The organism is Pseudoalteromonas sp. XI10 (genome assembly GCF_001469895.1).
In the GTDB taxonomy this organism is placed as follows: Bacteria; Pseudomonadota; Gammaproteobacteria; order Enterobacterales; family Alteromonadaceae; genus Pseudoalteromonas.
Genome location: NZ_LOPY01000047.1, coordinates 230,687 through 288,357, shown reverse-complemented (window position 1 = coordinate 288,357; position 57,671 = coordinate 230,687). Strand labels below are relative to the sequence as shown.

At 41.0% G+C, this 57,671-nt stretch carries 52 protein-coding genes (2 of these 52 running past the window's edge); 26 read left to right on the top strand and 26 right to left on the bottom strand.

The genetic code is table 11. The features are described 5' to 3' along the window. Together AUR67_RS13025 and AUR67_RS13020 are read left to right on the top strand one after the other, a co-directional pair. Positions 1 to 188: the 3' end of a hypothetical protein gene (locus AUR67_RS13025; RefSeq protein ID WP_058585594.1), read on the top strand. Its footprint begins 1,309 nt before the window's first position; only the last 188 of its 1,497 coding nucleotides appear in the window; the start codon falls outside the window, past its left edge; the stop codon is at positions 186 to 188. Positions 189 to 443: 255 nt separating this feature from the next. Then, positions 444 to 1,445, top strand: coding sequence for a family 43 glycosylhydrolase (locus AUR67_RS13020; protein ID WP_058585593.1), 1,002 nt, complete (start codon positions 444 to 446; stop codon positions 1,443 to 1,445). A gap of 67 nt (positions 1,446 to 1,512) precedes the next feature. On the opposite strand, the gene AUR67_RS13015 is transcribed toward AUR67_RS13020, so the two are convergent. Further along, a complete protein-coding gene (locus AUR67_RS13015) occupies positions 1,513 to 2,334 on the bottom strand; it encodes a DUF2306 domain-containing protein (RefSeq protein ID WP_235591840.1) in 822 nt (273 codons plus the stop codon). A 214-nt stretch (positions 2,335 to 2,548) separates the two neighbouring features. Between AUR67_RS13015 and AUR67_RS13010 the strand changes: the two genes are divergently transcribed. Further along, on the top strand, positions 2,549 to 3,685 hold the full coding sequence (locus AUR67_RS13010; RefSeq protein WP_235591839.1) for a helix-turn-helix domain-containing protein: 1,137 nt from the start codon (positions 2,549 to 2,551) through the stop codon (positions 3,683 to 3,685). Between the two features lie 3 nt (positions 3,686 to 3,688). Here AUR67_RS13010 and AUR67_RS13005 read toward each other — a convergent pair whose 3' ends face one another. Together AUR67_RS13005 and AUR67_RS13000 are read right to left on the bottom strand one after the other, a co-directional pair. Beyond that, positions 3,689 to 5,416: a response regulator gene (locus AUR67_RS13005; RefSeq protein ID WP_058585591.1), complete on the bottom strand. Its 1,728-nt coding sequence runs from the start codon at positions 5,414 to 5,416 to the stop codon at positions 3,689 to 3,691. Position 5,417: 1 nt separating this feature from the next. After that, positions 5,418 to 5,957 (bottom strand): heme NO-binding domain-containing protein, encoded by a 540-nt coding sequence (locus AUR67_RS13000; protein ID WP_058585590.1) that lies wholly within the window; start codon positions 5,955 to 5,957, stop codon positions 5,418 to 5,420. A gap of 192 nt (positions 5,958 to 6,149) precedes the next feature. Between AUR67_RS13000 and AUR67_RS12995 the strand changes: the two genes are divergently transcribed. Together AUR67_RS12995 and AUR67_RS12990 are read left to right on the top strand one after the other, a co-directional pair. Continuing rightward, positions 6,150 to 7,754: a diguanylate cyclase gene (locus AUR67_RS12995; protein WP_058585589.1), complete on the top strand. Its 1,605-nt coding sequence runs from the start codon at positions 6,150 to 6,152 to the stop codon at positions 7,752 to 7,754. 116 nt (positions 7,755 to 7,870) lie between these two features. Then, positions 7,871 to 9,457, top strand: a complete 1,587-nt coding sequence (locus AUR67_RS12990) for an RICIN domain-containing protein (protein ID WP_058585588.1) — start codon at positions 7,871 to 7,873, stop codon at positions 9,455 to 9,457. Between the two features lie 57 nt (positions 9,458 to 9,514). Here the strand turns inward: AUR67_RS12990 and AUR67_RS12985 are convergent, their stop codons facing one another. Then, on the bottom strand, positions 9,515 to 10,663 hold the full coding sequence (locus AUR67_RS12985) for a hypothetical protein (protein ID WP_058585587.1): 1,149 nt from the start codon (positions 10,661 to 10,663) through the stop codon (positions 9,515 to 9,517). A gap of 264 nt (positions 10,664 to 10,927) precedes the next feature. Here AUR67_RS12985 and AUR67_RS12980 point away from each other — a divergent pair, with 264 nt between their 5' ends. Genes AUR67_RS12980 through AUR67_RS12970 form a run of 3 tightly spaced genes read left to right on the top strand, consistent with a single transcriptional unit; the run spans position 10,928 to position 12,542 of the window. Further along, positions 10,928 to 11,782, top strand: coding sequence for an alpha/beta hydrolase (locus AUR67_RS12980; RefSeq protein WP_235591838.1), 855 nt, complete (start codon positions 10,928 to 10,930; stop codon positions 11,780 to 11,782). Beyond that, positions 11,779 to 12,336, top strand: coding sequence for a DUF2975 domain-containing protein (locus AUR67_RS12975; RefSeq protein WP_058585585.1), 558 nt, complete (start codon positions 11,779 to 11,781; stop codon positions 12,334 to 12,336). Before AUR67_RS12980 ends, AUR67_RS12975 begins: the two co-directional genes overlap by 4 nt. Continuing rightward, complete coding sequence (locus tag AUR67_RS12970) at positions 12,336 to 12,542, top strand: helix-turn-helix domain-containing protein (protein ID WP_054560721.1); 207 nt, start codon at positions 12,336 to 12,338, stop codon at positions 12,540 to 12,542. Before AUR67_RS12975 ends, AUR67_RS12970 begins: the two co-directional genes overlap by 1 nt. On the opposite strand, the gene AUR67_RS12965 is transcribed toward AUR67_RS12970, so the two are convergent. Then, complete coding sequence (locus tag AUR67_RS12965) at positions 12,539 to 13,309, bottom strand: AraC family transcriptional regulator (protein ID WP_058585584.1); 771 nt, start codon at positions 13,307 to 13,309, stop codon at positions 12,539 to 12,541. The two genes, AUR67_RS12970 and AUR67_RS12965, sit on opposite strands and share 4 nt — an antisense overlap. A 156-nt stretch (positions 13,310 to 13,465) precedes the next feature. On the opposite strand from AUR67_RS12965, the gene AUR67_RS12960 reads away from it, so the two are divergent. After that, positions 13,466 to 13,714: a hypothetical protein gene (locus AUR67_RS12960; protein WP_058585583.1), complete on the top strand. Its 249-nt coding sequence runs from the start codon at positions 13,466 to 13,468 to the stop codon at positions 13,712 to 13,714. Positions 13,715 to 13,758: 44 nt separating this feature from the next. On the opposite strand, the gene AUR67_RS12955 is transcribed toward AUR67_RS12960, so the two are convergent. Further along, positions 13,759 to 14,409 (bottom strand): tellurite resistance TerB family protein, encoded by a 651-nt coding sequence (locus AUR67_RS12955; RefSeq protein ID WP_058585582.1) that lies wholly within the window; start codon positions 14,407 to 14,409, stop codon positions 13,759 to 13,761. Between the two features lie 182 nt (positions 14,410 to 14,591). On the opposite strand from AUR67_RS12955, the gene AUR67_RS12950 reads away from it, so the two are divergent. From AUR67_RS12950 to corA, 5 genes are all read left to right on the top strand, one after another. Continuing rightward, positions 14,592 to 14,975, top strand: coding sequence for a hypothetical protein (locus AUR67_RS12950; RefSeq protein WP_055021296.1), 384 nt, complete (start codon positions 14,592 to 14,594; stop codon positions 14,973 to 14,975). 168 nt (positions 14,976 to 15,143) lie between these two features. Then, a complete protein-coding gene (locus AUR67_RS12945) occupies positions 15,144 to 15,356 on the top strand; it encodes a helix-turn-helix domain-containing protein (RefSeq protein ID WP_054560716.1) in 213 nt (70 codons plus the stop codon). A gap of 31 nt (positions 15,357 to 15,387) precedes the next feature. Beyond that, positions 15,388 to 16,002, top strand: a complete 615-nt coding sequence (locus AUR67_RS12940) for a hypothetical protein (RefSeq protein WP_058585581.1) — start codon at positions 15,388 to 15,390, stop codon at positions 16,000 to 16,002. A 28-nt stretch (positions 16,003 to 16,030) separates the two neighbouring features. After that, the gene (locus tag AUR67_RS12935) at positions 16,031 to 17,257 is read left to right on the top strand and encodes a serine hydrolase domain-containing protein (RefSeq protein ID WP_058585580.1); all 1,227 of its coding nucleotides are present in this window, start codon (positions 16,031 to 16,033) and stop codon (positions 17,255 to 17,257) included. 120 nt (positions 17,258 to 17,377) lie between these two features. Next, complete coding sequence (gene corA, locus AUR67_RS12930) at positions 17,378 to 18,334, top strand: magnesium/cobalt transporter CorA (protein ID WP_058585579.1); 957 nt, start codon at positions 17,378 to 17,380, stop codon at positions 18,332 to 18,334. Positions 18,335 to 18,411: 77 nt separating this feature from the next. On the opposite strand, the gene dps is transcribed toward corA, so the two are convergent. From dps to AUR67_RS12905, 5 genes are all read right to left on the bottom strand, one after another. Beyond that, positions 18,412 to 18,930 carry a DNA starvation/stationary phase protection protein Dps gene (gene dps / locus AUR67_RS12925; protein ID WP_058585578.1) on the bottom strand — a complete coding sequence of 173 codons (519 nt, stop codon included), beginning with the start codon at positions 18,928 to 18,930 and terminating at the stop codon, positions 18,412 to 18,414. Positions 18,931 to 19,155: 225 nt separating this feature from the next. Then, a complete protein-coding gene (locus AUR67_RS12920; RefSeq protein ID WP_054551886.1) occupies positions 19,156 to 19,575 on the bottom strand; it encodes an HPP family protein in 420 nt (139 codons plus the stop codon). A gap of 79 nt (positions 19,576 to 19,654) precedes the next feature. Beyond that, entirely contained in the window at positions 19,655 to 20,560 is a 906-nt protein-coding gene (locus AUR67_RS12915) for a substrate-binding domain-containing protein (protein WP_235591837.1), read from the bottom strand. 212 nt (positions 20,561 to 20,772) lie between these two features. Then, positions 20,773 to 21,921, bottom strand: coding sequence for a GGDEF domain-containing protein (locus AUR67_RS12910; RefSeq protein WP_082665636.1), 1,149 nt, complete (start codon positions 21,919 to 21,921; stop codon positions 20,773 to 20,775). A gap of 155 nt (positions 21,922 to 22,076) precedes the next feature. Continuing rightward, complete coding sequence (locus tag AUR67_RS12905; protein WP_055198399.1) at positions 22,077 to 22,667, bottom strand: LysE family translocator; 591 nt, start codon at positions 22,665 to 22,667, stop codon at positions 22,077 to 22,079. 99 nt (positions 22,668 to 22,766) lie between these two features. Between AUR67_RS12905 and AUR67_RS12900 the strand changes: the two genes are divergently transcribed. Then, the gene (locus AUR67_RS12900; protein ID WP_058585575.1) at positions 22,767 to 23,216 is read left to right on the top strand and encodes an Lrp/AsnC family transcriptional regulator; all 450 of its coding nucleotides are present in this window, start codon (positions 22,767 to 22,769) and stop codon (positions 23,214 to 23,216) included. A 98-nt stretch (positions 23,217 to 23,314) separates the two neighbouring features. Further along, positions 23,315 to 24,124, top strand: coding sequence for a hypothetical protein (locus AUR67_RS12895; RefSeq protein ID WP_058585574.1), 810 nt, complete (start codon positions 23,315 to 23,317; stop codon positions 24,122 to 24,124). 58 nt (positions 24,125 to 24,182) lie between these two features. Here the strand turns inward: AUR67_RS12895 and AUR67_RS12890 are convergent, their stop codons facing one another. Beyond that, positions 24,183 to 24,752, bottom strand: coding sequence for a PepSY-associated TM helix domain-containing protein (locus tag AUR67_RS12890; protein ID WP_058585624.1), 570 nt, complete (start codon positions 24,750 to 24,752; stop codon positions 24,183 to 24,185). Further along, positions 24,745 to 25,215, bottom strand: coding sequence for a DUF4920 domain-containing protein (locus AUR67_RS12885; RefSeq protein WP_058585573.1), 471 nt, complete (start codon positions 25,213 to 25,215; stop codon positions 24,745 to 24,747). The genes AUR67_RS12890 and AUR67_RS12885 overlap by 8 nt, the downstream gene beginning before the upstream one ends. Positions 25,216 to 25,473: 258 nt before the next feature. Between AUR67_RS12885 and AUR67_RS12880 the strand changes: the two genes are divergently transcribed. Continuing rightward, complete coding sequence (locus AUR67_RS12880; protein ID WP_058585572.1) at positions 25,474 to 26,841, top strand: alkaline phosphatase PhoX; 1,368 nt, start codon at positions 25,474 to 25,476, stop codon at positions 26,839 to 26,841. A 140-nt stretch (positions 26,842 to 26,981) separates the two neighbouring features. Next, entirely contained in the window at positions 26,982 to 28,058 is a 1,077-nt protein-coding gene (locus AUR67_RS12875) for a hypothetical protein (protein WP_058585571.1), read from the top strand. Here AUR67_RS12875 and AUR67_RS12870 read toward each other — a convergent pair. The 3 genes from AUR67_RS12870 to AUR67_RS12860 all read right to left on the bottom strand — a co-directional run bounded on the left by AUR67_RS12870 (position 28,055) and on the right by AUR67_RS12860 (position 32,239). Then, complete coding sequence (locus tag AUR67_RS12870; RefSeq protein WP_058585570.1) at positions 28,055 to 28,750, bottom strand: hypothetical protein; 696 nt, start codon at positions 28,748 to 28,750, stop codon at positions 28,055 to 28,057. The genes AUR67_RS12875 and AUR67_RS12870 overlap by 4 nt on opposite strands. A 43-nt stretch (positions 28,751 to 28,793) precedes the next feature. Next, entirely contained in the window at positions 28,794 to 29,714 is a 921-nt protein-coding gene (locus AUR67_RS12865; protein WP_058585569.1) for an alpha/beta fold hydrolase, read from the bottom strand. A gap of 155 nt (positions 29,715 to 29,869) precedes the next feature. Beyond that, complete coding sequence (locus AUR67_RS12860; RefSeq protein ID WP_058585568.1) at positions 29,870 to 32,239, bottom strand: TonB-dependent receptor domain-containing protein; 2,370 nt, start codon at positions 32,237 to 32,239, stop codon at positions 29,870 to 29,872. A gap of 415 nt (positions 32,240 to 32,654) precedes the next feature. Here AUR67_RS12860 and AUR67_RS12855 point away from each other — a divergent pair, with 415 nt between their 5' ends. The 5 genes from AUR67_RS12855 to AUR67_RS12835 all read left to right on the top strand — a co-directional run bounded on the left by AUR67_RS12855 (position 32,655) and on the right by AUR67_RS12835 (position 41,433). Next, positions 32,655 to 33,908, top strand: a complete 1,254-nt coding sequence (locus AUR67_RS12855; RefSeq protein ID WP_058585567.1) for an MFS transporter — start codon at positions 32,655 to 32,657, stop codon at positions 33,906 to 33,908. Between the two features lie 143 nt (positions 33,909 to 34,051). Next, complete coding sequence (locus AUR67_RS12850) at positions 34,052 to 37,612, top strand: ImpA family metalloprotease (RefSeq protein ID WP_058585566.1); 3,561 nt, start codon at positions 34,052 to 34,054, stop codon at positions 37,610 to 37,612. A 139-nt stretch (positions 37,613 to 37,751) separates the two neighbouring features. Next, complete coding sequence (locus AUR67_RS12845; protein ID WP_058585565.1) at positions 37,752 to 38,225, top strand: VOC family protein; 474 nt, start codon at positions 37,752 to 37,754, stop codon at positions 38,223 to 38,225. Between the two features lie 96 nt (positions 38,226 to 38,321). Then, entirely contained in the window at positions 38,322 to 39,635 is a 1,314-nt protein-coding gene (locus tag AUR67_RS12840) for a DASH family cryptochrome (protein ID WP_058585564.1), read from the top strand. A gap of 115 nt (positions 39,636 to 39,750) precedes the next feature. Continuing rightward, a complete protein-coding gene (locus AUR67_RS12835; protein ID WP_058585563.1) occupies positions 39,751 to 41,433 on the top strand; it encodes a sensor domain-containing diguanylate cyclase in 1,683 nt (560 codons plus the stop codon). On the opposite strand, the gene AUR67_RS12830 is transcribed toward AUR67_RS12835, so the two are convergent. The 8 genes from AUR67_RS12830 to fucP form a co-directional block, all read right to left on the bottom strand. Continuing rightward, positions 41,419 to 41,988 carry a DUF2799 domain-containing protein gene (locus AUR67_RS12830; protein ID WP_058585562.1) on the bottom strand — a complete coding sequence of 190 codons (570 nt, stop codon included), beginning with the start codon at positions 41,986 to 41,988 and terminating at the stop codon, positions 41,419 to 41,421. The two genes, AUR67_RS12835 and AUR67_RS12830, sit on opposite strands and share 15 nt — an antisense overlap. A gap of 119 nt (positions 41,989 to 42,107) precedes the next feature. Then, positions 42,108 to 43,775: an asparagine synthase-related protein gene (locus AUR67_RS12825; RefSeq protein ID WP_058585561.1), complete on the bottom strand. Its 1,668-nt coding sequence runs from the start codon at positions 43,773 to 43,775 to the stop codon at positions 42,108 to 42,110. Between the two features lie 112 nt (positions 43,776 to 43,887). Then, a complete protein-coding gene (locus AUR67_RS12820) occupies positions 43,888 to 45,771 on the bottom strand; it encodes a propionyl-CoA synthetase (RefSeq protein ID WP_058585560.1) in 1,884 nt (627 codons plus the stop codon). A 160-nt stretch (positions 45,772 to 45,931) separates the two neighbouring features. Continuing rightward, positions 45,932 to 48,148: a tetratricopeptide repeat protein gene (locus tag AUR67_RS12815; protein ID WP_058585559.1), complete on the bottom strand. Its 2,217-nt coding sequence runs from the start codon at positions 48,146 to 48,148 to the stop codon at positions 45,932 to 45,934. Between the two features lie 3 nt (positions 48,149 to 48,151). Next, entirely contained in the window at positions 48,152 to 48,907 is a 756-nt protein-coding gene (locus AUR67_RS12810; RefSeq protein WP_058585558.1) for a substrate-binding periplasmic protein, read from the bottom strand. A gap of 84 nt (positions 48,908 to 48,991) precedes the next feature. Beyond that, positions 48,992 to 49,372, bottom strand: a complete 381-nt coding sequence (locus tag AUR67_RS12805) for a hypothetical protein (RefSeq protein ID WP_058585557.1) — start codon at positions 49,370 to 49,372, stop codon at positions 48,992 to 48,994. Continuing rightward, on the bottom strand, positions 49,372 to 49,722 hold the full coding sequence (locus AUR67_RS12800) for a hypothetical protein (RefSeq protein WP_058585623.1): 351 nt from the start codon (positions 49,720 to 49,722) through the stop codon (positions 49,372 to 49,374). Before AUR67_RS12800 ends, AUR67_RS12805 begins: the two co-directional genes overlap by 1 nt. 80 nt (positions 49,723 to 49,802) lie before the next feature. Next, positions 49,803 to 51,092 carry an L-fucose:H+ symporter permease gene (fucP, locus tag AUR67_RS12795; protein ID WP_058585556.1) on the bottom strand — a complete coding sequence of 430 codons (1,290 nt, stop codon included), beginning with the start codon at positions 51,090 to 51,092 and terminating at the stop codon, positions 49,803 to 49,805. Between the two features lie 155 nt (positions 51,093 to 51,247). Here fucP and AUR67_RS12790 point away from each other — a divergent pair, with 155 nt between their 5' ends. Further along, on the top strand, positions 51,248 to 52,378 hold the full coding sequence (locus AUR67_RS12790) for an ROK family transcriptional regulator (protein ID WP_058585555.1): 1,131 nt from the start codon (positions 51,248 to 51,250) through the stop codon (positions 52,376 to 52,378). Positions 52,379 to 52,411: 33 nt separating this feature from the next. On the opposite strand, the gene AUR67_RS12785 is transcribed toward AUR67_RS12790, so the two are convergent. Continuing rightward, positions 52,412 to 54,451 (bottom strand): prolyl oligopeptidase family serine peptidase, encoded by a 2,040-nt coding sequence (locus AUR67_RS12785; RefSeq protein WP_058585554.1) that lies wholly within the window; start codon positions 54,449 to 54,451, stop codon positions 52,412 to 52,414. A gap of 304 nt (positions 54,452 to 54,755) precedes the next feature. Further along, positions 54,756 to 55,988, bottom strand: a complete 1,233-nt coding sequence (locus AUR67_RS12780; protein WP_058585553.1) for a TMEM143 family protein — start codon at positions 55,986 to 55,988, stop codon at positions 54,756 to 54,758. A 236-nt stretch (positions 55,989 to 56,224) separates the two neighbouring features. On the opposite strand from AUR67_RS12780, the gene AUR67_RS12775 reads away from it, so the two are divergent. Both AUR67_RS12775 and AUR67_RS12770 read left to right on the top strand, forming a co-directional pair. Next, complete coding sequence (locus tag AUR67_RS12775; RefSeq protein ID WP_058585552.1) at positions 56,225 to 57,133, top strand: GGDEF domain-containing protein; 909 nt, start codon at positions 56,225 to 56,227, stop codon at positions 57,131 to 57,133. 59 nt (positions 57,134 to 57,192) lie between these two features. Beyond that, on the top strand, positions 57,193 to 57,671 hold the 5' portion of the coding sequence (locus AUR67_RS12770) for a YqaA family protein (RefSeq protein WP_058585551.1). Its footprint extends 106 nt past the window's final position; only the first 479 of its 585 coding nucleotides appear in the window; it begins with the start codon at positions 57,193 to 57,195; its stop codon lies beyond the right edge, outside the window.

The window sequence follows — 57,671 nt, the reverse complement described above, 5'->3', positions numbered from 1 at the left end:
CACAAGGCATATACTCTATTTTTGATGGTAATAACTACCGTCAAGTTCAAAGTATTGTGTTTGAAAAACATGATTTAGCAGCGGGAGCGCATACCTTAACTGTTAAAAAAGTATCGGGAGATGTTATGCCCGTTGATGTGGTGCTTTCAAAAAAAGCAAAGAAAATATATAAAGCGAAATCGCTGTAGCGATACCTAAATCAAGGGTGGATGGGGATCCCCCTTTTTATTCAAGCAAGTTTAAGGTTTAAGTCTTAAGCTTGCTGCTCTTCTTTAAGTACATTATGTGTAAATCTATTTTTTAATCTTAGCATTGAATCTTCGCCATCTTATTACTTGTCCTTACATTTCTTTTCACTGTCTGTTAAAAATAATGTTATATTTGTGTTCTTACTTAAAAGTAATAAAATAATACAAATTAAAATTTAACGATCAGGTTTCAAGATGACATTACAAACAAACAGTCCGTTAGTAGAGCAGCGTGCCGATCCATTTGTGCATAAGCACAGCGATGGTTTTTATTATTTTACAGGTTCTGTACCAACTTATGATCGCATTGAACTTCGTAAGTCTGCGACGTTAGAGGGCTTAAAAGACGCTGAAACCTTTGATATTTGGTTTAAACATGACAGCGGCCCAATGAGTCGCCATATCTGGGCACCTGAAATTCATTACCTTGATGGCAAATGGTATATCTACTTTGCTGCCAGTGAAGAAGATGATATTTGGGCATTACGCCCGTATGTGCTTGAGTGTAAAGGCCAAGATCCGCTAAATGATGAGTGGGTTGAGCTTGGCATGATGCAAGCGGCTGAGGGCGATGAAAAGTCGTTCACTGATTTTTCTTTAGATGCCACCATTTTTGAAAATAACGGTAAGCGTTACTTCTGCTGGGCAGAGAAAACCGGCGGTCAATTTGCTGCATCAAACCTGTATTTAGCTGAGATGGAATCTCCAATTAAGTTAAAAACAGCGCAGTTTATGCTGACTACACCTGATTACGATTGGGAACGTGTCGACTTTTGGGTAAATGAAGGCCCGGCAGTACTTAAAAATAACGGTAAAATCTTTATTGCTTTCTCTGCAAGCGCAACAGGTGCATGTTACTGCATGGGCTATATGGAAGCCGATGAAAACAGCGATTTACTTGATCGTAATTCGTGGACTAAAACACGTATGCCAGTGCTTGAAACAAGTGTTGAAAAGAACATTTTCGGCCCAGGTCATAACTGTTTTACAGTAGCTGAAGATGGTGAAACACCACTGTGTATTTACCATGCTCGTGACTATGAGCACGCTGTAGGTGAACCAAGTGTGGTGCCAAAAACAGACACCCGTCCACTTGAAGAGATTGTAAAAGATCCGCTTTACGATCCAAACCGCCATGCTCGAGTTATGGAAGTGAAATACGACGAAAATGGTCGTCCGCTATTTGAGCTATACTAATTTTATAGTGACGTAAATTAAGTTCATAAAGCCACCAACTCAGGTGGCTTTATTGTATGAGAGTTAGTTAGCCAGCAATCGCAGGGTACCAGTTTGCCAAAGTCACCCCAAATAAGCCGATTAAGAACACGATTGATATTAGCGTCATTAAACATGCAGTGCCGATAGTGATAAACGTAATATTTGTACGAGCTGCATAGCGGACAAGTTCGGCTATTAAAAGTGGTACTAAGTAAGAGCAAAGACTAACCGCAAGCACGGCTGGACCTGTGAATGTGGCGGTATCAACGCCTAAAGTGCCAAAAACTAAAAACCAGGCAAATATCAGTAACCTAAAAAATAACACACCATTAGCCGCAAGATATAGGCGTATAGCCCACCTTTGATGAGCATTGAAGTTACGAGCCCGCGCTGTTTTCACTGCAAATATACTTGATACGATAACCACTAAGCCGCCAAACATTGTCAGTGCATGCATCAGTGTATTACCAACCGTTCCTCTAACTATCATTAAATACATGCCAGCACATGAAATACAGCAAGCTAAAACAACAAATACACGGCCATTGTAGCGATGAAATGCTCTGTATTTTGTCCTCAGTTTTTCAATGAGTTGTAAGCTTCCGCCAAGGATCATCACTACCGCAGATAATACATGCACTGCATACATCAAATTCCCTGTGGCATCATTTGCAACATAGGCGGTGTTATTAAGTCTGTTCCAGCCTGATAGACCTGTAGTTAACCCTGTCATTCCATAACCAAGAATGAGATAAGCTACAAAACAAGTTTGCGCCATTAGCAGGCTAATAAACCATAGCTTTTTACTGTATTCGAGCGCTTTTAAAGGTGTGAGTTTGCTATCTTTGTTAAGCATCATCAATTCCATTACATTTTTCTAATACCGCTAATATAAAGGGCTAGAGCAAGGTTTCTTCTCAAATTCGAAATTTGATCAATGAAATATTGTGTTTATTTATGAGCACACGCCTGGGTTTGACATATTCACTAACAAACTCTTTTTGCTATGTTGATCTTGAAAAAGTAAACTTATCTGATTGGTAAATATTTCATCAAACTCCCAATTTAAGGTATGTAGAGTTATGCAAAATACTTCCCCTTATTACGTACTCGTTTTTGTTTGTATGGGGCTCATGCTGCTAAATGGTATGAAAAAAGAGAAGCAGCTTATTCATTATCTGTTTGCAGTATTTTGTGGTTCGCTTTGCATGGTTGGGGTGCAAAAAATCAGTGCACCAAGTATTGGTGTTTATAGTTATTTAATCGGCTTATTTACCTGCGCAACCTGTAACATGTCTTGGCTTATATCACGCACTTTGTTTCGTAAGCATAAGCCTATTTCTGCGGTACATATTGCAGTGGCTGTTGCTATTGCGGGTTTAATTATGTTTAACCAAACTTGGCATTATTTGGTGAGTATTGATGTGCAAGTTTTCCCTGAGAGCCAATTCATGTGGCGTTTAAAGCAAGGTATGGCCGAAATAACGGTATTGCTATCTTCAAGTATTCTGGTGCTGTCTTTTTGGGAAGCGTTACGGGGCTATACAGGTAAAACACAGACGCAAAAGTTGCAGGCAAGTATTTTTGCTAGTTGCTACTTTTTAGCGGTATTTAATGCCAGCATACTGCCTAAGTTTTTATTCAGTGAAAGCGAGTTTCAACAATTTGAGCCGCTTATAATTACCTCATCTGCATTGTTGATTGTATTTGCAATGCAGCTAGTAATGTTTTTGCAAAAACGTGGCCACAACAGCGTGCCTGAAGCTGTTGATAGTGCAGAGGCGAACTCTGAAAAGGTAATAAAAGCTACCCATCAGGCTGAACAATCTGAAAATAAAGAGGTAGAGCCTGAGCTTATTACTGATATAGAAGCACTGATCAATAAGCAGGTTTATTTGCAAACTAATTTGAAAATTTCTGACTTTGCACAAGCATTAGCAGTACCTGAGTATAAGATTAGCCGCGCTATTCGCCATCATTTTAAAGCATCTAATTTTAATTTATTTATTAATCAGTACCGAATAAAGCATGCACAAGGGCTGCTACTTAAAGACGAAGCAAGTCATTGGAGCATTTTAAGTATTGCAATGGAAAGTGGTTTTTCTTCGCTTGCTACCTTTAACCGTGTTTTTAAAAGCATTGTTGGGGTTAACCCAAATGAATTTCGTAAGCAGAATAACTCATTAGTTGAACAAAAAGTCTTAGAGCTTACTGACTAGAAGTTACAGTGGCTTTTGCGTTAAATGCTCAGCAATGACCTCAAACATGGTTTGTACTTCTATCGGCTTGGCTATATAGCCTTGCATTCCTGATTCTTTAGCTTTAGTTAGGTCGGCTTCCATGGTGTTGGCGGTCATAGCGATAATAGGGATATGGGCAAACTTTGATTGCTGTTTAATTTTGTTCGCTGCAGTATAACCATCCATTTTTGGCATTTGGCAGTCCATCAAAATGCAATCGAAAGAGCCTTTTTCGACAGCTTCAATCGCTGCTATGCCATTTTCAGCAATATCAACCACAAAGCCATTTGAGCGCAATATTTGCGATGCAACTTGTTGGTTAAGCGGGTTGTCTTCAACTAGCAGTATTTTTGAGCCTGCAAGCTTTTTAAAGCATGTATTGTCGACTCTGGTCTCTTTTTTCGTAGCGATACCCATCACATGCTCGAGGGTTTTTAGTAAGTTTCCTTTAATAATCGGCTTTAATAATATTTCTTCAACGGTTTTATCAAGTGTACTTAGCGTGTCTTTAACTTCTTGGTTTTCAAAAGATGCGAGAATAATGGTTTTTTTAATATCGATAGAAAGCTGCTTTTTGAGGTTCTCTAAAATGTTATTTTGCTCACAGTTTAGTACGTGCCAGTCTAAAAAAATGAAGTCGTAATTATGGCTAATATCGACCTCAGATAGCTTTTCATCTAGGCAATTAATCGTCTGCACATTGATGTCTAATACTTTGAGCATGTCATGTAAAATAGTTTCAGGTTTGTCGCTTTGCTCAATAATAAGAGCACGTTTATGTTTAAAAATATCTGTGTCGTGGCAGCTTTGTATAGCCGATAGCGCAAATGACACATCAAAACTAAAGCAACTTCCTTTGTTTAATTGGCTTTTAACCTCAATATACCCACCCATTAGTTCGATGATCTTTTTACTGATAACAAGACCAAGACCCGTACCACCATACTTACGGGTTGTAGAAACATCAGCTTGAGAAAAGGGCTTGAACACACTATTAACTTGCTCTTGTGACATGCCAATACCTTGGTCAATCACCTGAAAATTAATACAAATAGAGGTATCGGTTTTTGACTCTCTTGTCATTTTTAGCGTGACATTTTGCTGGTTCGAAAATTTAATCGCATTGCTTAGTAGATTTAATAATACTTGATTGAGTCTAAGTGCATCACCGATTAAAAACTCTGGAATGTCATCATCAATATCAAAAATGACTTCGATGTTATTTTTCTCTATTAAGCTACTGGCTAAATTAGCTAGGTTAGCGAGAAAGTCATTTAAGTTAAAATCATTGTTTTCAAGTTCAAGCTTGTTGGCCTCTATTTTAGAAAAATCGAGAATGTCATTAATAATCCCAAGCAGTGATTTGGCCGACAGTTGGATTTTCTCGACGTAATCATATTGCTTGTCGGTTAATTCAGTATCGAGGGCGAGGTGTGCCATGCCTAAAATTGCATTCATAGGGGTGCGGATTTCGTGACTCATATTCGCTAAAAACATTGATTTAGCTTGGTTGGCGGCATCGGCCATCTCTTTTGCTTTATTCAAATCTTGGGTGCGAAGGATAACTTCTTTTTCTAGATTTTCGGCGGCATGTTTTAGCGTCATATTTGCTTCATATAACTCTAAGGACTTCTGTTCTAAAAGCGCTTCGGCTTGTTTTCGAGCCTGGCGCTCTCGTTCTATTCTACGTTTGTAGAGTTCTTCATCCACATTAAGCTTCTTTTGTTAGAGTAAAAGTGGCAGACTGGTAGTTATCGTCGATCTCACTTTTAACGGTAATAACTTCATTGAAATGCTCACAGGCACCTTCAATCAAGCCCTCAGCTAAACAAGCAAATGGGTTACCTGAGCGATAAAACATTTGCATTTCGCTCTGGCTAATTCGTTTAGTTTCAAAACTTGGCAATTGTGCATCGTTGTAGAGCTTTTTAACCTCAATATGTACGTGCTGGTCAATGGTATCAAGGAATTCAAAAGTACTTTCGACACTTTCAAAGAAATGCGGAAACAAAACAAAAAAGCGCTTTAACAGATATTTACCGTAAGCATGAACCAGCTCATCAACGGGTTTGTTTATATGTTTGCTCAATGAGCTGACCAACATTATCAGCTCTGTATTATCGTAATTGCCAACACTGGTGTAAGCGCCGTTTGAAGTAAGTGAGTTTTCTTCGATGATTTTGTCAGCGACCTCATAAGAGAACTCATTTTCGACCATTTCTAAAAACTCGGTAAAGACGATACCTTTCATACAGTAGCCCAACAAAATTCAATACTAAAAGTTTAGATGTAATGAGAAATTTTACAATTTTTCACCGTTGAACTTTAGTATGGATAGAGTTTCACATTTGCTGAAAAATTAAAGCCTAGCAAGCAAACTGACCAAACAAGGTTATACTTTTTAGTACTAATGTACTTTTAATTATGTTGGGTTTGGTATTTTATGGTGATTGGCACAAGGCTCAGAAAACGCTTACTACTTGCATTTACTGCTGCGTGCTGTGCTATTTTATTAGCGCAAACAATTATTAGGCATTTTTGGATATTGCCAACATTTGAAGCGATGACAAAACAAAATGACCGGATTGATATTCAGCGTGTGGAGTCACAGCTTCAGCAAGAGATTGATGCCCTGTCAAAAATGGTCTTCGATAGCTCAGCTTGGGATACCATGTATGAAGCTGCACAGCAACGTGATACTCAGTGGTTTAATGGTGATTATGTTATCGCTGACGCACTACAGCGGTTAGACGTAAATGGTTGGTATTTATATGATATACAGGCAAATATTATTGGCGGTGGCAGTTTTGATAGTGATTATCAGCCTTACTCACCAACGGTTTTAGAAAGCCCCAATTTGTTGATAAAAAACGACCTAATAATCTTATCTGACGATATAACCACTAGCCAATCTGAGTTAATCCATAAAGTCCGGTTTATTACTATAGATAAAACGCCTGCCGTGACGGTTGCTTACAATGTAACTAGGTCTAATGGCACAGGCGAATTTGTTGGTACTTTACTGCTTTGGAGCTTTATTGATGAAGGCTTTATCGAAAATCTAACACCAGGGTTAGCAAAAGATATTAGCTTTTATGGCACGGATGATGCGCCCAGATATAAAGAACACTTAACAAGAGTGTTTGGTGAAAAGAGAAGTGCAATGGAGGCGAGCCAGCATAATCAGCGGCTGTACTTAGGAGTCAATGACCAAGCAGGAAGCTTACTGTTTGTGCTTTCTATTGCATCCCGTGAACGTACTTATGACCGAAGTTTGTTTGATAGCTCTTTAATTACCGGTTTATTGATCTCTGGCTCTGTATTTATTTTGTTTTATTTATATATAAATCAACAGGTTTTAAGGCCACTCAGAAAGCTTTATACATTGGTAAATTCTGCAATACGTAATAACGACTTTAGCGCTCGGGATGAGTATTTTGGCAATAACGAATTGCACCAGCTCGGGCGAGGTATGAACGAGTTATTTAGTCTGATAGAAAATCAACGCGCAGAAATATTAGAGCGCCACAAGAAGTTAAAGCATATTAGCAATACCGATTCAATGACGACGCTTGCCAATCGTCGGGCATTGTATAAACATTTTGCAATGCTTGCCAGCGATACAGATTTAGCTTCGCAGCCTATCTCAATGATTGTCGCCGATATCGATCATTTTAAACTCTACAATGACTATTATGGACATGATCAAGGTGACAAAGCGCTTTGTGAAGTTGCCAATCTTCTTAAATATAATACAAATCTAGACAGTCACTTTGTTGCTCGATATGGCGGCGAGGAGTTTGTAATTGTGCTCAGTAATACCGATAAGCAGGAGGCACTCGAAGTGGCCGAAGCGTTACGAAACGCCGTTGCATCAGCTCACATTACCCACCAAGGCCGCACAGACTTAAGCTATATTACCTTATCGATTGGTGTTGCCAGTAAGGCTGCTAATGAGGCGTTTGACTCAGATAGCTTGTTTAAAATAGCAGATGACGCGCTTTATAAAGCGAAAAAGCAAGGCCGCAATTGCTGCGTTGTTGGATAATTTTTAACATCTGTTTACATAAAATAAACATAAATAGATGATTTTGGGTACGGATGAATTAAACTATCTCTTCAATAATGTAATTTTATATTACAAATATAGTAAAGGAGATAGTCTTGAAGATTTTAAACCAAACTAAACTGTTAGCATTATGCCTACTAGCAGTTGCGTGTTTTGCTCAGAGTGCTGTTTATGCACAACAGTGTAGTGCTATGCCTGAATCTGGCACTGTATATTCCATTATTAATAGAGGTTCTGGCCTTGCACTTGATGTAAATACCAGTGATTCTAGCTCAGCCCCGAATATTATTAGCTACGAATACTGGGGTGGAAATAACCAAAAGTTTCAGCTTATTCAAGAAGCAGATGGCTATTGGATTATACGCTCTAAATTTAACAATAAAGTTCTTGATGTGTTGAACTCATCGCAATCAAATGGTGCAAATATAATTGCTTATGATGATTGGCAAGGGGCTAATCAACGTTGGTTGTTAAAAGCATCTTCATCGGGCGGCTTTAATATCGTCAATAAGTTAACTGGTAAATCTTTGACAGTTGCAGGCTCAAATAATACTGCAAATGTTTATCAAAATGATGATGCTGGGATCAGTTCACAAAGATGGTTTATTAATCCAGTAAATGGCGACTGCGGGACTACCGGAACCACTCCCAGTGACTTAATAGGCTTTGCATCTCAAGTAGGTCAAGATGGATTGAGCACAACGACCGGTGGTGGTAATAACACTGCCATCACAGTATATAGCTGTGATGATTTAAGTACTGCATTGAGTTCTGGCTCTGCTGCGGTTATTCAGGTCCCAGATAACACAGTGATTGATTGTCGAACCGCCAATAGAACGGTACCGGCTTGTCCACTTGATTGTGGTCAATGGGGAGATTACGGTAAAACGTGGTACAGAATTCCCGTTGGTAATCAAAGCTGTAGTGAGTTGGGAAGTAGCTCAAACTCAACCGTGAATGTTACCCGTAATGATAGACGTATCATTGTGAAATCAAATAAAACGCTGCAAGGGTTAGGTAAAAACTCGAAAATAATTGGTGCTAGCCTCGTTATTAGTAATCAGCGAAATATTATTATTAAGAACATTATGCTTGAAGATATTAACCCTGCGCTTGTTGAAGCAGGTGATGCTATTTCAATAGATGATAGTAGTCATGTATGGGTTGATCACATGGCATTTAATAAAATCAGTGATGGATATATTGATGTAGACAATAGTCAAAACGTTACTTTAAGTTGGAATCGTTTTTATGGATATAACCGTCAAGTTTGCGCTAACCAGCATTGGTATACCCATTTATTTAGAAACTCTCAAATAACAGCGCATCACAATTTTTGGGATACAGCTGCAGGGCGAAACCCTAAAGTAGACGGCTATAACTCTCGTGTGCATATGTTTAATAATTACTGGAAGAACATTACTTATTTTTCAATTAGTGCGGGGAATGGCGCAGAGGTTTTAGTGGAAAATAATTACTTTGAAAATTCAGCGAAACCTCACTGGAATCAAGGCTCTGGTTATTTTAGTGCCTCAGGAAATGTTTACACTGGAAGTTCTGCAACTGATCAATATCGTGATAGCGGAGCAACAGTATTCGGTGATATTCAACTTTACCCATATCGATTAGATGATCCAAGTTCTTTGGGCAGTAAAGTAAATGGTGGAACAGGTCCACAATAACTATCAATTGTGAGTTGGAAAAAGCTCAGCTATTTCTTTATAGCTGAGCTTAAAGCTTTAAATTGCAACCAAGCTCTGCTCAAGCATTGCTTTAATTTGCTTAACAATTTTAGCTTCTGTTTCTGGCTCAAATTGTTGAATACGTGGGGTGTGAATATGCCCTGTAGGGATGTCTGAATTAAGCTCATCACGCAGGCGAATACTACGATACGAGATTTCATTTGATAAGTAGCCGCCGCCACCGCCTTTTACCGCAATCGCACCTTCTAATTCTTTAAGTGATTTTGGCTCAAATGCTTTTTCAAGCGTGACGACTTTATGATTGTCGTTGATTGGGAATGGCCCTTTAGCTTGTTGCATCTGCTTAACTGGTAAGCTGAAAGTTACAAATTCATTGCCCGGAAGAGGGCGGTCGTTAAGGCTCGAAATTTTCGGTGCAGTTGCTGTGCCACCATACACAATATTGGCGTTATCGGGCGCCGTTACACTACGGCGTTTACCTGGAAAGCGTTCAAGGTCAAAGTCTTTGCTGCCCATACTGATAGTGGCAATCATATCGACATTGTTAAGTGCGTAATATGGCGCAAGTAATGATTCGATAATACCTTGGTCAAAGTCTTCGTAGCGTACTGGCACCATAACCGTATTGATCTCGGCGCTAATGCCATTGTAATTAATTACTTGGCCATCAAGTAATAATGCTGCAACACCGGATGGGTTACTTTGATTAATATTTCTATCTAATAAGAATGGATCAAAACCTGTAATTAAAATGCGTTTGTCGGTTTTTTTACTGTAATCAAGGTCGGTGCGGCCACGGCTGCCATTTTCAAGCATTGTTAATAACGCGGTTTGTTCGCTGTCGGTCATTGCAAACTGGGGTTTGCTGGTACGAATAATCTTGCTTGAAAGTAAACGTGCCCAATACAGCTCTCGGTCGTCGAAGCTATTGGTTTTAATTATACGTGCTTTGGCATCGCGCCATAATTGTTTGGCGTAATCATCAATAAGATCACTTGCTTGCTGATAATTAGCAGCAGCTTGCCACTGTTTTTCAAATTGGTTTACTTCATTAGAAAAAGCATTTAACACCTTTGGCATGGCTTTGCTGGCTTTTTCAATACGCAGTTCTTCAACGGTTAAATTGGCTGCAAATGCAGTAAATGACGAGGCAATTAAGCTGGTGGCAAGTAAAACTTTTTTCATGATTATCCTATTTAGTTACAGCACGTTTAGTAGGCTTGTGTTAACTATCCTATGGATAAATGCCGAGCGCAAATAAAATCGCTCAACACAGAATTTGAAAAATAATGAATTAACGGAGATAGCGCTTTTGATCAAAGTTATTTCTCAAAGGAAGGGCTTTTAATGTTCGATATTGAATAATTAATTATCGTTTTTCGATAATTTTAGTTTGTTTTTTAACTTATCTAGTGCCATAGTAGTTTTTTTACTAGAAGGATCGTGAAAATGAAATTTGGTTCTATTGCAGTGGTTTCGCTGGTTGTGCTGTTATTAACTGGTTGTACGACAATTAAGGTTGAGGAGTCTCACTTTTTATATCCGGATAAAAAAATAACGATGCAGGAAATACAAAGTGTTAATGCCACCGCCAAACCACAGGAGATAACTTTAACTACCGATGAGGGTACTAAACTTAAGGGTACCCTTATTAAAGTTGCAGATGCTCGTGCTACGGTAATTTACTTTGGTGGTAACCAGTTTCGCGTTAGTGTCGCAGGTGGGGAGCCAGCCAAGCTACTTTTACCTTTTCAAGTTAATATTTTAATGATGGATCATCGTGGTTATGGGCTTAGTTCTGGAGTACCTAGTGTAGCTAATCTGCAAGCTGATGCATTACAGGTATTTGATTATGTAAAAGGCAGATCAGACCTAAATACTTTGCCTGTGGTGATCCATGGTCATTCTTTAGGAAGTATGATTGCCGGTTATCTTGCCAGTCAGCGTAACGTTGATGCTCTGGTACTTGAAGGGAGTGTGACAAATGTTGAACAGATGACAGCAGCACGAATTCCGTGGTTTGCTAAACCGTTTGTTAGTGTTGAGTTTAGTGAAGAGATTAAACAAGTCGATAATTTAAAAGCGTTACAAGTTTATCAAGCACCGCTATTAATAATCACCGGTGAAAAAGACACTCAAACTCCACCTGAGTTAGCTAAATCACTATATCAACATGCAAAATCTCAGCAAAAGCAGATTTACATTGCAAAAGGGAAGCACCATTCTAATGCGTTAACAGGTAAGCAGTTAGCGACTCATTATGAGCAACTTCTAAAACAAATAACACTGAGTAAATCGTCATGAAAAAAATTGTTTGGATGAGTTCGTTTATCCTAAGCCTGCTAATTTTTACGCTTATTAGCTTGTTAGTAACAAGCATTATTGTGCTTTTCAGTGACAGTAATGTTTTAAGTTTTACACAAAGTAATGGTGCGCATATGTGGATTGGTCTTGAAGTCAGCGGCTCTTGGCAAGGAGTAGCACAAACATTAAATGAGCATGGTTTTGATAGTGTTTTATGGCTTGGTCTTGTGCAATTACTACCGTTTATTCTTATCAACATAATTTTGATTCGGTTATTTTTGCTTTACCGACGTGGATCCTTCTTCGCTATTGAAAATATACAATGTTTTAAATGGTTAGGTGGCGTATTATTGGCGCAATTTGCACTAGTTGTGTGCTATCCGTCACTACTTATAACTCTTCTTAACTTGGCAACAGGAACAGATATCGGAAGGGTCGTGGCTATACAAGATACTGATATTATAGGCTTAGTGATGGGATTAATTATTTATGTTATTGGTTGGATCATGGGTCAAGCGCAGCAGCTACAAAAAGAGCAAGAGTTAGTGATTTAATGGCGATTATTATTGATTTAGATGTAGTGTTAGCTAAGCGAAAAATGAAGTCTGCAGAATTAGCTGAAGCGATAGGTATTACGCCACAAAACTTATCAGTTCTCAGAGCTGGACGAGCTAAAGCTGTGCGCTTTACGACCTTAGATGCAATTTGTAAGCACTTAGGTTGTCAGCCTGGTGATATTCTGCGTTTTGAGGATGACTAACGAAAAATAAGCTTTGTTTGTTTAGTTTGAGAGTCTTTCAATAACTTGCGGTATTTTGCTGGGGTGATGTGCATTATTGCTTTGAATTCTTTGATTAAATGAGGCTGATCGGTAAAGCCACATTCAAGTGCAATATCTGCAAAGCTCATTTCAGGGTTATCTTTAATTGCTTGTTTAGCAAGTTTTACTCGGTAGATACGCTCAAAATACTTAGGGGTGACGCCGCATTGAGCCTTAACTTGCCTTTCGAGCTGGCGTTGACTGAGTGGGGCAAGTTGGTAAGCAGTTTCGAGTGGCGTTAACTCAATAAGGTTACGGATTAGGTGCTTTGAGTGTCTGTTACTGTGGTTAATGTTTTTATTATCAGTAAAGTGGCGGCTAATAAGTGCAACAAACGCGGCTAAGCTGGCATTATTTTGCAGATCTTCGGCAATTTCACATAGTGACTGCTCTGCAAGGAGTGGGTGAGCATTACGCTTTAGTTCAGACAATACCGTTGGGTTAAAACGAATACCACAAAACTGCGCATCGTGTGAAAATGTGACTTTAGATGCTTGAGTCGATGTTTCTTGCACTGCATAAGGGGCAGCAAGCGGCTTTTCATCAAGTAAAACTTCACCAGCAACAGGAAACACAAGCCCTGTGGCACCATCGCAGGCAAGCCATTGCTCTCCTTGAGAGTGCGCTGTGGCATACCAAATGGCTTGTATGCTATCGGCAAGATTGCCCTTTGGTGTCATTAATTCGAGCGTTAAATGGTTACTCATTAAACTTCACTGCCTCTATCGATAGCGAAAGTATCATCAATTGAATAGCGTTGTGTCAATTTTTAGTCCAAAAGTAAGCTACATTAGGGGCTGTTATTCGCACCCTGTTTTTAATCCTGCTATGCTACGCCCAATAGCAATCACTGAGTATTTGAGATGATTAACGATAACGATGTAATTGAAACATTAGACGAGTTAGAAACATTTTTACGCCTAGTTGAAACTGGCGGTTTAGGGCTTGAGAATGTAACAGGTGTTGCCCTTGCAACTAATAATAGTGATGGCCGCCCATTTATTGCGGTACTTGATGATAAACATCAACTTATACTGGGCCGTTACGTGACAAGTGAAGTGTATGAAAACGGTAAAGATATGGTGCGTTACGGCACTAAAAAGCCGCATTAATCATTACTGGTTACGAGTTAAAGTGGGGCGAAGACGCCCCATTTTTATTGGTATTCGGCAAGCTCTCTGTGAATGCTCATTACCAGTTCATTAGGAATGCATAATTGGTTAGCGAGCGTGTCTAAGTAGTGTTTAGAAATAGTTAGGTTTAAATCAATTGCGCTGGCACTAGCTGCATATACTTCAATACCCATTTGTGCGTTAGGCACAGCGGCAACTAACTCTGATAGTTGCATTGGTTTTCTTAGTTCATCAAACAGCATGGCCTTTTCTTGCACAGACAATTGCATTGTTTCTACTTGTGCGAAGATTTTTTGTCTTTCTGTTTCATCAATGTGGCCATCAGCATAGGCGGCTGCAATCATAGCGCGCATCAGTAATAATTGCCCATCACTATGGTTATCGTCGATTACATCATTAAATGACTGCTCAGGCAGCGTGGCGGGGGTAAAATCAAAACCACGAGAACTAGTTTGCTGAACTGGAGCCGCTTTTTGTTCTGAGTATTGTTTATAGGCTTTCCAAGCAAGGCCACCGACAGCAGCAAGCGCACCATATTTTACGGCTTTTTTACTGCTCTTTTTAGTTTTTCCGCCCATTAAGCTCGTTAGTCCGCCGCCAGCAACGCCTCCTAAAAAACCACTCAGCGCACCTGATTTATTTAAATTACCCACTAACTTTTGTAAGTCTTTCATTGTTCTCTCCTTGCAGTTATGTGCCCAGACTAGGTGATTTAAAATGAAAAGGAAATGAGATAAATGTTACAAAACACATCAGCTAACAATTATCTGCTTTAGGTACTTGTCTTTAGCTTGCTTAAAATACACCCAGTACTATAAGTTAGGGTTTCTGTTTAATTAATAATAAGGAAAAACTCATGGCAGATAATTACACACCACCTGAAGCAAGCCTTCAGATGGCATCTGAAAATAACTCAGGGCAGGGGAAGGTAGATGATTTACCCGAGGGCATTAAAGGCTTTAGTTGGGGGGCTTTCTTGCTAAGTTGGATTTGGGCAATTGGCAACAGCACTTGGATTGGCTTATTGGCCTTAGTGCCTTATGTTGGTTTTATTGTGTCGATTTATCTGGGTTTTAAAGGCCGAGAAATGGCATGGCAAAATAAACGTTGGGATAGCGTTGAGCATTTTCAACGAGTACAAAAACAATGGTCATTTTGGGGCGTGTTGATCATTGGTGGCATATTTTTATTGGGTATTGTAGCGGCGATAGCTATCCCTGCTTACCAAGCCAATGTCTAACTTATAAATAGAGCGAAAAGCCAGTATTTACTGGCTTTTTTTATGCCTGAAATGGTCAAAAATATGTGTTTGATTACTTACTGAATAATTATGTTTTTCATTCTTTGTTTTACGATAATCGTAAAATAAAGTTTGACAATCATAAATCTGCTGTGTACTTTTTAGACTATGAAAATACGAATCAACCTAGATATAGAATTGGCAAAGAACAAAATGCAGCTAAAAGAGCTATCTCAGCGCATTGATATTTCTATGACCAATTTATCATTACTAAAAAACGGAAAAGTGAAAGCGATCCGCTTTAGTACACTTGAAGCTATTTGTGAAGAGCTTAATTGCCAACCCGGCGATATTTTGGTGTACGAACGCGATAGCGAATAACTTTACAACGCAACAGGATTTTGGAGGGCATATGCTCAACCGTGACTATTTACTACCCGGCATTGCAGCAGGATTACTTGCTGTCATTTTTCCCATGTACTGGATTTCAGTTTTTGGCGAAACACTTGATGGCTTAGGAGAAGCGCTCAAGCTTGATTTACAAAGCTTAAACTTTTCAGACTTTGTGTTCGTGCTCATCGGTGCACTTGAAATTTACGTGTACTTGAGTTTACGCAAGGCACTAAAAGATATGTTTGATGTTGAAGGTGTACGCATCTTGTTATGTGTGTTGGCGGTGTTGGTATTAGCTTTTCATGCCACTGTGTTATGTGATGTTTATCTTGCCGTAGCTGGTGATAAAGCATCGAATGATGTAGTAGAAAGTATTTCAATTATTGCCATGGTGGTCTCGGCTGGGAGTTTAGGCTTGTATGCCTTAGTGGGTTTGATCACAGCCGCGTTATTACTAACAAAGCGCCATGGAATGTCATCGTTGCTAACGGTGTTTTCTATCCTATTGTTGCTAATGTGCATCTTACAGCTAACGGTGATTTTTGCTTACTTGAATGTGTTTTTATTCCCAGCAGCATTATTAATTTTAATGGTGTTCTTTATCAAAAAACCTGAGCAAATCGAAGTGATTTAACAACGCTTTGTAACACAAGGAATAGGGTATGAGCTGGTTTAAAACGATTCTGTTAACGCTATTTTTGTCATTTGTTTGGGCTGCTACCTGTGTATATGGTGGTGTCAGTGGTTGGTTTTTAAAACCCATTGCAGAAACGGGCAATACTGAGCAATTTATTGCTAACAGTCAGGCGCTGATTGCCAACAATCACGCAAACATTGCTTATGTTTTGATTGAAAATGGCCAAGTGGTTTTTCAAGATTACTCAAAAAGCAAAGTTGAAATAACCGCAAATACTCTGTTCCCCGTGGCATCGCTCAGTAAATTTATTACCGCCTATGGCGTGATGATTCTGGCAGAGCAGCAGGTCCGTTTAGATCACGCGATTAATGAGCAACTGACGGGTTGGCAGTTACCTGAATCAGAGTTTGATAATCAAACTGTTAGCCTTGCTCATCTGTTATCTCATACTGCGGGGCTTGGCGATGGTTTGGGCTTTGCTGATATTCCTTTAAATGAAACCGTACCAAGCGTGCTTGCGTCGCTAAACAAGCCGCTATCATCAACGGGTGTGCGTGAAATTAAAGTCACCAAGCCTGTGGGCGATTTTAAGTATTCTGGGGGCGGCTATTTAATGCTAGAGCTGCTGGTAGAAGAAAAAACGAATCAACGCTTTGCAACTTGGATGGCTGATAACGTCTTTAAGCCAGTCAATATGACTGATGCCAGTTACGATGTAATCACTGAATTAGACAACATCGCACCTGCTTATGATAAAAGCGGGCAAGCTGCTGGGCATTTTCAATACGCATCGGCAGCGGCAACAGGCTTACTGGCAAGTAGCCATGACTTAATCGCTTTAGTGCAAGCATTAACATCACCTGAAACAGGGCAGTTAAGCTCACAAATGATCAGCACCATGCGAGAGCCATTGGCAATTAGCTTAGGCGCACCAATTTGGGGGCTAGGTACCATGCTTTATGCGCCAACAGCATCGGGAGATTTTGTGTTTGGCCATGATGGCGCAAATGAACCAGCAATAAATAGCACACTTCGCATCAACCCAGATAACAATGATGCAATCATCGTACTTAGTAGCGGCGGTGAACATATTGCATCAAAGCTCGGTTATGAATGGACGCTTTGGCAAACCGGTTACCCCGACTTTTTAGCGTTTGATGTTGCCGTGCAAAGTGCTTTTGTACCCTGCTTAATAGGCCTTGGCATCATCTTGATAGGTATGCTTGTAGTGCGTTTTAAAAAAGCGAAATAAGCAATTGATGATAGGTTTAAATTATTTTCTGCTTTACCCTGTAATTAGTAGCATTGTCATTGTTCATTAACGTGAACAGCTATAGTATTTGCTTTACATTGATTATTCAGGGTAGGGCGCATGTTACGATTTTTTTCTATAGACCAAGGTGTGATCACAGAAACTGAGCCAGCTGCTGATACGCCTCTTGCAACCGCCATAAAAAATGCCCACTGGATTGATACCATAAATCCGACCGAAGAAGAACGACAAGCACTGGCAAGCACGCTTAATATCACATTACCTGGTGCTGATGATGTTGAAGAAATCGAAGCTTCTTCCCGTTGTTTTATTGATCATGAAGGTTTGCATGTGCATGCGCTTTTCATGTCACCAAATGAAGGGCGCTTTAATACGGTAACCGTGGCTTGTTTGCTACAAGACAACTGCTTGCTGACAATCCGCGATGATGAACTAGCCGATTTTCGTCTATTACGACTGCGTGCTCGGAAAGGGCAGGTAGCGTGTGATAATCCGAAGCAACTTTTGGTGACTTTATTTGACCAAAAAGTCGAAAACCACGCTGATATGCTTGAAGACATGCATCACCAGTTAGAAAAACTTAGTGCCTATGTACTTGAAGAGGATGACTCTGACTTAGAAGAAGCTGTTAGTCGAATCTCTCGCCTTGAAGATAACAACGGTAAGGTGCGTTTATGTTTGATGGATACGCGCCGAAATATTTCGTTTTTACTGCGCTACCTAGGAGCGCCGACAGAAGATCGCGAGTCACTACGTGAAATTGTGCTCGATATTGATACCCTTATGTCTCACTGCACATTTTTGTTTGATAAGGTGAATTTCTTAATGGACTCGACTCAGGGTTTTATTAACATCGAACAAAACCAAATTATAAAAACCTTCTCAATTGCCTCTGTGGTGTTTTTACCGCCGACCGTCGTCGCCAGTATTTATGGGATGAATTTTAACAGCATGCCTGAACTTCAATGGGCATGGGGTTACCCGTTTGCAATTGGCATTATGTTGCTGTCTGGCTTTGCACCTTACTTGTTCTTTAAACATAAAGGTTGGTTGTAACAAAGCATAAAAAAGCCCAGCAAATGCTGGGCAAGGGGTCTTCGGATAGACCTAGGGGGTTTAACCTTTAAATGGGTTTATCCTTTCAATTCGCCGGTAGACGATTCGATATGTGCACGAACAAACCATTGGAATTGTTCTAAATCAGCCAGTTGGCCTGTGATCATATCTTCAGATACTGGGTCTAGCTCACCAAGCTTTTCGATAGCTGCACGGTGATCTTTATTAACACCGTTGTACACTTTATCAAGCGCCGTTAGGTGGTCAGTGACTAAGCCTTTACCAATTGAATAATCTTGCCAAGTACGGCGTTCTACAATTGATTGTGGTGTGCCAACAGGTACGCCGCCCATAGTTGCAATACGCTCTGCAATCGTGTCAGTCATCTCTTGCACTGCGCTTACTTGCGGGTCTAACATTTCGTGTACACCAATAAAATTAGGGCCAACAACATTCCAATGAATGTGTTTTAAAGTGAGGTGTAAATCGATTAAAGCGACCATGCGCTGGTCTAGAATAGCAATCGTGTCAGCTGCAGCTTGGTCTTTAACACCGGGTGCTGTAAATTCTGCGATTTTTGATGATGAATTACTCATTACTCCTCCGAGATTATCTATAAATTTCCTTTCGCTTTTAAATTAAAAAGCGTGTGTAGTTATATAGAAGCAAGCGTTGTGCCTAAAATAGAGTTGCAATTAAGTTGTTGAATTTTAAGGTTTAATTTATTTTATTTTGAGGCAGGGTGGTTGTGGTGAGGTATGACTATGAAAACTCTGCACACCTTGTGTAAAAAATTCAGTGTGCAGATACAAATTTACGACTTAAGAAAGTAATGCAGCTGCTAAACGAACAAAGTCAGATGAGGTTAGAATTCCCACTAGGTTGTTATCTTTATCAACCACAGGCATGCAGCCATGACGGTTTTCAACAAAAAACTTAGCAACTTCGTGTAGCGGTTGCTCGGGCGAGATACTAGTAAAATCGGTAGCCATAATATCAACCACTTTAGTTTGCTTTTCTTTGCGTTCAAGGGCGCTGGCGCTGTAATTCGCCATGATATTCATTACCTGAGCAATCATAATTTTTTGCGTTAGCATGCCAACCAAACCACCATGCTCATTGATCACTGGAATATGGCGGACATTTTTCTCTTTCATTAAATTATGAGCATCATGCAGGGTATTTTGCGCGCTAATGGCGAATGGGTCTGGCGTCATCAAATCACTAACTAGGTGTGTCATGGCTAAATCCTTACAATTAATCAAGTTGTGGTAAGTCTAGCGCTTATCGAGTTAATTGCACTTTAGTGAGATCAAAGTTTTAGTGGTTAACGGTGCAAGTACCTGCATTACTTTGCTGACAATAATGAAAGTCTAAATAATAGTGAGACTTAGCTGGTCGTTCACCTTTAGTGAGGTATTGATACATCAATTCAGCAGATAGACGGCCCATTTCAAATGGGTTTTGACCAATATTGGCCGATGATAATCCTTGCTGTAATACTTCTAATTGCATTTGCTCAGTATCGGCAGAAACGATCACCACCTCTTGATTAGCAATACGTTGCTTATGTTTAGCAATCACGTTTGCATAATTAGAGTTAAATTGGGCAAAGCCCGCTACCGCTAAAAATAGTGGTGGATTTTCAAGGTTAAGCAGTTTGTCGAGCTGGCCGAGGGAGACCTCTCGTTTTCCTAAGCTATACAAAGGGCATCGATCAAACTCACTCCAGCCATTTTCACCGCTTAAACGTTTATCTTTTTGCCCAGATAACGCATAGCGAACACCTTCAATACGCTTGTTTAAATTAGGTGTTGTTGAGTGTCCTGATTGAATACAAACTTGGTTATTTTCTTTGTTGGTGAATTTTTTTAATTCGTTACCTAAGGCCACACCATAGTCAAAATTATTGGTACCCACATAGGCTAAACGGTACTGCTGATCTTCCTCGAGCAGATCAGAGTCAAAAGTGATCACTGGAATGTTGTTATCTTTAAGCTGTTTTAATGCTCTTTCAACAAGGTAATTAGAATCTGTGGTTGCGATTAATAAACCACTAATGTTGTTTCTGCGAACAAGGTCGGTGATCACTAATACTTGCGTGCGAATATCTTGAAAGTCTTTGGGGCCATCGTAAATACATTCAAAATCGAGATGCTGTTTTGCAAATTGCTCACACCCTTTAAAGGCTTGCTGATAAAAGCTATCGTTTTTAGTTTTACCCACAACAGCCACCACATATTTAGCCTGAATTGGTAGGGAAAAAAGCCAAAAACTGGCGCATAAAAGTAACCAGTTTAATTTAAAATTTAATAATACTTTTAAAGACATAGCACTACAAATTGCAAGTTAAGTATAAGCACGAGCTAATTATAGTGGTAGCGTCTTAATTTACAAGATTGATGGAAAAGTCTTCACTTTTTTATGTTGTTAGTTCTTTACGGTTGCTTCTGGGTATTGATTTCTATGCGGTTTCTACCATTATCTTTCGCATCGTAAACAGCTTTGTCTGCGCGATTTACCAAGCTTTCAAAGCTGTCTTTTGGCTGCCAGCTAGTTAAACCAAAACTAGCAGTAACCGTAATACGGTGTTCTCGATAAGCGATTTGACTTGTTTCGATGGTTTTACGTAGTTCTTCTAAATATTTTGTAGCAGAGTCTAAATCAGCAGCAAAGAACAATAATAAGAACTCCTCACCACCGAGCCGACAACATAGGTCTTCCTTATTTAAATGATGTTTTATTAAATCAGAAAAAACCTCAAGTACTAAGTCGCCCCCTTCATGGCTATAGCTGTCGTTTATTTTTTTAAAGAAATCAATATCAACAATACAGGCATGGAGTATAGAAGTTTTATTTGGGCTTAAAACTTGTTGCTGTTCGATAATGAATTGCAGCCCGCGGCGGTTATAGAGTCCGGTAAGCGGATCTTTTAAAGACAGCTCCAAATAGCGTTTTTTTTCATCCACTAACAGGGTAGTGATGAGACCGAGGCCAGTCATAACAAACACGGTTGCATGGGCTATAACCGTTAGAGAGTATAAGGTCGCTAAATTGTGTTCATGGGTAATAATACTCAGCTGTGAAATAGGCACTAAAAGAAGAATACACTGCGCCATCGACAACACTGTATTACCTATGTTCTTCTCACATACAGCACGCTTTGTTGTGTAGTAAATAAGTGCAGGTAGCACGCTTAGTGTAAAACAAGCTTCAATAAGGGCAAGTTGATTTATATTTTGAGTAAGAAGGGCAAATACAGAAAAAATAGCACCATGCGCAATAATTATCTTATTAAATCGGCTGGGTTCGTCGTGGTTATAAATGGATAATTGCAGTAATGTCATGGAGATCATATAAATTACCACACCAGAGCGAAAACTTGGCGTAAGGTCTAATAAGTCTTGGATCCAAAGCCATGCAAAGCCAATTACACCAAGGTAAAAAAACAGGTTAAATAAGTAAATCGAGCGGTTATTAAAACTACTGCGCATCAGGCGCGTGGCTATAATGGAGCAGGTTACTACCGTAATGAGTAAGAAGACAAAAAAGCCGTGGTAAAAGTAATTCTCTACGTTATTAGCCATGAGTCGCACTGAAAAGCTCTAGGTAAATAAAGCTTAGCACAGGAAAAATTACTCATCTTTAAATCCTATCTATGATTCAAAAATGCTTTAATCGTTAGTTCATTTATTGATAGCTAAGCTTTCAATATACTACTGACAAGTAAAGCTTGCTCAAATTAAAACAAACTAAACATCACTGAAGCGATTAATAGTATTGCCATTAGGTAGTTAAATGCTTTTAAGCGCTTTGGGCTGGCAAGCCAGTGCTGTAGCTTTTCTCCAAGTAGAGTCCACGAACTAACGCATGGCAGGTTAATTAAGCCAAATACGAGGCTTACGATTAACACAGAGGTGAGGTTTTTGTCTGGGGCATACAAACTAACCGCGCTTAATGCCATTGCCCACGCTTTTGGGTTCACCCATTGAAATAGTGCAGCCTGAATAAAAGTAAACGGCTTACTTTCACTGCTGGCTTTTTGTTGTGCGTTACTTGTGGCAATTTTAAACGCCAGATAGAGTAAGTAAGCAATGCAAAATACCTTTAATATCAAGTAGCTTGGTGGAAACAAGTCAAATAGCTGCATGATGCCAAGGCCCACTAAAACCAGCATCAACATAAAGCCAAGCGTCACGCCAAGTAAATGTGGTGTGGTTCTTTTAAAGCCAAAGTTAGCACCTGAGCTCATCAACATTAAGTTATTTGGTCCAGGGGTAATTGATGACACCAAAGCAAATAATGCCAAGGCTGTTAAAATTTCAAAACTCATCGCTATCTCTCCATTTGAATTTAGATGCAATTATAAGTTGTAATGCGCGCAATTTTTGCGCTTAATGTTGTTGCGTATATTTAAATTTCACAATCAAAAATGAAAAAAGATAAAATTAACGACAGAATATTGCATGAGCTTAAACGCAATGGCCGAATTGCTAATGCCGAGCTGGCAGATAAAGTGGGTTTATCGTCATCGGCATGCCTTCGTAGAGTGCAAGAGCTAGAAAAGCTTGGGGTTATTGCAGGGTATCGGGCGGTTATTAATAATCAGGCTGTTGGCTTAGGATTTATCGCTTATGTTGGGGTTGGTTTAAATGAGCACTCAACAGTATCTCAGCGAGCATTCGAACACGCTCTTGAGTTTATTGATGAAGTAAAAGAGTGCCACAATGTAACTGGCTCGTTCGAATATTTGCTGAGGGTTGAGACGGCGGATCTCAAGTCCTACAAATCGTTTCATGCAGATGTACTCGGCTCAATTCCACAAGTACGAACCATTACCACTCATGTGGTGATGGAATCACCGAAGGATGAACGCGCTTAACAATAGAGGTTGTACCTTTTTTGTTATTAATTTATTGCGAGCTATAAGGCCTTAGTCTAGAATCTTCGCGTTAAAATAATAATATATAAGGAAATTACGTGAAAACGTTTAAGCCTCTTTTGGCGTTTATAGTTTTAGGTTTATTAGCTGGCTGTCAATCTACAACCGAAACAGGTGTATCGATGGCACGCTTTGAGAGCCCAGAGATCAACAGTGATCCCTTTCATTTTCGTGCAACCGTCGGTACAGATACAAGCAAGATCATTGCGAAAGATACCAGCGAGAGTACATCAACGAGTACAGCATTAACGACTTCGATGAGTATGACCTTAGGTTATTCGACGGAGCTTACCCTAGGGGCTGGTATTGGTGGCGATCATGATTATGAAAAATATGCTATTAAGCATCAGTTTTATGGCAGCCCTTTAGAATCGGCCGTCGAGAAAAACTTCTCTATGGCTGTCAGCCTTGGCTATATTCGCAGTGAAGATGCGGGGTATGGTCCACTATTAGCGGGTAATTATGATGACGATACCTATGATTGGGATTTATCGCATGATACTTATGATATTGCACTTATTTCAGGATACCGATTAAGCTCAAAAGCCTTATTATACGGCAGTGTCTTTTATCAAAAAGGCACTATCGATGTTGATTATACCCAGATGTATTATCTTGCCAGCGAAGAAGAGGCTGTGTTAACTCGAGCATGCAGTGATACGCCAGAGCAATGCCTTGATTTTAGTGCTGATTACGACGGTCATAATGCAGGTGTCAGCATTGCACTTGAATATGCATTTACGCATTGGTTTGCTATTACAGGTGAAGCTGTTTATAAATCGATGAATTGGTTTGATCGCAGTGAAAGCGAGACAGCGGCAAATGTAAACTTTGAATTTAGGTTCTAGGTTCAGCTTTTCGAGAAAAAGGCATTAGCAATCGCTAGTGCCTTTTTTGTAATGATTGTTATAAAAATACATAAGCTGCTGGGAGTAGCATACCGCTAATGACTAAGACAGAGCGGCTGCCCCATGGGCTATTTTTACCCTTGATCATAAACAAGCCGCTGATTGCTAAAAACAGCAGCAGCCCAGCAAAAATATCAGAAAAAATCACCCACGAAGCTTTTGTCTCGTTCAAGTGTAAGCGGTTAAATGCTTGAAATACATGACGAGGCTCAATAGCTTCATAGCTTATGATATCTTTATTGAGTTTAAGGCTGAGGTTGTTACCGTTTTTTAAAAACACCTTAAACTCTTGCGGCGATACCCAATAAGAGGCTTTTACCGGCTCGCTTACATCAGCATGGGAGATAATTTGCTCAATCAACAACTCGTCATTATCTAATTGCCACGTTTCATCGCTCACACTGATTTGCTGGTGGCTTACTTTGTAGTTTGGGTTCCAATCATCTTTGTGGTTCACTGCAATGCCAGAAACCGCAAAGATAATCACTAAACCAACACAAAAGTAACCAATATCGCGGTGTAAGTTTCTGTTTAACTTAAACCAGTTGATACTTGATTTATTACTCAATGATTTCAACTCCGCTCGGTACGAGCTGATAAATAGCCATTGCTTCAGTCACTGAGTTTACATCAAAACTTTCGCCGGCTTGCTGCGCTTTGTGAGCAAGTAGCGCTTTAGTGCGGCCAAGGCTAAGCTGAATTTTATCGAGTTTACCAGTTACGATAGCTTTACTGCCTTTAGCCGTCATCGGGAACACCATGTCGCCATCTTCAACTTTGATACGTAAGTTTTCAAAGCGCTTGTCAGATGCAATTGTCATCCAGCAACCACGTTTTTCGCATACCCCAGTGATAGTCCCTTCCACGGTAATTGGACTTGCAAGGTAATCGTCTGGTGAGGCCATAACCGTCGAAATTTTAATGAGTTTGTCACTGTCGACTTGATTGCCAAATTGTAAGCTAAAGGCGTGTTGGCTAAAGCTTAAAAGCGCCAATGAGAATGCAATAAATGTTTTTGATTTTAGGAACATAGCGGTTGCTTCTTAAAAATAAATTAAGCCTTAGTTTAAGCGATTTACTTGTATGATAAAAGGCTAATGCGATTAAAAACTATTTGCAATTGAGGTTTGTGTAGTTCAATTGCTTTAATGTATTACGTGTTTTATCAGTTAAATCAAGCTTTATGACAATTTCGTGAATATTGTGATAATGTAACTTTTTATCCTTTCATTGCTTTATAATGCCTTTTTTATTTGTATGATAAAGCTGGTTTTTAGCTTGGAGTTAGCATGGTTTCACGTCGAGAGTTTTTAGTAGGGGCGGGCACATTAGCCTTTTTAGGATTATCAAAAAGTGCCATAGGTAAAGTGTCGTTAGGTGATTTAAAAACAACGGCTATGGGCTTTGGCCCGTTAATTCCCGATCCAGATAAATTGCTCGACTTACCTGAGGGCTTTAGTTATCAAGTCGTTTCAAGCCTAGGTGAGAAAATGTCTGATGGATTTACGGTACCCGATAAAGCCGATGGCATGGGCTGCCTAGCTCTTGGTAATGACCGTGTTGCATTAGTGCGAAACCATGAGCTTAAACCAAAAGATTTAGCGAAAGCTGAAGCAAGTATTGCCAATCATAAAACACCTCTGGCTTTTGATACTAACAGTGACGGTGTGGCGTTACCGGGTGGCACAAGTCATATCGTGTATAACTTAAAAACCCATCAAAAAGAGCAAGAGTACTTGTCATTGGTCGGCACTATTCGCAATTGTTCTGGTGGTATTACGCCATGGGGCACCTGGCTTACGTGCGAAGAAACCACAGATACCAAAGCCGATGGATTTAACCAAGATCATGGTTATATTTTTGAAGTACCCGCAAATAGCAAAGGCTTAATTAAACCTGAGCCATTAAAAGCCATGGGTCGATTTAACCACGAAGCGGCTGCTGTTGATCCGCGCACCGGCATTGTTTATTTAACTGAAGATAAAGGTGATAGTGTCTTTTATCGTTTTATTCCAAATGAATATGGCAAGCTGCATAAAGGCGGGCAATTACAAGCTATGGTGGTAAAAGGTAAGCCACAATTCGATAGCCGCAACTGGAATAATAAAGCTATGGGGCTACATCAAGAGCTTGAGGTTGAGTGGGTCAATCTAGATAACCCTGAAAGCCCGAAAGACGACCTGCGCCTGCGCGGATACAAACAAGGTGCGGCACTATTTGCTCGCGGTGAAGGTATTCACTGGGGAGATAAAGAGCTTTATTTCTGCTGTACCAATGGCGGTAAAAAACAACTTGGTCAGGTTATGAAATATCAGCCATCAGAATTTGAGGGCACAGATAAAGAAGCACAGCAACCAGGTAAAATCTCGTTGTTTGTAGAGAGTACTAGCAAAACCCTCTACAACTTTGGCGATAACCTAACCGTGTCACCTAATGGTCATTTAATAGTTTGTGAAGACCAATACACCGATGTGGTTGATAATCATCTTCGTGGTGTGACACCCCAAGGCCAAGTTTATAATTTTGCCCGCTTAGTGGCGCAAACCGAGCTGGCTGGTGCCTGTTTTTCACCAGATGGTAGCACTTTGTTTGTAAATGTTTACTCACCTTCAAAAACACTTGCTATAACAGGCCCATGGCATAAGTTTAGTGTTTAGGTATAGCCTATTTAAAATAGCCACTGCGAAGTGGCTTTTTTGTACCACGAAAATTTATGTTCCTCTTTTTATAATCAGCTGTTCTAGTTAGAATCACTTTGTTTTACAGGAAAAAATAATAAAACGAAAACGGAGTTGATATGTCTGTTACTGAGCAGAGTCGAGAGCAAGTTAAAGAAAAACTAGTTAAGCAAAGTCCACTTGCAGCCGCAATCGGCGTAGCGTGCTGGAGTATCCCAATCATTATTTTATGGATCACAGTATTTTCAATTAAAAGTGCTATTGGGCCTGTAATGTTAGTGATTAGCGGCGTACTCGTTGGCCTAGCTGTTCGTATTCATGGGCGTGGCTATGATCGTATCTTTTCAGTTATTTCACTTATTGCATACCTATCAGTAATCGCTGTTGCGCTCAGTTCGGAGGTTTTGATCAGCGGTACATTGTCTTTATCAATTTATGCTTTGTTATTTGCACTTGGCTCTTGGTCAGCAGCATTTATTGCACGTAAAAGCATTCCATTTATTGACCATAAGTTATTTGCTGAGGTGTATGAATCTGATGAGCTAGCAGGGTATAAAAAAATTAAAAATCATTGGTTGGTAGTATTACCTAGTACCCTAATTGCTACATCATGTTTGAGTTTTGCAGGCGCCGTTGTTGCATTTGCTCACCAGCAGTATTTGTCTATTGAAAAACAGGTAGAACAAGAGCAACATCAAGCTGCTAAGTTTAGAGCAAAACATATTCCGACAGATGATGAGTTTCTTGCAACCTTGTCTGACAAAAAAGCATTTAGCTATGCTTTTGCCTATTATTCCGGTCGTCACTTTGATGAACTAGGCGTTTATCAGGGGAATTTTCCGCAAGATACATTTAAATCAGAAACTATTTTACGTTATCTCGTTGAACATAAAAATGAACCTAGAGCGCAATTTATTCTGGGAAGAATGCTTGCTTTTGAGCGTGGTGAAGCACTAATGGCAAGCTCAAGACAGAGCGGTGATCAGTTCGCTCGGTTATATGACATTTATCAATTCGGTTGCCATATAGATGCAAAGCAAGGACGTACGCTATTGCAAAGCTTTAAAAAGCTCGTAACAGAGCAGTCGGTGATCATCGATATTCAGCAAATGCAGAGTAATGATTTTCGTGATTATTGCGACATTCTAGATGACACCGAATTTGATTACCGTTATATCCGTGATTACAAAAGCTAATCCCCAAGCTCACTAATTATTAGTAACGGAAAGTTTTTTGCCGAGCGGGGCTGCCAATCTGCAAACTCAATATTATTCACATTCAGTGTATTGAGTGCTTTTTTTGAGTAGCTCCAGCCTCTGGCTTTTTGAGCCACAGCTGCACGTTTTAGCTCTTTAGATAAACCAATGGTTAGCAAGTCATGATTAACCCCGCGTTTTGCATAAAAGGCTTTTTCACGAGTCACGGCTTTTGCGATTATTTCATTGTAATGAGTGCGTAAAGTCTGCCACTTGGTTGTTTTTTCTGGCTCTTTTAAATGGCTTACCATGGCATCAATATCGCTATCTCGCCAGCGAGCTGAAGCAGCATCGCCGTGCCAACCGACAATGGCGTTCTTAGCTATGGTGGTAGGGTTTCCTGCAAGCAATACGTAATTCGCACACGACGAAAAGCAAAATTGTTTTATATGAACTTTTAAATTATGCGCCAAAATTAATTCGGCGAGGTCCATACCTAAATCAACGTTTCCGCCACCACTGGTAATTTGTATGCTGTTTATGCTTGGCTGCTCAGCCAAAAGATGTGCAACATGTTGATTGTTTTTGGCACTAATTTCGCCCTGATAAATAATGCGCTGCTCGCTTAGTGACACACCGGCAAAGCTTAACCAAGGGATAATTAAAAACAGACTAAAAAATACACGCAACATAAAACGCTAACCTTATAAATTGTATGATAATTCTATCATGCTTTTAGGGTTTTTTAGCGGCTTTTTTGGCGCTGACTTTAGCTGCGTGTTTAGCAATCCACTTAGTCATTTTTTTCATTAAAGCGGGCGGAAAATCATGGCCCATTCCAGGCACAACTTTTAACTTACTGCGCTTTATTAACAGTGCGGTGTTGATACCCGCAGACAGTGGCATAACAGGATCAGCGCTGCCGTGAATTACTAACGTGGGCGCTTTAATCTTTTTTAGTAATTGCTCGCGATAAGGCGTTGCGGCAATGGCTGCAAGCTGACGTTTAAAGCCTGTTTGATTCGTGTGGGCACGCTCAATATAGCGTTCTGCGTTGGCGTATAAAGCATGTTCATCTTGTGGGTAGGCTGGGCTGCCAATGAGTTGGTTGAGCCTAACATTGTAATCAATCGCGGCTTCTTTATTACTGCTTCGGGGGCGTATTTTAGCGAGTTTTACCAATAGGTTAATGTTTGAACCAGAAAACGATAACGGCGAGCTACTCGACATAATTGAAGTTAAGCTCAGTACACGTTTTTTATACTTTGCCGCGGCAATTTGCGCAATCATGCCTCCCATCGAAGCCCCCACTAAGTGCGCTTTTTTGATAGCCAGTGCATCCATTAATTCTTTTACATCGCGAGCCATGTCATCGAGCGAATAGGGCAACTTTGCGCGAATGGGTAATCGGCGGCTAAGCCAATGCTTTACTAGACTCGGCTTGCCTAACTCATCTAACGATGAGGATAGCCCTGCATCACGATTATCAAAACGAATAACCCGAAAGCCTTTTTCTACCAAGCCAAAATAAAGCGACTCTGGCCAAACGGTAAATTGAGCACCTAAGCCAATAATTAAGATGATCACCGGCGCATTTTTATCGCCTTCATCTTGATAACTAATACAGATACCACTGGCTGTAAGGATATGTTCCATAGACTGACAAATAAGCTTACGCAGGTATCATCAGCTTAGTGTGTGAAGTTGGCAGTTTAGTGACAGTAAAAAAAAATACTGACAGTAGGAGTAATAGTGTAGTTAGAAAAATAGACAGCACATGACTGCATGCTGTCTATTTTCAGGGAGTTTTCTTAGAAGTAAGCGGTAACGCCAATCCAGAAGTTACGGCCTTTATCTTTAACGTTATAGTCGTCAGTGAATGTGACTTCGCTAACTACACCGCGACCTGTTAGGTATTCATACTCACCATCGCCATTTAGGTCGGTATAGCTAGTGCTATATGAGGTGAAATCTTCGTCTAATAGGTTGTTTACACGGGCATTGATTTGCACGTACTCATTTACATAAAACTGCGCACCTAAATTAAGTAGGTTGTAGTTTTTGTAATACAGCGCTTTGTCGTGCACGTTATCCCAACCGCGGTAACGGTCTGAACGATATACACCTTGTAGGTATAAGTTCATGAAGTCAGTCGCTTCCCAGTTTAGGGTAAGGTTTGCCATATGCTCAGCTGAGTTAGTTAATGGCTGACCTTCTTCAGGACCGCTCTTTTGTTCGCTATCAGTCCACGTGTAGTTACCGTTAACAGACACTGTTTTAGTGATAGTGTATTGACCAGCAATTTCAACACCTTGAAGGTCTACTTCGTCGATATTGATCTTTTGGCTGTAGCTATCGTAGCCAAGTTGATCGTACTGACCTAAGTTCACACAAGGGCGTACGTCATTAGTTTGCTCGCAGCTTAAAATAGTGTCGCCGCGGGCAATTTTGTCTTCAAACTTGGTGTTGTAGTAAGTCACATTAATGTTGTGATCGCCATCAAGCGAAGTCCAGTAAAGTGCAACTTCTGAGTTCACACTGGTTTCTGGTTCTAAATCTGGGTTACCCGCAAATGGGCTTGTGCCCTGACCACCAAATCCGGTGATACCGTCATAAAGATCAGTGGTTTGCGGCGTTTTATAACCTGTACTTACACCACCTTTTAAGGTCCAAGTGTCAGAGAGGTTATATACACCGTAAACGCGCGGTGATACTTGGCTGCCAAATACATCATGGTCATCGTAACGAGCACCTAATGTAAAGGTGAAGTTGTCAGTTGCCATCCAGTTATCTTCGGCAAAGATTGAGTACATGTTTTGCTCTTGTACTTGACCGGCTTGGTCACTTTCAAGGCCAAATACGCCGTCTTTTAATTCACCGTCGATAAGCTGGCCACCAATTGCTAGGTTATGGCTACCAAAGCTACCTGTGATAGGAATATCAAAGCGTAAGTCATAAGTATATTGGCTGCTTTCAAGTGGGCGAGCAGGGCGTGGTAAGAATGTTTCTTCGGCTAAGTCTTTACGTGCTTGCTCGTCCATGCCTTCGTATTCGCCTGTACCATCGTACATAGCTTGTAGCTCTAATCGCTCGCTTACACTCAGTGGTAAAGTACGGCCATTGTTTTGCGTATCAACATAAGATACAGAGGCCTTAACCGTTGCCCAATTAAGTTCACCATCGTAGCTGAGTGACCACCATTCACGGTCAAACTCTTGGTCTGCCGCATAACCTGCGCGCGGGTTTACTTGGCCGCGGCGGTCTTGCCAAATTGATTCAATGTTATCTTTAGTACCAAGCGGGTAAGTAATGGTGCCTGACTCAATGTCGTAGCTTGGCGTGTTGTCATACACTTGGCTTGAGTTATCGTAATCAAAACGTAAATGATGCGACTCAAACGGTGTATAAGTTAAAGTAAAACCATACTGCTCGTTTGTATTATCAACGGTACGACCGCCACTACCAAAACCTAATGAACGAGCATGTACAACACCATTAGGATCGGTTGCTGGTTCAAATGTTGGCGATGATGCTTGTTGCTCGTAAACGCTGCCGCGTACACCTAAGCTTAATACGTCTTTGATAAGCGGACCCATCACACTAAAGTCAGTGGTAATGTCATCACCAAAATCATCGTTTTGTTGTAATGAACGGCTAAAAGATACTGCACCGCTCCAGCTGTCAGTGTGCTTTTTAGTGATGATATTAATTACACCACCTAGCGCATCTGCACCATAAAGCGTTGATGCAGGGCCGCGAATTACTTCAACGCGCTCAATCGCATCGACTGGTGGTACGTGGTTAAACGCGTTACCACCAAAGTTGTTTGGATAAATATCGCCATGGTTATTTTGGCGTTTACCATCAATAAGTAACAGGGTGTATTCACCTGTTAAACCACGCATACTTACACTGCCTTGGCCTGTTTTATCACGAGTTGTGCCAATGTCGATACCTTCTAAATACTGCACAGCATCAAGTACTGAGGTGAAGGCATGAGACTTAATATCTTCATTGGTGATGATCGAAATACTTGCAGGTGCTTCGGTAACTTTTTGCTCAAAACCTGTTGCAGTGATAACTAAGCGTTCCATATCTTGTTTCGGCTTAGCGTCATCAGCAAAGGCTGAAAAATGTGTTGCTATGGCAAGTGCCAGTAAGCTTGGTTTTATTGATTTCATTGTAGGTTTCCAGTTCTTTTTGTAGGTTATCCCTTTGAGGAACGTTGCGTATACTACAGAAATGAAAAATACAATCAATAACTATTCTTATTTAGATTAATCTTTTTCAAGATCACTTAACAGTATTCACAATTAAGTAGCGTTTGTTTTTTAGCTAATTAATACCAACCCGCTTAATTAAGTAGTCTATTTTGAGGCAATAAAACCTCGTTGATAGCAAGGCAAAAATTTCGTTATTTAGTTGTTCTAAAGGAGAAATTTTTAACGCAGTTAGCGACAGGTTTAATCCCTCAAAATGATTAAGTATTATTGCGGGTTGGTATAACACGCTGTTACAAACAAGTTTTAGATTAAATACCCAAGGCAGATTCAGTTCCTGTATAGTGTTTTAATCATCATCATAAAAATTAAAATAATGAATTCAGATATCTCTTTAGCGCGCTTTAAGCAGTTTCCTGTGCTTATGTGGATCTTCTTATTTGGCTCGTTTATTACCCGTGGCAGCTATTACATGGTGTGGCCATTTCTCGCGGTGATTTTGTACGAAAAGTTTGCTTTATCGGCGACAGAAGTCGGTTTGATACTTACCAGTGCTGCGGTGATTTCGGTGTTTACCAGTTTTATTGGCAGTAGCCTCTCAGATAAAGTGGGCCGGCATACGCTGATGTACATTACTGGTGTGCTGTATATCATTTCTTTCTCGCTGTTGGCTGAGGTAGAAACCGTGGCCGGTTATGTGATTGTAATGACGTTATGCTCGATTGCGACTGCACTTTGGCGACCATTAACCAGTGCGGCAATTGGCGATATTATTGATGATGCACAAACTCGTGAGTTGGCCATGCAGTCGCTGTACTTTATTGTTAATGTGGGCTGTGCGGTGGGTCCATTAGCCGGAGTATGGCTAGGTTTAACAGGTGAGCAGTCGAGCTTTTATATTACCGCAGGGGCATTTGCTATTTTATTGGTGCTGCTTGTTTGGGGCTTTAATTTTAGTGATAAAGCCGTCAAAAATACTGCCGCAATCGACGAGCCTGAAGAGAAAAAACCAGCTGTACAAGGCAAGCAAATCTTACGTATTCTATTTGCAGATAAGCTGCTGCAGTGTTTAATTTTAGCCAATATTTTGTGCATGTTTATTTATGCGCAAATGGATAGTTCACTCATACAATACCTAACTCGTGCAGAGGCACCCGACCTACTTGCATTGATTTCAGCGATGATATTTACCAATGCGTTAGTGATCATTTCAAGTCAATTTCTGCTGTTAAAAATGATGGCGCGATTTAGCCTAACGGTGCGAATACAAATAGGCTTGGTGCTATTGATGGTGTCGCAGTTTTGGCTAGCACTTAATCCAATCGATTTATTTTGGGGCTGGATTGGTGCGATAGTGGTGATGAGTTTGGCCGAAACCATTTTGTTTCCGACGATGAACGTTCACCTTGATAGGCTTGCACCATCACACTTACGTGGAGCGTACTTTGGCGCGGCTTCGTTTTATGATTTAGGGTTTGCTTTAGCACCACTCGGTGGTGGTTTAATTTTAGATTATTACGATGGCCCAACCTTATTCTTTGTAGCGGGAGGGCTTTGCCTTGTGGTGATTTACTTATACGCCATACTCGAAAAGTTACCCAGACCCGATTTTGCAAACCCAAGCTCGTAACCTTTAAATAGCCCCTTTATGGGGCTTTTTACGCTCTAACAATTAATGACAGCGATATCAATTTACGTATTTTTTCCGAGATATTAGTTTGTAGTATCGGCTTATAATGTTAAAAAATTGTTTACCATACCGATAAGAACTCAATGAACGCACCTTACTCTTTGTGCAAGCGCTCGCTATTATGCTCGGCTGTATTGCTAACACTTGCTGCTTGTGGCGGCTCAGGCTCAGATGAAAAACAAACAACAACCCCTCCTGTAACCGAAACACCACAAAATCAAGCGCCGCAAATCAGCGGTCAATCACAGACTTTACGTGTTGGTGAAACCTTGAGTTTTAGCCCTGAAGTCTCTGATCCAGATAATGACCCACTTACTTTGTCTGTAACAAACTTACCAAGTTGGCTAAGTTTTAATGAAGCCTCAGCAAGTATCAGTGGCACGCCTGAGCAAGTAGGTAAGTATGCAAACATTGAGTTTACGGTCACAGATGGGCAGCTATCTGCACAGCTTTTGATTGATATTAATGTAGAAGCCAAACTTATTGAAAATACACCGCCAACGCTCACGTCTACTCCATCAGATAGCAATGAAGGCCAAGCTTATACTTACCAGCTAACATTTACTGATGCACAAAATGACACTGTGGTAGTAAGTGAAGTTAGTAAACCAGATTGGCTTAGTTTTGATGCGAATAACCTCAATTTTAGTGGCACTCCTTTGTTTGCGAATACGGGCGAACAGCAAATTCGTTTTCGTTATTCAGATGGCGAAGTGACGCAGCAGGCAGAGCAAACATTTAACATCGCTGCCAGAGCAAACTCAGCGCCTGTGGTGTCTCCACTGAGTAGTGAAGCGCGTGCTGAGCAGGCATTGAGTGTGCAGTTAATAAGTACCGATACAGACAACGATGAAGTGAGCTTAACCGTAACAGGTTTACCTACGTGGCTAAGTTTTGATGAGCAAACTAGCATCTTATCAGGCACCGCGAGTAGTGAAGACCTTGGTGAACATAAATTCACAATCACAGCCTCTGATTCACGTGAACAGGCAAGCTTTGAGTTTGTGTTAAACATCACCCAAAGTTATGTGGCCGAGGCACTCGAAACTGGCAATGCGCTGGTTGTTCCAAACAGTGAGTTATTACTTGATGCGACCATTAATGAAATTGATACCCACAAAGCGCGCTTTCAAAGCATTAAAAATAGCTTATTTGGTTTTGGCTCAAGCTCCGTCCTTGATAAATTAAGCTGGTATCCAACATGGGATGCAACGTTATTAAATGCCACTTATCCATTCAATGAGCCAGTTCTACTTACCAACAATAGTTGGCAAGATGGTTACGAGACAAAAGTCAGAAACCTTGCCGTTGTTGGTACTAGTGATGGGGAACAGGGCCGTTACTTAGTATTTGGTAGTAATCCATATCGAAATACCATTAACGAGCAAATGACTCAGTTTTTGAAAAACAGCACCACATGGTTAGCTGGCAGAGAAATAACCGCAGAGCAGCCACTTAAACTTGTATTAGCGCAACTTGATCAAAGCTATTACTTTCAAGATAGGAGCAAAACGCGAGAGTGGTTTGATAGTCAATATGAAGGCATGGTGAGCTATAACGACAATGCTAGTTGTGACAACGACGCTTTAGCGGCGTGTTTAACAACTGACACGGATGTACTGATTATCTCTCAGCATGAGCGTGAAGGATTAAATATTGATAATGTTGTGGCTGCAGTAAAGCAAGCGCAAGAAAACGATATAGCAGTGATCTATATTCAGCGTGATGGTAGCCAAACTGCACTAGGTAGAGCGTTATTTGAATTACTCCATGTGAGTGTTGCAGGTGATAACTATTGGCACCGATTAGAATTGGCACAGTGGAACCCAATTGCTATTAACGACAGTTTGCCAACCGATGCGCAAACTATTAAAGACTTACTTAGTCGCTTTAAAAGCAGCGAATTTAGTGTTGATTTAAGTGCCTGTGATAACCGTAGTTGCCCAGCTGAAAGCCAATATCAGCAACAGTTTAGTGATGCGGCAACTATCATTAATTCGGTTTTTAGAGGTTTTGACCAAGCGAAAACAGATATCTTTACAGAGCAGGGTTATCGCTTTTATCAGTTACTGGCGCTGCTTGCAGATCATTATCGCCAAGTTGTAAGCTTCCCGATGGATAAGCTAACCACCGAGAATACAAGCTTTTTTCGTGCCCTGTTTACTGATCATGCGGTATTAAATATACGTAAAGTTAACCCACTTCAAGTTGATATGGGTAATTTCAGCCGTAGTGATTTTAGTCATGTAACACCTAAAACCGTCACCGTGAATATGCAGAGTAAGGCGTATTTTCGCTCAACGGGTGTGTATGCCTTGCCGGGGCAAACGTTTGCTATTAAACGCACCGATAATCAAGCTGTGAATACTAAGGTGTTTGTTAATACTCTGCGTGATGGCGCAACACATTACATGAGCAGCAATGGCTATAATCGACCTGCTAAATTGCAGTCGGTTCATGTGCCTATAGAGACAAATGAAACAGTCTATTTCACGTCACCTTATGGCGGGCCAATTCAAATTGAGTTTGATAAAAATGATTTAGATGTCAGCTTTGAATTTAGCAATGTAGGTGAGCACCCTTATTGGCGTAGCAGCAGTGATGATGAGCGCTTTGCTGAGTTGCTTGAAAAAGGTGAGTATGATTGGGCTGAGGTCGCAACCGGTGGCTTTGAAGTGCATTCAAAGCTCGAGAAAATGCGTATTTCAATTAACGATGGTTATTGGCCTGTAGCGTCTGACTTCGCCCATGCAGTAGAGCGTTATACTCATAACTATCCGCATGTACTTGCTGGTTTCAAAGGGCCGGGCATCGATGTGGTTAGCGAAATTCATGACTTTGCGAGTGCACGCAATATCCAAGTGCAAACAATTGATATTGTAAAACATATGAATGCAGACCAACCGACCTGTGGTTGGGGCTGTTCTGGTAATCCGTATGACGCAGGTTGGAATTTTAATCCAACTGGGCATGGCGATATCCATGAATTAGGGCATGGACTTGAAAGAGGGCGCTTCCGTATCGAAGGGTTTGGTGGCCATTCAAATACCAATTTTTACTCTTACTACAGTAAGTCGAAGTTTGAAGATGAAACGGGCTTTTCGGCATCGTGCCAAAACTTGCCATTCGAAAACTTGTTTGATCATTTACAAGCCAGTAAACAAAGCGCAGATGCATTTGCTTACATGCAAGATTTAGCAATGTCTCAGTGGTCGCAAAGCCACGCTATTTATTTACAAATTATGATGGCCGCACAGGCACACAATAAGCTTGAAAACGGCTGGCATTTATACCCTCGCTTACACATTTTGGAGCGTGCGTTTAATCTAGCTGATAACAGCGAGACTAATTGGCAGGCACAAAAAGATGCACTTGGCTTTTCAAGCTACAGCTTGTCGGAGGCACAAAGCATAGGCAACAATGATTGGCTATTAATAGCGCTTTCAGAAGCAACCGAACTCGATTTGAGCAACTACTTCAGCATGTGGGGAATGGCAACGTCAGACAAAGCAAAGCAGCAGGTTAAAGCGAAAAACTACACGGTATTAGATGATGTTTACTATGCCTCATCTGCCACCGGCTATTGCACCACGTTAAATCAAACAGAGGTTGCAATTGATGGAGCTCAAAGCTGGCCTAAATAATACACCGCTTTGTTAAGTTGATTGGTATTTATATCTAAAACGCCAGCGAAAGATTTCGCTGGCGTTTTTACCATTAGATTAGTGAAATTAGCTACAACTGCTACCTTTATAACTCACACATTAAACGTTGAGGTGTAACATGGCTGTTTCTGCAATCCCAAAAGGTTTCCATGCGGTAACCCCGTATTTGGTTATTGAAGGTGCCACTAAGGCGATAGAGTTCTACAAACAAGCTTTTGCCGCTGAACTTGTAATGCAAATGCCTCTGCCTGATGGTGGGGTGGCGCATGCTGAAATAAAAATAGCCGACTCTCATATTATGCTTTCTGATAATTGCCCTGATGTGCAATTTAAGTCGCCGCAACAACTTGGCGGTACACCAGTGAGCATTATGCTGTATGTTGAAGATGTCGATGCTGTTTTTGCTAAAGCTATGTCGCTTGGGGCAAAAGAGCTACGCCCAGTACATGACCAATTTTATGGCGACAGGTCAGGGACTTTAGAAGACCCTTTTGGCCACATTTGGACTATAGGCACACACAAAGAAGACCTAACCGAACAAGAGCTTATGCAGCGCATGAGCGAGCTTATGAGTAAAGAGCAAGATGCTTAACACCAATCCGAAATAATGCCTAATCATTAAATTTTGACATTTAAAATCCAAATAATGGATTTACTCGTATGAATATTAAAAGCAACGAGTAATTCAATGAAAAAGCGTGTTTTATATTGGCTGCAAAATGACTTACGCCTAGTCGACAATGAAATTCTATCTGATTTAGCAGATTTTGATGGCGAGCTTGATTTAGTATTTGTGATTGAACCGCGCTGGTTTAGGCAAACTAACTATCAATCAAAACCGTATGGCACGCATAAATACCACTTTTTCCGTGAAAGCCTAGCAGCTTTTTCACAAGCCGTTGAGAAACTTGGGCAAACACTTCATGTGCTAAGTGGTGAGCCCGAGCAAATAATCAGTCAGCGATTACAAAAGTACGATATTGAAACTTTGGTTTGTACCGAGCAAGTTGGCGTTTATGAGCAAAAACAGCTCGATAAAATCAAAGTGTTATGTCCAGAAGTGACAGTGAAAACTTATCAACAAGATACCTTGTTTAAAGCAACGGACTTGCCTTTTCAGCTTGATGACCTGCCTAAAAACTTTACTGCCTTTCGCAAAAAGGTAGAAGCTGAGCCAACCTTTATAGCAGCGCCACAACAAGCGGTTAGCCACTTACCTCACCCAGTTCAACTATGCCCTGAGCAAGCTATAGATGATGTTCCTGTTCACTCAGGAAGTTTTAAAGGTGGCTTAATTGCAGCTCAGCAGCATTGTAATGCGTACTTTTCATCTAAAGCGCCAAGCAGTTATAAAGAAACTCGCAATGAGTTAGATGGCTTTAGTAACAGTACTAAGTTCAGTGTATGGCTCGCTGGTGGCACAATTAGCGCAAAACAGCTGTACCGAGAAGTTGAAGTGTATGAGTTAGAAAACGGTGCGAATGAGTCGAGCTATTGGATAAAGTTTGAATTACTGTGGCGTGAATATTTTAAGTGGCATGCAATGCGCTCTGGCGCAAAACTCTTCCAGTTTAAAGGGCAAAAGCACAGTGCGCCACTGACGACTTTTAATAGCCAGCGCTTTAATGCGTGGTGCCAAGGTCGCACGCCGTTTGCTTTGGTAAATGCAATAATGCATGAGCTTAATGCGACAGGCTATATCTCTAACCGCTCTCGGCAAATTGCGGCAAGTTGTTTAGTTAATGAGCTTGAACTGGATTGGCGCTATGGCGCAGCGTATTTTGAACAGCAACTCATCGATTACGATGTGGCTGCGAACTGGGGTAATTGGCAATATATTGCGGGTGTCGGCGTTGACCCTAGGGGCGGTCGACATTTTCATATTAATAAGCAAACAGCGCTTTATGATCCTTTGGCGCGTTACATTCGAAAATGGCAAGGAGATCAAACTATCGTAAGCACAATCGACAGTGTTGATGAGGTGGATTGGCCAAGGATTTAATAGCCTGCGTTAGATCAATATTCTTCACAGATTTTTAGTGTTTTTTTATTTTGTTAACTAAAATAATGATTAAGGCTTGCTTTTATTGTTAGTGGGCTAGTTAACAAGGCTAATTATGGCATTTAGTGAAGGGTATGATGCGATTAAATCGCAGCTTGGTTTAGACATTGCTCAGCTAATTCTCGACAGTGGGGATGCGGGTATTTGGCTTTGGAATGTACAAACAGGCGAAACCATTTTCAATGATAAGTGGGCCGATATTATCGGTTACTCACTGCAAGAGTTACTGCCAGTTTCAATCGAAACTTGGCTCAGCTTTGCTCACCCTGATGACTTGCCAAAATCTGAACAGCTATTAAATGCCCATTTTAAAGGTGATTCTGAACGCTATATTTGCGAAGCGCGAATGAAGCACAAACAAGGGCACTGGGTTAAAGTGCTCGATAAAGGCCAAGTGCAAAGTTGGGATGAAAATGGCAACCCTGAGTGGATGCTAGGCGTTCATATCGATATCACTGAACAGTGGCTAAAAGAGCGTGAAATTGAGTTTTTACATGCCAAATTGCAAAAGTTTACTGATAACTTACCGGGGTTTGTTTATCAATATATAGTTGATAAAAATGACCAAGCTTACTTTCCTTTTGCAAGCTCTAAAGTTTTTGATATCTATGGCTGCACGGCAGATGATATAAAAAAGTCTGCTGATTTAATCATGCATATTATCCATCCAGATGACTTAAAGCGCGTTATAAAAAGCATTGAAAAGTCGCGAGTCGAATTATCCGATTGGCATGAGGTTTATAGAGTCAATCACCCAACTAAAGGGGTGATTTGGGTTGAAGGAAAATCCTCACCCAAAGCCCGCGCTAACGGCAGTGTTGAGTGGAATGGTTATTCAGAAGATGTCACCGAAGAAGTTAAAAGTAACGAAAAAATACAGCTGCTTACAGCGGTATTTACCACAACAAGCCGTGGTATATTAATAACCACCCCTGAGCCTAAAATTGTGGATGTTAATCCTGCTTTTGAACAAATCACAGGTTTTAGTAAGGCACAAGTGCTTGGTAAAAATCCATCTATACTCTCAGCTAAGCAGCAACCCAAAGAGTTTTTTGAAAAGATGTGGGAGCGTTTACTAAATACTGGCCGTTGGCAAGGCGAAATATGGAACAAGCGCAAAACCGGTGAAGTATTTCCTGAATTGTTAACTATAGATGCCATGTATGACGAACATGGTAATGTTAGTCATTACATTGGTGCATTTGATGATATTTCAAAGGCAGTAGAAAAACGCCAACTTCTTGATGAGTTGGTCAATCAAGACCCACTGACAAAGCTGTTAAATCGGCGTGGTTTAGATATTCAGTTACATTCATTTTCTCATCATGCAGCGAACGAAGGAAACCAGTTTTCGTTGATTTATGTTGACCTTGATAACTTTAAACTGGTGAACGATACCTTTGGTCATGAGCAGGGCGATAATCTACTTCTTGAAATCAGTGAACAGCTTTCACTTCAGCTGCGTGATAAAGACATATTAGCGCGTATTGGCGGCGATGAGTTTGTGATTGTGTTGCCAACGTTAGCAAAACTTTCTGTTTGCCAAGACATTGCAGGGCGCTGCCAAAAAGCGGTTGAAGGCGTAGCAAAGCGCTACGCAACTAAAGTGCCTGTGAGTGCTAGTTTTGGTATCGCGCTTTACCCCGAAGATGGTAAAAACGCCAAAGAGTTACTCGCCACTGCTGACGAGCAAATGTATAAGATGAAGCTTAAACATAAAGCATCACCACTCGGTTGAAATTTCGACACTCGGCAGCTTATTCAAAAGCGGTAGTAAAGCACGCTCTTTGCGTAAATCTTTGCGCTCGTTTTCTAAATCTCTTCGTTCTCTATAAAGCTCTTTTTGTTGGCCATTATCAAGTTGATTGCTGTTAAGCTCAGCACGAATATCTTTTAGGCGGCGGTCAATGTCGTCAATTCGGTCATCAATGTATATCAGCCTTTGCTGTACTTGATACCTGTCGTTGCCTTCTTGCCACGCTTTACGAAAAGCTGTGCTATTACAGACGCCATTGTAAGATGCCCCTTGCATGCCAAGGGTAAAGCCATTTTCGGGCTCGCAATACACAGCCAGACCTTGATCGTATCCCACTTTATATTCAGCAATATTGGCACTTACGCCATAATCGCTACATTGTGATAAGGCATCTATGCCATTACGATATTCAGTGCCATCTGCACCATGTTTATAACCAATACCATGCCAATTGGCTTGTAAACATTCATCTTTACTGACTGAGGTACAGCCTGCTAATACGATTAATGGCAATAGAGGAAGTGTCCATTTTCTCATTAAAGTCCCAGCTTAAATTATTAATAACTCACTTGATTCTAGCCTGTAATATTATGTTTTAGAAAGTAGTATTTGTATTTCATAATAATGCCCTCAAATGAGGACATTGTGTGTATCAATTACCACTGACAGAACCGCTGAGCAATGCGAATATTTGGCTGCGCATTTTTTAGGTGAGCTAACTGTAATAAGCATAACGCGGTAAAGTGACTGCGTTTGATCAATTGATGGCGGTCAAAGCGCATGATCTCGTACCACAGCTTAAATAGCTCGCCAAAACGCATCAGATTGCTATTGTTAAACTGCCACTGTGATTGGTAGTTTACCTTGATAGGGCAAGGCATATGACCTGGATAGGCTTGCCATGGTGCAAGCATAGCTCGTGGGTAACTGGTTTTAAGCCAGCGCTGATAAAAGCGGTGCTTACGAACATATTCAACCGGGACCGCTAAAGGATATTGCAGTACCTTCCACGAATAAAACGGATGGAAGAACTCCATTTTAAATTCGCATACTTGCTCGTTTGGAATGCTCAAATGATGGTGTTGATCATTGAGTAGTAAGAACAATTGGAATGCTTTTTCTAGTGGTAGTTCGGCTAACGGTTTAAAACTAAGTTTTAGGTTATCAATTAATTTTTGTTGTAGTAGTGACGCATTATGTACCACTGACTTTGGCAAATAAGCGTACTGCTGATCTAGATAAGCTTGAATGAGCTTATCAAGATTGTTTTCTTTTGCCGCATCATAAATAGCGTCGCCATAAAACACGGCACCTAAGCCAACACTACCACCATTACCAGACCAACTAATTTGTGGTCTTGAAACGGTTTTATATTCATTGTGATGTGCTTTGCGCCAGTATTTGCCAAGGCGCTGCTCAACAGAGAGCTTTTGCGTGTCGCGTACTTGCACAACCTCAAGTTTAAGGGCATTTTGCGAAGCATATTGTTTTGCGCAGTAGAGATCTTGGCTATCTGATTGCGAAAAATTAAACGACTTAAGCTCAACACCTTGGCGTAATAGCTCGCAGTTAATTAACCGTGAATCAAGGCCGCCAGACAGGGTGCTCAGCACTTTTTTATCGGTGTGCATCGCTTTTGTTACAACACTGCGAAAAGCCTGAGTAACCCCTTCAATTGCGTCGGTCACCTCAAAGTTTTGTTTGGCAAGGGCGACCCAATCAAAGTAACGTTGTTTTACCACGCCGTGACTGGCATCAAAACGTAATATTTCGCCGGGGTATGAGCATTTAATGTTTTTGTAAGGCGTGTGATCTAATAGCGGGTAACCAAGCACAGCAAGCTCTGTAAGTGCTTCGGCATCGCTTTCAAGCTCAATACTGAGCTGTTTGAATAACCCCAAGTTGGTTGAAAACAGTAAGCCTTGCGCTGTTTTTAAGGTATAAAACGGCTTTAAACCAAGTGGGTCGGTGGCAAGCACTAAGCTGCCTAATTGGCTATTAAACTGGCAAAAGCTAAATACCCCTTCACATTGCTGTAAGCAAGTGTTGAGCGAAGCTGTATTGGCCATGGTTTTTAAATCATCACTGCGCGAGCTGCTTAGTAAAGGGTGACCAATCAGCGTTGCAATTTGCGACTCAGTTTGCAACCAACTCGCTTGTTGGTAAGCATCAAAGTCATAGTGAAAAATAGATCCATTATCGCAATCAAAGCGCTGAACATCTGCTTTTTTATAGCGATTAAATACATCAGCTAGTTGATTAATATAATGAAATTCTGTTTTGCCTAATTCATTGAATTGGATATAACCTGCGATAACAGCCATGTTAACCACCTTTTCGTTTGCTAACTTACATGTAAAGTTGCAAGCCATAGGCCAAAACGAATAAAGGCCTTAAACAAGGCCTTTGGTAACATTACAAAATTACAAACGCAGCTCAGCGATTGTTAAGTTGTTGGTTGATTTCATCAAAAATACTCGCGTCATCAATGGTAGATGGAATTTGCAGCTCTTCACCATCGACCAATTGGCGTAAGTTCTTTCTGAGTATTTTCCCCGAGCGGGTTTTTGGTAAGCGCTCAACATGCAAAATGTTTTTCAAGCAGGCAATGGCGCCAATTTGATTTCTTACCGAGTGAACTAACTGTTGCTCAACTTCTTTGCTATCGCCAAGATAATCGTCTTTGAGCACTATCATCGCCATGGGTAATTGCCCTTTGAGTGCATCGTTAACACCAAATACTGCGCATTCAGCAACAGCAGGGTGGGCTGCTACAATCTCTTCCATTTCACCGGTTGATAAGCGATGACCTGCAACGTTAATCACATCATCGGTACGACCCATAATAAATAGATACCCATCGTCATCAATATAGCCGCCATCACCAGAGAGGTAATAACCAGGGTACTCACTTAAGTAGCCAGCTTGAAAGCGTTCATTGTTTTGCCAAATTGTTGGTAAGCAGCCAGGAGGTAAAGGCAGTTTTATAACCACAGCGCCGCTTTCGTTTGCGGCGCACTGCTCACCATTCATATCAAGAATTTGTACATCAAAGCCCGGTGTTGGCACTGTTGAGCTACCCGGCTTAGTGGCAAGTTGTTCAATACCAATTGGGTTACACGCAATTGCCCAACCTGTTTCTGTTTGCCACCAGTGGTCGAGTACGGGCAAGCCGGTGTTGTCTTTCAGCCACTCATAAGTTGGCGGATCTAGGCGTTCGCCGGCCAAAAATAAACGTTTTAAACTTGAGGTATCGTATTGTTTAAAGCCCTCGGCGGTAGGGTCTTCTTTTTTAATTGCGCGAAATGCAGTTGGAGCACTGAATAAGGCGGTGACTTTATAATCTTCTACAACACGCCAAAACGCACTGGCATCGGGGGTTCTTATTGGTTTTCCTTCATAAAGTACGGTGGCACAGCGATAAATGAGCGGTGCATAAACAATGTATGAGTGACCAACCACCCAGCCAATATCGGAAGCTGCCCAAAATACCTCGCCGGGTTTCATGCCATACACGGTTTCCATGCTGTAATGCATGGCAACTGCGTGACCACCGTTTTCTCGAACCACCCCTTTAGGTGTTCCTGTGGTGCCTGATGTGTAAAGAATATAAAGCGGGTCGTCACCTGCAACAGGCACGGCATCGACTGCACTTGCTGTATCAGAGGCTGATTGCCAATCGATGTCTCTGCCATCTTGCATCTCGGCAATGGCTTGTTCACGCTGAAATACAATACAGTGTTCAACAGCATGCTTGGCGTTTTCGAGTGCTTCATCAAGCAGTGGCTTATATTCAATTACATGATTAATTTCGACCCCGCAAGACGCAGTAAGCACAAGCTTTGGCTTAGCATCATCAATACGCACCGCGAGTTCGTGCGGTGCAAAACCACCAAATACAACGGAGTGAATGGCACCAAGGCGCGCACACGCCAGCATACCAATAACTGCTTGTGGGATCATTGGCATATAAATGACTACACGGTCACCTTTGCTTACGCCAAGGGATTGCATGAGCCCTGCAAATTTAGCAACTTGAGTTTGTAACTCGCCATAAGTGTATTGTTGTTTGGTATTGGTAACAGGGGAGTCGTAAATCAGTGCAGTTTGGTCGCCATAGCCTGCTTCGACGTGTTGGTCGAGGGCTAGGTAACAAGTGTTTAACTGACCATCGGCAAACCAATGGTAAAAATCATTATCGTCATATTGATAAGGGGCACTTGGCTCTTTAAACCAAGGAAGTCGTTTACTTTGCTCAAGCCAAAACTGACCCGGATCGCGCTGGAACTGTTGGTATTGTTGTTGATATTCGCCCGCCATTGTGAGGCTCCTATACTTTTTAGTGAGAGATTTGTACAACGTACTAAAAAATATAGGGCGGTTTTTGATTAAATAATATGCGACCTTGGTCGGCATTAATTGAGCTAAATGTAGTGAAATCGCCCTGTTTAGGGGCGATTTTAGGGAATCGTGATGCTAATTAAACCTGTTGTTCACTAATAAGCGGTAAGCAAATGAGGACCTTAACGCCACCAAGCTCACTGTGCTCAGCCTTGATAGTGCCTTTGTGTGTTTCAATCAGGCTTTTACAAATTGCAAGGCCAAGGCCTGAGCCGCCTGTTTGACGGCTGCGCGACTTATCAACGCGGTATAAACGTTCGAATATTTCAACTAACTGATTATCGGTAACGCCGGGTGGGGTATCTTCAATACTAAAAGTAACACTCTGCTCTGAGGCCGTTGCTACAAATTTAATTTTGCCGGGTTTATCAGTATAAAAAATACTGTTTGATAAAAGGTTCGTCAGTACTTGCTTAATTTTATCGATATCCCATGTCACTTTGATATCTGCAGCAAGGTGAATGTTACTGGTAAATTCGAAGCCTTTGTTTTCTACAAAAGTAGTAAAGTCTTGCTGCCAAACGGATAATACATCAGCGAGTAAATAGGGTTTTAAGTTCAGATATAGGCTATCTGAGTCTGCTTGTGCTAGCTGATGGATATCACGGATCAGTACATTAATATCGGTAAGTTTTCGATTAATGGCATCGTAAGAGGCATCAACGTCTTTGGCTATATTGTATTGCAATGCTTCAACTTGCAATTGCAGTGCTGTGAGAGGCGTGCGAATTTCATGAGACACATCGGCTAGTAAGCGGTTCTTTTTATCAACGACTTCTTGGAGTAGCTGTGCTCGTTCACTAGCAAGTTTACGCTTTTTAAATGAGCGGTAACCAAAGCCAGATATCAATAAAATCACGCAGCTTAAGCCCAATAACCATGCTTTAAATTGCCATTCACTTTCGCTTAGTTGGGCCGCTTGAATTTGCTTATCAGCACTCAATTGGTTGATTTCTTGTTGATTTCGCATAAAAGCCACTTGACTTTGCATCGCGGCCACGGTTAAGTCGTGCTGATTTTTACCAGTATTATCCTCAAGGGTTTGATAGCGGTTTTGCGATTCAAATGCTTGTTTATACAGTTGTAAAGCAAGGTAAGAGTCGGTGAGTAACTTATTTAAGCTAATTTGATCTTCAACATCTTGCAGCTCGTCAGCCTGTTTTAAAGCCTGCTCTGCGGTTTTAATTGCTTCAGCGTGATCATCAACGGCTTGATAAATACGTGTTTGGGTGATCCCTAAAGACACTAAGTGTGAGCGAAAATTATAGTCAGTAGCGATTGCCAAAGCGCGGTTGATATAGGCTTGCGCTTCACTGATGTTGTTTTGTTTTAAAGCAATTAACGCCATTAAATCGTAGGAGCGACATAGCCCTGTGTTTGAAGATGATTGCTGATAATAGCTAATCGACTTTTCTGCGTAATCTGTGGCTGTAGCAAGTTCGCCTTGTTTTAGCGCAGCGTAGCCGACCTTCATGGCACTATTACCGATGTCGACTTTTGAGCCAATTTCTAAATCCAAGACGTGAGACATTTTAAAGTGCTTTAACGATTGAGCACTGTCGCCCATACGGCGGTAAACTTCGCCAATTTCGTAAAGCGAATCAGCAATGCCTTTTTTATCATCGAGCTTTTGATGCAAAGAAAATGATTGAGTTAAACTTGCAAGCGCCGCATTGTGATCGCCAATAATGGCTTCGATTATTCCTAAGTTTAGTAATGCCGATGCATACGATTTGTCATCATCAAACTCATGTAAGATATCGACAGATTTTTGTGCCTCATTAAGGGCGGCTATGTATTTATCTTGCCAGCGTAAAATGGCTGCTAATCGCTCATAAGACTGGGCAATCAGCACAGAATCTTTTATCTTTTTAGCAATAGCTAATGCATCTCGGTAGTGCTGCTCTGCTGTTAGAAAGTTACTTTTTCTGCCTTGAGCGTAGCCCTGAATAAGCATCGCTCGTACTGTGATAGCCTGATTACTTTGCTTTTGTCCGTACTCCAGTAGCTGCTCTGCATAGCTCAGTGCTTGATCATAATCACCACTGCTCACATTCATAAATGCCAGCGATTCAAGCGCCTCTTGCATGATGTTAGGCTCATTGACAAGAGTCGTATCGGTGGTTAACTGCTCAAATATTTCAGTGGCTTGGTTTGGGTTACTGTTACGTAGTGACTGGGCTTCGTTTAGCTTTTCTAACGCCTGTTCTGGGGTAATAGCAAAGGTGCTTAGTGATAGACAGTTAAGGGCACAAGCTAAGGCTAAACTTTTGTAAAATAATGGAGTATTTTTCATTTTTTATTTAGGTAAAGGCAACTGCCATTTTTTTAAAATTGCTTGATATTGACCACTTTGCTTCAAAGCTTCAATGGCGTTACTTAGTTGCATAGTGAGTTGTTTATCTAAATTAAGATTCGCAGCTAAATAAAGACCTGAGGGAAAGTCATCTAAGTGTAGGCTTTTATGAATGTCACTCGGATCAACCCCAGATAATGCCAGTTCGTTTTGCAAAGTCAGGGTGTTGGTCAAAACAAAGTCTATGCGCTCTTTTTCAAGCAATTGCCAAAGTTGATGGTAATGACTGACTAGCACCAAATTTTTATCTTCATTAAATCCGGCTTGCTTCAAGTAATGCTCACTTGAATAGCCTCGAATAGTCGCGACACGGTACTGTTGAGCTTGCTTTAAACTAAATATTTTGTGGCTTTTGCTCGCAAGGTCAACGAGGTAAGCGTCCGAAAAATAGGTTTGTGCTAACCACTGGAAGCGGTTTTCGCGAGCTGGGTTTTTTAGTAGCGAAATCATTAACATGTTTGGATTGTTTTCGAGCTCATGAAAAGCCCGCGCCATAGGCATAATTGCGAATTCGCTAGGGATGTTTGCGTGTGCTAAGGCGGCTTTTACTACTTCAACAAGTGCACCATCGGCTTCGCCTTGCTGGTTTTTAAAATGGTAAGGAGGTAGATCTTCAGCGATAAAGGTCAGTGTTTTCGCAGCCGTTGCACAACTGATGAAACAAAACAGGGTAGCAATCAGTAATGAGCGAAACAGCATAAAGATCCTTTATCCTTAAACAATTATTTAACATACTAAAGAATCTTAATGAAAAGGTATAGGTTTTTAATTGCCAAGTCAGATTTAGTTGCTTTTTTTACTGCGGGGTGCCCCTAGCAAGATACCGATATGGCAAACACAGACAGATAGAAAAGCACTCAAGCCCAATGCACCGCCATAGCCATGCAAGCGCGGCACAAGGTATTCAAATAACAAAGCAAACAATATTGAAGCAATGGCTAATGTAAAAATACCAAAGCGTTTTGGGGCGCTCATGCCAATGAAAGTCCCCCCAAAAAACGCCACACTGTAAAGTTCTACATCAACAGGGAGTAGGCTTAAAATCGCAAATGCAATAATGCTGGTGGCGGCTGAGGCGCGAATGCCATCAAAGCGATTATGATGCGCTAAAAAGTAAGTTGAGTAGGCACCTAATAAAGCGGTAATAGTAATAAACAAATCCATTAAAAGACTCCTTTTGCAAGCATATAAAGCGCCACACTGGCAAAAGCAATGCTACCAAGACGACCACCAAAACCTGCAAATAGATTCATAGTTAATACGTAAAGGCTGGCACCAATTAAAGAGATAAAACTCAGCTCCCAGTAGCTGTTGATTAAAGTTGATGAGCACATGCCAGCAAAGCTGCCAGCGTAAATGGCAGCATAAGGGTGGTTACCAAAACGAGCAGGAAAAGGAATAAATGTGCCAACTAATCCGGTAACAGCGGCAGATAACACAAGGGCAACATTGGCTTGGTCATGAAGTAAAAAGCAGGAAAAACAGCCAACAGAAAAGGCCAAAAACTTGACCATGAAAAATGTAATATGTGCCATTAATTGACGATACACCTCGCTTAAGTAGGTAAACGAGGTGCATTATCTCATTGATGCGTTTAGTCCTGCAACTGAGCTTTGGCGGGTATTGCTGCTACTTTGGTATGGTGGCCATACAAAGCAACAATTAAAAAGCAAACAAGTGGTACAACAAACGAAACAGCAGTGTTAAAGGCATCTATAGTTGCGGCTTGGATCAGAGGTAAAAATGCGCCCCCTAAAATTGCCATTACTAAACCTGCCGCACCAACTTTTGCATCTTCGCCAAGGCCTTCAAGTGCTGTGCCGTAAATGGTTGGAAACATCAAAGATAGACAGCTTGAAATAGCTACAAGTGCGACTACGCCCACTAAATTAACTTGGGTGGTAACAATAAAACAAAGCACGGCTGCAACTAAAGCCATAAAACGCAGTAATTTAGCGCCGCTAATAAAGCGCATTAGCCAAGTCATAATGAAGCGAGACACTAAAAACACCAGCATAGAATATTGTAAGACCTGACCGCCGGTAACTTCTGTCGTGTTAAGAGCTTCCATAGTGTAGCCAATGGTGTAGGTCCATACACAGGTTTGCGCGCCAACATTAAAAAACTGTGCCAGCACACCAAATCGGTAGTGCTTATTTTGATACAAATGTTGAAAGGTCTTTTTAAGTTTACGCGGCTGCGCTGCCGCTTTTGTTACAGTAGCAGGAGAGCGGCTAAAAAAGATACATAGCCATAGTAAGATTAAGCAACAGGCCATACCCACATACGGCACCATCACAGCATCGAGCTCTGCACTCACAACGGTTTTTAATTGCGCTTCACTCATCAGGGCACGGCTTGCGCTATCAGCTTGATTTAAGTTTGGTAAGATCAACGTCGCCGCTAAAAACACACCAATATTAGTACCAACGGGGTTGAAAGCTTGTGCGAGGTTAAGTCTACGGGTTGCTGTTTGCTCGCATCCTAACTGCATGACATAGGGGTTTGCCGAGGTTTCTAAAATAGACAAGCCACCTGCAAGAATAAACAAGGCCAATAAAAAGTGGCTATAGAGCATGGTTTGGCTAGCAGGGTAAAACAATAAGGCACCACAGGCGGCCATGGCTAAACCCACTAACAGCCCCGTTTTATAATTAAACCGTCTATTGATCATAGCCGCCGGTAAAGCTAAGCAAAAATAAGCACCGTAATAACTAAACTGCACCAGTGCTGATTGCAACGCACTCATCGAAAATGTTTTGCTAAAAACTTTCACTAATGGGTCTGTCATATTGGCCGCAGTACCCCAAGCAGCAAAGCAAATTGTAAGCAGAATAAAAGGCCAAAGCATTTGGCGCGATACAATAGCAGGCTGTGTTTGCATAGTTCACCAGATAAATGTGTTCATATTGTTGTGGCCGATAGTATTCACGACTATAAATAATAAATCAACCTAGTTGATTTATTATTTTGACTGGTAGATAGTACGCCAAACAGGTCTAATAGGCCGCTTATCAAGCTTATATCAAGAAGGATGTTATGAAGAGCAGTTTATCGCGATCACCAAGAAGCAAGAACGAGCGCGCAATTTTAAGTTTAATTAGGCAACAGCAAAGCATGCCTAAAGCACAAATAGCAAAAGCGTTAGCTTTGTCTGCTCAGGCGGCAACAGTAAACATCAACAAGCTCGAAGAAGATAAGCTATTGCTTCGTGATGCACCTGTAAAAGGACGAGTAGGGCAACCAAGCGTGCCATTTAGGCTCAATCCAGATGGCGCTTTTAGCTTTGGTTTGAAAATCGGGCGACGACGCTTCGACCTGATACTCGTTGACTTACAAAGCGCGCAAAGAGCATCGGTATCTGTTGAGGTGAATGAAGCATCTGTCGATGAGCTCAAAGCATTCTTAGAAACACATATTCCACAATTAATCAGTCAATTAGAGCCTGAACTGCGCTCACATGTGTGTGGGCTTGGGGTCGCTATGCCGTTTGATATTTGGCAATGGCAAGCCGCTTCAGATTCTGCAACAAATACCCTTAGCCAATGGCAAAACTTCGACTTAAAAGGTTACTTAGAAAGTCAGTTTAATTTACCGGTTTATATTAGTAACGATAATAACGCTGCCTGCTGTGCAGAACTAAGCCTTGGTAACCCAAATAACTACAGCGATTTTTTGTATGTTTATTTGGGGGCTTTTTTAGGCGGGGCCGTAGTGATTAACCACCAGCTTCTCGAAGGTAAAAGTGGTAATGCCGGTGCTATAGGCTCAATGCTAAACGCTGATCGGGAGCAGTTACTTAGTCAATGTTCACTACTATCATTGCAAAGCGAGTTTGATAAGCAGCAACTTGGCATTTCAGTGTATGAGCTTACCGACAGTCAGTTTACAACGCATAAATTGCTAGTTCAGCCTTGGCTTGAAAAAGCTGCTGAGGCTATCAGTATTGCCATGCATAACTGTTTAAGTTTATTAGATATGCAAGCTGTGATTATTGATTCACCGTTACCGAGTAAAGCGCTTGAACAGCTCAAGCAGTTATCAATTGCAGCATTTGCACGTTTAGATAGTCGTGGACTACGTAGCTGTGAAGTGGGTTTAGGCGTGTGTGGGGAAAAAGCGCAGTCGATAGGTTCTGCTCAACTTGCGCTTAGTCATCATTACTTTTAATCAGGAGTGAGAACCTCACTCCTGCTTAATTCATTACTTCTGGTATTGTTTGAACCACGCAAGGGTGTATTCAATTTTCGAAATCATACGTGATGGACGACCCGCAATACCATGTGGTGAGCCCGGTACACGAATAAGCACGGTATCTACCTTTTGCAGTTTTAATGCTTGATAGAACTGCTCTGATTCTGAAATAGGCGTGCGGCGGTCTTCTTCACCTGTCATGATCAATGATGGTGTGGTTACGTTACCCACTAATGAAAGCGGCGAACGTTTCCAGTAGTGCTCAACATTATCCCATGGCATGCCAGGGAATTGGTTACGAATTTGACCAATATAGCTGTCGGCTGAAAGAGTTTTACTTAACCAGTTGATCACAGGCTTGGTAATTGCAGCAGCGTTGAAGCGGTTTGTTAAACCAACCGCATAAGCCGTTGCAATACCACCCGCTGAACCACCAGCAATAAATAAGTTATCTTTGTCGATAAAGCCTTTAGCAATCATGGCATCAACTGCCGAGTTGTGATCGGCAAAGTCTTCTTCAGAGCTGTATTTACCATCTAGCAGTAGTGCAAAGTCTTTACCGTAACTTGTTGAACCACGGTAATTCACATACACAACCACGTAACCTTCAGCGGCATAACGTTGTAATTCAGCAGTAAAGCTTGGGCCATAGGCAAGATGTGGGCCGCCGTGAATTTCAACCATTAATGGGTATTGTTTGTTTTCATCAAAGTCAGGTGGTGTAATGTACCAACCTTGGATGGGTTGTCCGTCGAACTGCGATTTAACATTCAGCTCATGCACTTTACCAAGCTTCTTGTGACCTAATACATCTTCGTTTAATGAAGTTAGCGTTTTACTTTTACCTCTGTAGATGTAGCCTAAATCAGCCGGGCGGTATTCACTGCCTGTGGTGTACGCAATAGCGCCATTATTGGCCATGCTGAAACTACCACTGATATACGGACGACCAATTGAAGTGCCCGATACGGTATCAGTTAAGTCAGTAACCTTACCGCGGCTGCTTACTTTAGCGAGTTTACGCTTACCAAAATCATCGTACTGAATAACAAAGTCACCGTCGCCTGACCACTTATAATCAGCCACTGAGCGGTCTAATTTTTCAGTAATATGCTTGATTGATTTATCGTCTAAATCGAGCATAGATAGTGTTGAGTTAATGTAAGGCACAGGGGCATTGTCACGCGCAACAAAGGCAAGTTCATCACCGTCTTGTGCGTAACGCGGCTTAGTTTCACGGCCAGGTAAATCAGTTAGTTGCGTAAGCTCGCCTGATTTTACATTGATTTCATATAGATCTGACTCAGTTGTGCGATATTCCCACTCATCATTGCGATCAGCAGAAAAAGCTAGTTTTGTGTTACTAGGATCCCAAGCAAGTGGGCCATAATGCTGATAATCACCTGATGTTAATTGGCGTGGTGTGCCACCCGAAACAGGAATAACAAAAACGTGACGATATGAAGGCTCTAAAAAGCCTGCTCCATCAGCTTGATAGCGTGCCTTTTCAAACACTCTCACTGGTTTTGACCACTCAGCGCCTTTTGGTTTTTTCGGCAATTTTACTGATTTAGCGAACGCAGATTTACCTTCAGGAATGCTCATGGTGAAAGCAATTTGTTCAGAGTCATTCGACCAAGTTAAGTTACGTACTGATTTTGGTAGTTGCGTTAATAATGCTTGTTTGTCTTGCGCTAACCAATAAACGTGAAGTTGATTTGAGCCACTTGAGTTACTGGTAAAGGCAATTTTCTTGCTATCTGGAGACCAAGTAGGTTGGCTATAGTTATGCTCATCAGAAAACAGTGGCGTGTGTTGACCAGACTTTATATCGTACAGCCAAAAGCTACGCTTATTACCATCTTTCATGATGTCGTAGCCGCTGCGAACATAAACGATTTTTTTACCGTCAGGGCTTATTTGTGGATCGCCTGCGTATTCAAGTTGAAAAATATCTTCAGAGACAAACTTGTCGTTAGCATATACTTGAGCTGTTGTTGCTGCGCACAGCAAGCTTGCTCCAATAAGGATTGTTTTTTTTAATTGCATGGAATGGTCTTTTTTTAGCCGTAAAATTTTATCCTAAAAGCAGACCATTCGCTGCGCAAGCACATTGAGATAAAGTTGCATTTACCCCAGTTGAATTGACTCTAAATTTATTTGTACTTGCTAGTACCTGATTTTAAAGGCTTATACCAATCCGCAATAATACTTAATCATTTTGAGGGATTAAACCTGTCGCTACCTGCGTTAAAAATTTCTCATTTAGAACAACTAAATAACGAAATTTTTGCCTTGTTATCAACAAGGTTTCCTTGCCTCAAAATAGACTACTTAATTAAGCAAATTGGTATTAGGCAAACTTAAAATAGTCATCCCAACGCGTATCTAAACGCTGTTTAGCCTTATCTAAATCAACCGCTGTATAAACGTCATTTTGTTGATTAACCAGTTCAAGCCTTACTAGCTTGTCTAAAGCGTCATCAATTTCAAAGTCGAGCTGGCAATTATGTTGTTCGTTAAACCATTGCTCAATTTGACTATCTAATTGCTCTGCAGTCATCGCTGATTCGCTTTTTAGTAAAAAGGTGTAGGCAAGCAGCGCCTCTTTAACATCTTCTTCTTCAGCTGCATCAACGAGAGTATGAAAAACACCTGCATTGTTATCGAGGTTTTTAAAATACAAGTTGTCGGCCAGTGCTTTCATAAAGCGAATTTTACGGTTTTTAAACTTGCTCCATTCTTTAAAAATAAAGCTGCCAAATACCCCCATGCCAATTGCAAAGGTAATAAAGTGTTGCTGACTCATATGTACTTCTTCACTGCGCCAACCACCCCAAAAGGCAATCATAGCAATCAGTAGTAAAATTGACGCGCCTAATTTTGTTACCAACACCACAGCACCGCCAATCAATGCTGATGAACCAATAATCAGTTTATCTATTGGGCGCATTTTTACTTCGCTATTCGGAAACAGCATTTCTAAATCGGCTTTTGGCACATTCTGAAATAATTTGACAATAGTTGAATTTGGTTCAAAGCCCACTGGCATTTTGCCTTTTTCTAAAAAGTACTGCTCGTCTTTAAAGCGGATGAATATGGCAACGCGATCATAGTTAGTAAATTGAATCTGTTTTTTCTTAAGTCCCCAAAAACTGCGCAGCGTCTCAGTTTTTTGCGATTCACCACGGCGGTAAAAGACCACTTCTGCAAAGTCATCAAACTCAACGGCTAAACGCACTTTAAATAAAGACTCTTCATTCAGTGCATCTTGCAAGTCTTGATTGGTAATGGTTTCAAAATTGGCAGCATTGAGTACGGTGGCAAAGTCTTTTGCAAAGGCAGACTGGTAGCTGGCACGTTGCTCGTCGGTAATCGGAGTTAGAGTGCGGGTGTCGCTATTTGGGTCAAATGGCGCATAGTTGTTTTTTAATGACTCCAGCAGCTCGTGATATTGATAATGAGTCACGCTTTGCAAAAGTGTAGCAAACTCCATAAACGAACCTGATTGCGACTCACCTAAATAGGCTTGGCAAAGGTTAATGATGTCGTGTTTTCGAAAAGGAATAAATCGTGCGTTACTCATTGATTCTTGCTGTGTCATTTAAATTGTCAGCGATGATAAAAAAATAACAGCAGAATTGCGACCGTTAGTGGCAAATAGCATGAACTTAGACTTTTTTACTGACTAAAACGGCTTATTTTTAGACTTTTTACTCCAGTCAAAACGCTGGTTTTTGCCCTTTATAGCGGCTTTATCATGCACTTTCAAATTTGCTTTGCTAATGTTTAGTTTATTGCAGTATGTAGTCGTGATTAGTTATGAACAACCAAGCATCCCCCCCAGAAATAAAGGCTGAGTTAAACTCAGTCCCTCTTTTAATAAAGCAGTTTTTTATTAGTTCTTTTGTCGCCTTTTTGTTGCTGATAGTGATCACCTATCTGTATTACTTTAATCAACTAGAAAACGATATTTACTTAAATGGTGTATTAAGTGATGCTATAAATTTGCTTATTTTGATTGGTATTTTCGCGTTTGTGCAAACCTCGGTGGTTGCAAAGCGCAGTTACTTATTCTTGAGTGTAGGTATCTTCCTCTGGAGCGTTGGGCTTACATTTGATTTTTTAGATGAGCTGGTATTTCAACCAATCTGGGTCGGCATTTACATCGAAGATATTACCCGCACTTTAGGGATGCTAGTAACTGGGTTTGGTCTCTATCTTGCTCTTACAGACTTAGCTAAAACCCGCGAACAGCTTGAAGAAGAACTAAAAACCGATGTATTAACAAAGGCGTATAACCGTCGTTATTTTTATCATTATGTGCAGCAAAACCAAGATAAGCCACACAGCCTAGTGATAGCTGATATCGATCACTTTAAGGCGATTAATGATGAATATGGCCATGATGTTGGTGATCAGGTATTGATAGATTTTGTTTATCAGTGTCATCAAGCATTAAATGATGACATTCTATTTGCACGGATCGGTGGTGAAGAATTTGCATTGTATGTTGCCACCGACGACGCTGATGAGTTACGTGCTACCTGTGAGCAACTGCTGAGCCTTGCTAATAATGTGATGGTGACGCCGAGTAAAACGCTCAGCGTGAGTGTTGGTTCGGCGATTAAGCGTGCTACAGAGACATTTAGCAACACCATGAAACGTGCCGACCAAGCGCTTTATTTGGCAAAAAATCAAGGCCGTAGCCGTTATATTCATAAACCGTAAGGGACGGTTAAGGGTTTTTGTTGTAACCTATATCGCAACAAAACTCCAAGGGATGAATAATGGCAATTGCTAAAAAGTTAAAGCAAAAAACACGGCAGTTTATCGACTCTAAACATATGCTCAAATCAATAACGGCGGCATCCTTTTTAGAGTCAACCATAGTGCCTATTCCTCTTGAAGCTGTGCTTGTTCCGTTAATGCAAGCCCGCCGCGAAAAGCTTTGGTTAATCGCATTAATGGCGACCATTGGTTGTATTATTGGTGCTATTTTTGGTTATGCCCTCGGCTACTATCTATTTGATGTAGTGGGGGACTGGGTGATTAATACCTTCTCAAACCCTGAGCAGTTCGAGCAAGTTAAGCAAAAAATGCAGGCACAAGGCTTTTGGTTTGTATTGACGCTCGGCATTGTGCCCATCCCATTTCAAATTGCCATGCTTGCCGCTGGAGCAACTAAGTATTCAATTTTTCTATTTTTACTGGCAACGGTTATTGCTCGTTCAATCCGCTACTTTGCCCTTGCTGCCGTTGTTTATTA

Coding starts and splice junctions, on each gene's coding strand:
- AUR67_RS13020 (WP_058585593.1), top strand. CDS start 444: ATGACATTACAAACAAACAGTCCGTTAGTAGAGCAGCGTGCCGATCCA.
- AUR67_RS13015 (WP_235591840.1), bottom strand. CDS start 2,334: ATGGAATTGATGATGCTTAACAAAGATAGCAAACTCACACCTTTAAAA.
- AUR67_RS13010 (WP_235591839.1), top strand. CDS start 2,549: ATGCAAAATACTTCCCCTTATTACGTACTCGTTTTTGTTTGTATGGGG.
- AUR67_RS13000 (WP_058585590.1), bottom strand. CDS start 5,957: ATGAAAGGTATCGTCTTTACCGAGTTTTTAGAAATGGTCGAAAATGAG.
- AUR67_RS12995 (WP_058585589.1), top strand. CDS start 6,150: ATGGTGATTGGCACAAGGCTCAGAAAACGCTTACTACTTGCATTTACT.
- AUR67_RS12985 (WP_058585587.1), bottom strand. CDS start 10,663: ATGAAAAAAGTTTTACTTGCCACCAGCTTAATTGCCTCGTCATTTACT.
- AUR67_RS12980 (WP_235591838.1), top strand. CDS start 10,928: ATGAAATTTGGTTCTATTGCAGTGGTTTCGCTGGTTGTGCTGTTATTA.
- AUR67_RS12975 (WP_058585585.1), top strand. CDS start 11,779: ATGAAAAAAATTGTTTGGATGAGTTCGTTTATCCTAAGCCTGCTAATT.
- AUR67_RS12970 (WP_054560721.1), top strand. CDS start 12,336: ATGGCGATTATTATTGATTTAGATGTAGTGTTAGCTAAGCGAAAAATG.
- AUR67_RS12965 (WP_058585584.1), bottom strand. CDS start 13,309: ATGAGTAACCATTTAACGCTCGAATTAATGACACCAAAGGGCAATCTT.
- AUR67_RS12960 (WP_058585583.1), top strand. CDS start 13,466: ATGATTAACGATAACGATGTAATTGAAACATTAGACGAGTTAGAAACA.
- AUR67_RS12955 (WP_058585582.1), bottom strand. CDS start 14,409: ATGAAAGACTTACAAAAGTTAGTGGGTAATTTAAATAAATCAGGTGCG.
- AUR67_RS12950 (WP_055021296.1), top strand. CDS start 14,592: ATGGCAGATAATTACACACCACCTGAAGCAAGCCTTCAGATGGCATCT.
- AUR67_RS12945 (WP_054560716.1), top strand. CDS start 15,144: ATGAAAATACGAATCAACCTAGATATAGAATTGGCAAAGAACAAAATG.
- AUR67_RS12940 (WP_058585581.1), top strand. CDS start 15,388: ATGCTCAACCGTGACTATTTACTACCCGGCATTGCAGCAGGATTACTT.
- AUR67_RS12935 (WP_058585580.1), top strand. CDS start 16,031: ATGAGCTGGTTTAAAACGATTCTGTTAACGCTATTTTTGTCATTTGTT.
- corA (WP_058585579.1), top strand. CDS start 17,378: ATGTTACGATTTTTTTCTATAGACCAAGGTGTGATCACAGAAACTGAG.
- dps (WP_058585578.1), bottom strand. CDS start 18,930: ATGAGTAATTCATCATCAAAAATCGCAGAATTTACAGCACCCGGTGTT.
- AUR67_RS12920 (WP_054551886.1), bottom strand. CDS start 19,575: ATGACACACCTAGTTAGTGATTTGATGACGCCAGACCCATTCGCCATT.
- AUR67_RS12910 (WP_082665636.1), bottom strand. CDS start 21,921: ATGGCTAATAACGTAGAGAATTACTTTTACCACGGCTTTTTTGTCTTC.
- AUR67_RS12905 (WP_055198399.1), bottom strand. CDS start 22,667: ATGAGTTTTGAAATTTTAACAGCCTTGGCATTATTTGCTTTGGTGTCA.
- AUR67_RS12900 (WP_058585575.1), top strand. CDS start 22,767: ATGAAAAAAGATAAAATTAACGACAGAATATTGCATGAGCTTAAACGC.
- AUR67_RS12885 (WP_058585573.1), bottom strand. CDS start 25,215: ATGTTCCTAAAATCAAAAACATTTATTGCATTCTCATTGGCGCTTTTA.
- AUR67_RS12880 (WP_058585572.1), top strand. CDS start 25,474: ATGGTTTCACGTCGAGAGTTTTTAGTAGGGGCGGGCACATTAGCCTTT.
- AUR67_RS12875 (WP_058585571.1), top strand. CDS start 26,982: ATGTCTGTTACTGAGCAGAGTCGAGAGCAAGTTAAAGAAAAACTAGTT.
- AUR67_RS12870 (WP_058585570.1), bottom strand. CDS start 28,750: ATGTTGCGTGTATTTTTTAGTCTGTTTTTAATTATCCCTTGGTTAAGC.
- AUR67_RS12865 (WP_058585569.1), bottom strand. CDS start 29,714: ATGGAACATATCCTTACAGCCAGTGGTATCTGTATTAGTTATCAAGAT.
- AUR67_RS12860 (WP_058585568.1), bottom strand. CDS start 32,239: ATGAAATCAATAAAACCAAGCTTACTGGCACTTGCCATAGCAACACAT.
- AUR67_RS12855 (WP_058585567.1), top strand. CDS start 32,655: ATGAATTCAGATATCTCTTTAGCGCGCTTTAAGCAGTTTCCTGTGCTT.
- AUR67_RS12850 (WP_058585566.1), top strand. CDS start 34,052: ATGAACGCACCTTACTCTTTGTGCAAGCGCTCGCTATTATGCTCGGCT.
- AUR67_RS12845 (WP_058585565.1), top strand. CDS start 37,752: ATGGCTGTTTCTGCAATCCCAAAAGGTTTCCATGCGGTAACCCCGTAT.
- AUR67_RS12840 (WP_058585564.1), top strand. CDS start 38,322: ATGAAAAAGCGTGTTTTATATTGGCTGCAAAATGACTTACGCCTAGTC.
- AUR67_RS12835 (WP_058585563.1), top strand. CDS start 39,751: ATGGCATTTAGTGAAGGGTATGATGCGATTAAATCGCAGCTTGGTTTA.
- AUR67_RS12830 (WP_058585562.1), bottom strand. CDS start 41,988: ATGAGAAAATGGACACTTCCTCTATTGCCATTAATCGTATTAGCAGGC.
- AUR67_RS12825 (WP_058585561.1), bottom strand. CDS start 43,775: ATGGCTGTTATCGCAGGTTATATCCAATTCAATGAATTAGGCAAAACA.
- AUR67_RS12820 (WP_058585560.1), bottom strand. CDS start 45,771: ATGGCGGGCGAATATCAACAACAATACCAACAGTTCCAGCGCGATCCG.
- AUR67_RS12815 (WP_058585559.1), bottom strand. CDS start 48,148: ATGAAAAATACTCCATTATTTTACAAAAGTTTAGCCTTAGCTTGTGCC.
- AUR67_RS12810 (WP_058585558.1), bottom strand. CDS start 48,907: ATGCTGTTTCGCTCATTACTGATTGCTACCCTGTTTTGTTTCATCAGT.
- AUR67_RS12805 (WP_058585557.1), bottom strand. CDS start 49,372: ATGGATTTGTTTATTACTATTACCGCTTTATTAGGTGCCTACTCAACT.
- AUR67_RS12800 (WP_058585623.1), bottom strand. CDS start 49,722: ATGGTCAAGTTTTTGGCCTTTTCTGTTGGCTGTTTTTCCTGCTTTTTA.
- fucP (WP_058585556.1), bottom strand. CDS start 51,092: ATGCAAACACAGCCTGCTATTGTATCGCGCCAAATGCTTTGGCCTTTT.
- AUR67_RS12790 (WP_058585555.1), top strand. CDS start 51,248: ATGAAGAGCAGTTTATCGCGATCACCAAGAAGCAAGAACGAGCGCGCA.
- AUR67_RS12785 (WP_058585554.1), bottom strand. CDS start 54,451: ATGCAATTAAAAAAAACAATCCTTATTGGAGCAAGCTTGCTGTGCGCA.
- AUR67_RS12780 (WP_058585553.1), bottom strand. CDS start 55,988: ATGAGTAACGCACGATTTATTCCTTTTCGAAAACACGACATCATTAAC.
- AUR67_RS12775 (WP_058585552.1), top strand. CDS start 56,225: ATGAACAACCAAGCATCCCCCCCAGAAATAAAGGCTGAGTTAAACTCA.